This is a genomic window from Nocardioides sp. QY071, from assembly GCF_029961765.1.
Lineage (GTDB): Bacteria > Actinomycetota > Actinomycetes > Propionibacteriales > Nocardioidaceae > Nocardioides.
In genome coordinates, this window is record NZ_CP124681.1 from 170,308 (window position 1) to 226,844 (window position 56,537).

56 protein-coding genes (1 of these 56 running past the window's edge) are annotated in these 56,537 nt (G+C 72.2%); 37 read left to right on the forward strand and 19 right to left on the reverse strand.

What is annotated here, in order from left to right:
* The first annotated feature begins 160 nt into the window (after positions 1–160).
* The 11 genes from QI633_RS00795 to QI633_RS00845 are packed head-to-tail and all read left to right on the forward strand — an operon-like array spanning position 161 to position 11,453.
* Positions 161–1,894, forward strand: coding sequence for a GMC family oxidoreductase (locus QI633_RS00795; protein WP_141796375.1), 1,734 nt, complete (start codon positions 161–163; stop codon positions 1,892–1,894).
* On the forward strand, positions 1,891–2,754 hold the full coding sequence (locus tag QI633_RS00800) for an ABC transporter permease (protein ID WP_222117680.1): 864 nt from the start codon (positions 1,891–1,893) through the stop codon (positions 2,752–2,754). Before QI633_RS00795 ends, QI633_RS00800 begins: the two co-directional genes overlap by 4 nt.
* A gap of 7 nt (positions 2,755–2,761) precedes the next feature.
* On the forward strand, positions 2,762–3,601 hold the full coding sequence (locus QI633_RS00805; protein WP_174245167.1) for an ABC transporter permease: 840 nt from the start codon (positions 2,762–2,764) through the stop codon (positions 3,599–3,601).
* 7 nt (positions 3,602–3,608) lie between these two features.
* Positions 3,609–4,829 carry an MCE family protein gene (locus QI633_RS00810; protein ID WP_282427798.1) on the forward strand — a complete coding sequence of 407 codons (1,221 nt, stop codon included), beginning with the start codon at positions 3,609–3,611 and terminating at the stop codon, positions 4,827–4,829.
* Entirely contained in the window at positions 4,826–5,884 is a 1,059-nt protein-coding gene (locus QI633_RS00815) for an MlaD family protein (protein WP_141796373.1), read from the forward strand. The genes QI633_RS00810 and QI633_RS00815 overlap by 4 nt, the downstream gene beginning before the upstream one ends.
* Entirely contained in the window at positions 5,881–6,873 is a 993-nt protein-coding gene (locus QI633_RS00820; RefSeq protein WP_282427799.1) for an MlaD family protein, read from the forward strand. The genes QI633_RS00815 and QI633_RS00820 overlap by 4 nt, the downstream gene beginning before the upstream one ends.
* A complete protein-coding gene (locus QI633_RS00825; protein WP_160158123.1) occupies positions 6,870–7,940 on the forward strand; it encodes an MCE family protein in 1,071 nt (356 codons plus the stop codon). Before QI633_RS00820 ends, QI633_RS00825 begins: the two co-directional genes overlap by 4 nt.
* Positions 7,937–9,142: an MCE family protein gene (locus tag QI633_RS00830; protein WP_141796370.1), complete on the forward strand. Its 1,206-nt coding sequence runs from the start codon at positions 7,937–7,939 to the stop codon at positions 9,140–9,142. The genes QI633_RS00825 and QI633_RS00830 overlap by 4 nt, the downstream gene beginning before the upstream one ends.
* A gap of 3 nt (positions 9,143–9,145) precedes the next feature.
* On the forward strand, positions 9,146–10,489 hold the full coding sequence (locus QI633_RS00835; RefSeq protein ID WP_282427800.1) for an MlaD family protein: 1,344 nt from the start codon (positions 9,146–9,148) through the stop codon (positions 10,487–10,489).
* Positions 10,486–10,962 (forward strand): hypothetical protein, encoded by a 477-nt coding sequence (locus QI633_RS00840; RefSeq protein ID WP_282427801.1) that lies wholly within the window; start codon positions 10,486–10,488, stop codon positions 10,960–10,962. Before QI633_RS00835 ends, QI633_RS00840 begins: the two co-directional genes overlap by 4 nt.
* A complete protein-coding gene (locus QI633_RS00845) occupies positions 10,959–11,453 on the forward strand; it encodes a h domain protein (RefSeq protein ID WP_141796368.1) in 495 nt (164 codons plus the stop codon). Before QI633_RS00840 ends, QI633_RS00845 begins: the two co-directional genes overlap by 4 nt.
* Positions 11,454–11,540: 87 nt before the next feature.
* On the opposite strand, the gene QI633_RS00850 is transcribed toward QI633_RS00845, so the two are convergent.
* Positions 11,541–12,116, reverse strand: a complete 576-nt coding sequence (locus QI633_RS00850) for a GNAT family N-acetyltransferase (RefSeq protein ID WP_282427802.1) — start codon at positions 12,114–12,116, stop codon at positions 11,541–11,543.
* Positions 12,117–12,187: 71 nt separating this feature from the next.
* Here QI633_RS00850 and QI633_RS00855 point away from each other — a divergent pair, with 71 nt between their 5' ends.
* Both QI633_RS00855 and QI633_RS00860 read left to right on the forward strand, forming a co-directional pair.
* On the forward strand, positions 12,188–12,775 hold the full coding sequence (locus QI633_RS00855) for a helix-turn-helix domain-containing protein (RefSeq protein ID WP_282427803.1): 588 nt from the start codon (positions 12,188–12,190) through the stop codon (positions 12,773–12,775).
* 1 nt (position 12,776) lies between these two features.
* Positions 12,777–14,042 (forward strand): MFS transporter, encoded by a 1,266-nt coding sequence (locus QI633_RS00860; protein ID WP_282427804.1) that lies wholly within the window; start codon positions 12,777–12,779, stop codon positions 14,040–14,042.
* Here the strand turns inward: QI633_RS00860 and QI633_RS00865 are convergent.
* The 3 genes from QI633_RS00865 to QI633_RS00875 are packed head-to-tail and all read right to left on the reverse strand — an operon-like array spanning position 13,988 to position 16,236.
* Entirely contained in the window at positions 13,988–14,923 is a 936-nt protein-coding gene (locus QI633_RS00865; protein ID WP_282427805.1) for a sugar kinase, read from the reverse strand. The two genes, QI633_RS00860 and QI633_RS00865, sit on opposite strands and share 55 nt — an antisense overlap.
* Entirely contained in the window at positions 14,924–15,574 is a 651-nt protein-coding gene (locus QI633_RS00870; RefSeq protein WP_141796364.1) for a class II aldolase/adducin family protein, read from the reverse strand. It abuts the gene before it with no gap.
* Entirely contained in the window at positions 15,571–16,236 is a 666-nt protein-coding gene (locus tag QI633_RS00875; RefSeq protein ID WP_141796363.1) for a TetR/AcrR family transcriptional regulator, read from the reverse strand. The genes QI633_RS00870 and QI633_RS00875 overlap by 4 nt, the downstream gene beginning before the upstream one ends.
* A gap of 56 nt (positions 16,237–16,292) precedes the next feature.
* On the opposite strand from QI633_RS00875, the gene QI633_RS00880 reads away from it, so the two are divergent.
* On the forward strand, positions 16,293–17,798 hold the full coding sequence (locus tag QI633_RS00880; RefSeq protein ID WP_282427806.1) for an FAD-dependent oxidoreductase: 1,506 nt from the start codon (positions 16,293–16,295) through the stop codon (positions 17,796–17,798).
* Positions 17,799–17,879: 81 nt separating this feature from the next.
* Here the strand turns inward: QI633_RS00880 and QI633_RS00885 are convergent, their stop codons facing one another.
* Positions 17,880–19,118, reverse strand: coding sequence for an MFS transporter (locus tag QI633_RS00885; RefSeq protein WP_260805662.1), 1,239 nt, complete (start codon positions 19,116–19,118; stop codon positions 17,880–17,882).
* Between the two features lie 82 nt (positions 19,119–19,200).
* Between QI633_RS00885 and QI633_RS00890 the strand changes: the two genes are divergently transcribed.
* The gene (locus QI633_RS00890; RefSeq protein WP_141796360.1) at positions 19,201–19,698 is read left to right on the forward strand and encodes a hypothetical protein; all 498 of its coding nucleotides are present in this window, start codon (positions 19,201–19,203) and stop codon (positions 19,696–19,698) included.
* A 9-nt stretch (positions 19,699–19,707) separates the two neighbouring features.
* Entirely contained in the window at positions 19,708–20,214 is a 507-nt protein-coding gene (locus QI633_RS00895) for a MarR family transcriptional regulator (RefSeq protein WP_141796359.1), read from the forward strand.
* 111 nt (positions 20,215–20,325) lie between these two features.
* Here QI633_RS00895 and QI633_RS00900 read toward each other — a convergent pair whose 3' ends face one another.
* Positions 20,326–20,712, reverse strand: a complete 387-nt coding sequence (locus QI633_RS00900; protein WP_141796358.1) for a hypothetical protein — start codon at positions 20,710–20,712, stop codon at positions 20,326–20,328.
* Positions 20,713–20,904: 192 nt separating this feature from the next.
* Here QI633_RS00900 and QI633_RS00905 point away from each other — a divergent pair, with 192 nt between their 5' ends.
* On the forward strand, positions 20,905–21,477 hold the full coding sequence (locus tag QI633_RS00905) for a sigma-70 family RNA polymerase sigma factor (protein ID WP_141796357.1): 573 nt from the start codon (positions 20,905–20,907) through the stop codon (positions 21,475–21,477).
* Complete coding sequence (locus QI633_RS00910) at positions 21,474–21,950, forward strand: hypothetical protein (RefSeq protein WP_141796356.1); 477 nt, start codon at positions 21,474–21,476, stop codon at positions 21,948–21,950. The genes QI633_RS00905 and QI633_RS00910 overlap by 4 nt, the downstream gene beginning before the upstream one ends.
* Positions 21,951–22,035: 85 nt before the next feature.
* Here QI633_RS00910 and QI633_RS00915 read toward each other — a convergent pair whose 3' ends face one another.
* Positions 22,036–23,466: a S8/S53 family peptidase gene (locus tag QI633_RS00915; RefSeq protein WP_141796355.1), complete on the reverse strand. Its 1,431-nt coding sequence runs from the start codon at positions 23,464–23,466 to the stop codon at positions 22,036–22,038.
* A gap of 106 nt (positions 23,467–23,572) precedes the next feature.
* On the opposite strand from QI633_RS00915, the gene QI633_RS00920 reads away from it, so the two are divergent.
* From QI633_RS00920 to QI633_RS00950, 7 genes are all read left to right on the forward strand, one after another.
* Positions 23,573–26,110, forward strand: coding sequence for a CHAT domain-containing protein (locus QI633_RS00920; RefSeq protein WP_282427807.1), 2,538 nt, complete (start codon positions 23,573–23,575; stop codon positions 26,108–26,110).
* A 30-nt stretch (positions 26,111–26,140) separates the two neighbouring features.
* Complete coding sequence (locus tag QI633_RS00925; RefSeq protein ID WP_282427808.1) at positions 26,141–27,082, forward strand: alpha/beta fold hydrolase; 942 nt, start codon at positions 26,141–26,143, stop codon at positions 27,080–27,082.
* A gap of 32 nt (positions 27,083–27,114) precedes the next feature.
* Complete coding sequence (locus tag QI633_RS00930) at positions 27,115–29,031, forward strand: anthranilate synthase family protein (protein WP_141796352.1); 1,917 nt, start codon at positions 27,115–27,117, stop codon at positions 29,029–29,031.
* Positions 29,032–29,041: 10 nt separating this feature from the next.
* Positions 29,042–29,599, forward strand: coding sequence for a transglutaminase family protein (locus QI633_RS00935; protein WP_282427809.1), 558 nt, complete (start codon positions 29,042–29,044; stop codon positions 29,597–29,599).
* Between the two features lie 308 nt (positions 29,600–29,907).
* Complete coding sequence (locus QI633_RS00940; RefSeq protein WP_282427810.1) at positions 29,908–30,453, forward strand: aminodeoxychorismate/anthranilate synthase component II; 546 nt, start codon at positions 29,908–29,910, stop codon at positions 30,451–30,453.
* Between the two features lie 4 nt (positions 30,454–30,457).
* A complete protein-coding gene (locus tag QI633_RS00945) occupies positions 30,458–31,702 on the forward strand; it encodes an anthranilate synthase component I family protein (protein ID WP_282427811.1) in 1,245 nt (414 codons plus the stop codon).
* 59 nt (positions 31,703–31,761) lie between these two features.
* A complete protein-coding gene (locus tag QI633_RS00950; protein ID WP_282427812.1) occupies positions 31,762–32,244 on the forward strand; it encodes an SRPBCC family protein in 483 nt (160 codons plus the stop codon).
* 6 nt (positions 32,245–32,250) lie between these two features.
* Here the strand turns inward: QI633_RS00950 and QI633_RS00955 are convergent, their stop codons facing one another.
* Genes QI633_RS00955 through QI633_RS00975 form a run of 5 tightly spaced genes read right to left on the reverse strand, consistent with a single transcriptional unit; the run spans position 32,251 to position 36,315 of the window.
* Entirely contained in the window at positions 32,251–32,829 is a 579-nt protein-coding gene (locus QI633_RS00955; RefSeq protein WP_282427813.1) for a hypothetical protein, read from the reverse strand.
* Positions 32,822–34,246 carry a HAMP domain-containing sensor histidine kinase gene (locus QI633_RS00960; RefSeq protein ID WP_260805660.1) on the reverse strand — a complete coding sequence of 475 codons (1,425 nt, stop codon included), beginning with the start codon at positions 34,244–34,246 and terminating at the stop codon, positions 32,822–32,824. The genes QI633_RS00955 and QI633_RS00960 overlap by 8 nt, the downstream gene beginning before the upstream one ends.
* A 7-nt stretch (positions 34,247–34,253) precedes the next feature.
* Positions 34,254–34,967, reverse strand: a complete 714-nt coding sequence (locus QI633_RS00965; protein WP_282427814.1) for a response regulator transcription factor — start codon at positions 34,965–34,967, stop codon at positions 34,254–34,256.
* 44 nt (positions 34,968–35,011) lie between these two features.
* Positions 35,012–35,878, reverse strand: coding sequence for a fructosamine kinase family protein (locus tag QI633_RS00970; RefSeq protein WP_282427815.1), 867 nt, complete (start codon positions 35,876–35,878; stop codon positions 35,012–35,014).
* 35 nt (positions 35,879–35,913) lie between these two features.
* Complete coding sequence (locus QI633_RS00975) at positions 35,914–36,315, reverse strand: phage holin family protein (RefSeq protein ID WP_141796344.1); 402 nt, start codon at positions 36,313–36,315, stop codon at positions 35,914–35,916.
* Positions 36,316–36,416: 101 nt separating this feature from the next.
* On the opposite strand from QI633_RS00975, the gene nhaA reads away from it, so the two are divergent.
* Positions 36,417–37,835 (forward strand): Na+/H+ antiporter NhaA, encoded by a 1,419-nt coding sequence (gene nhaA / locus QI633_RS00980; RefSeq protein ID WP_282427816.1) that lies wholly within the window; start codon positions 36,417–36,419, stop codon positions 37,833–37,835.
* Here the strand turns inward: nhaA and QI633_RS00985 are convergent.
* A complete protein-coding gene (locus QI633_RS00985) occupies positions 37,766–38,536 on the reverse strand; it encodes a maleylpyruvate isomerase family mycothiol-dependent enzyme (RefSeq protein WP_282427817.1) in 771 nt (256 codons plus the stop codon). The genes nhaA and QI633_RS00985 overlap by 70 nt on opposite strands.
* Positions 38,533–39,174 carry a TetR/AcrR family transcriptional regulator gene (locus tag QI633_RS00990; RefSeq protein ID WP_160158121.1) on the reverse strand — a complete coding sequence of 214 codons (642 nt, stop codon included), beginning with the start codon at positions 39,172–39,174 and terminating at the stop codon, positions 38,533–38,535. Before QI633_RS00990 ends, QI633_RS00985 begins: the two co-directional genes overlap by 4 nt.
* Positions 39,175–39,238: 64 nt before the next feature.
* Here QI633_RS00990 and QI633_RS00995 point away from each other — a divergent pair, with 64 nt between their 5' ends.
* On the forward strand, positions 39,239–39,658 hold the full coding sequence (locus tag QI633_RS00995) for a hypothetical protein (protein WP_282427818.1): 420 nt from the start codon (positions 39,239–39,241) through the stop codon (positions 39,656–39,658).
* On the opposite strand, the gene QI633_RS01000 is transcribed toward QI633_RS00995, so the two are convergent.
* Positions 39,609–40,022 (reverse strand): PPOX class F420-dependent oxidoreductase, encoded by a 414-nt coding sequence (locus QI633_RS01000; RefSeq protein WP_282429334.1) that lies wholly within the window; start codon positions 40,020–40,022, stop codon positions 39,609–39,611. The genes QI633_RS00995 and QI633_RS01000 overlap by 50 nt on opposite strands.
* Positions 40,023–40,111: 89 nt before the next feature.
* Between QI633_RS01000 and QI633_RS01005 the strand changes: the two genes are divergently transcribed.
* Positions 40,112–40,285, forward strand: a complete 174-nt coding sequence (locus tag QI633_RS01005; RefSeq protein WP_160158119.1) for a hypothetical protein — start codon at positions 40,112–40,114, stop codon at positions 40,283–40,285.
* The gene (locus QI633_RS01010; RefSeq protein WP_282427819.1) at positions 40,278–40,661 is read left to right on the forward strand and encodes a hypothetical protein; all 384 of its coding nucleotides are present in this window, start codon (positions 40,278–40,280) and stop codon (positions 40,659–40,661) included. The genes QI633_RS01005 and QI633_RS01010 overlap by 8 nt, the downstream gene beginning before the upstream one ends.
* A gap of 39 nt (positions 40,662–40,700) precedes the next feature.
* Here the strand turns inward: QI633_RS01010 and acs are convergent, their stop codons facing one another.
* The 3 genes from acs to QI633_RS01025 all read right to left on the reverse strand — a co-directional run bounded on the left by acs (position 40,701) and on the right by QI633_RS01025 (position 44,926).
* On the reverse strand, positions 40,701–42,698 hold the full coding sequence (gene acs / locus QI633_RS01015; protein WP_282427820.1) for an acetate--CoA ligase: 1,998 nt from the start codon (positions 42,696–42,698) through the stop codon (positions 40,701–40,703).
* A 201-nt stretch (positions 42,699–42,899) separates the two neighbouring features.
* Complete coding sequence (locus tag QI633_RS01020; RefSeq protein ID WP_141796339.1) at positions 42,900–44,540, reverse strand: cation acetate symporter; 1,641 nt, start codon at positions 44,538–44,540, stop codon at positions 42,900–42,902.
* Positions 44,540–44,926, reverse strand: a complete 387-nt coding sequence (locus tag QI633_RS01025; protein ID WP_141796338.1) for a DUF485 domain-containing protein — start codon at positions 44,924–44,926, stop codon at positions 44,540–44,542. The genes QI633_RS01020 and QI633_RS01025 overlap by 1 nt, the downstream gene beginning before the upstream one ends.
* 262 nt (positions 44,927–45,188) lie before the next feature.
* Between QI633_RS01025 and QI633_RS01030 the strand changes: the two genes are divergently transcribed.
* From QI633_RS01030 to QI633_RS01060, 7 genes are all read left to right on the forward strand, one after another.
* A complete protein-coding gene (locus QI633_RS01030) occupies positions 45,189–46,649 on the forward strand; it encodes an alkaline phosphatase PhoX (protein WP_282427821.1) in 1,461 nt (486 codons plus the stop codon).
* Positions 46,650–46,718: 69 nt separating this feature from the next.
* Positions 46,719–47,291 carry a VOC family protein gene (locus QI633_RS01035; protein WP_282427822.1) on the forward strand — a complete coding sequence of 191 codons (573 nt, stop codon included), beginning with the start codon at positions 46,719–46,721 and terminating at the stop codon, positions 47,289–47,291.
* A gap of 268 nt (positions 47,292–47,559) precedes the next feature.
* A complete protein-coding gene (locus QI633_RS01040) occupies positions 47,560–49,020 on the forward strand; it encodes an aspartate aminotransferase family protein (protein ID WP_282427823.1) in 1,461 nt (486 codons plus the stop codon).
* On the forward strand, positions 49,017–50,351 hold the full coding sequence (locus QI633_RS01045; protein ID WP_282427824.1) for a SidA/IucD/PvdA family monooxygenase: 1,335 nt from the start codon (positions 49,017–49,019) through the stop codon (positions 50,349–50,351). Before QI633_RS01040 ends, QI633_RS01045 begins: the two co-directional genes overlap by 4 nt.
* On the forward strand, positions 50,348–52,705 hold the full coding sequence (locus QI633_RS01050) for a GNAT family N-acetyltransferase (RefSeq protein WP_282427825.1): 2,358 nt from the start codon (positions 50,348–50,350) through the stop codon (positions 52,703–52,705). Before QI633_RS01045 ends, QI633_RS01050 begins: the two co-directional genes overlap by 4 nt.
* Entirely contained in the window at positions 52,702–54,720 is a 2,019-nt protein-coding gene (locus QI633_RS01055; RefSeq protein WP_282427826.1) for a penicillin acylase family protein, read from the forward strand. The genes QI633_RS01050 and QI633_RS01055 overlap by 4 nt, the downstream gene beginning before the upstream one ends.
* Positions 54,717–55,268, forward strand: coding sequence for a GNAT family N-acetyltransferase (locus QI633_RS01060; protein WP_160158118.1), 552 nt, complete (start codon positions 54,717–54,719; stop codon positions 55,266–55,268). Before QI633_RS01055 ends, QI633_RS01060 begins: the two co-directional genes overlap by 4 nt.
* Here QI633_RS01060 and QI633_RS01065 read toward each other — a convergent pair.
* Entirely contained in the window at positions 55,257–55,805 is a 549-nt protein-coding gene (locus QI633_RS01065) for a Uma2 family endonuclease (protein WP_282427827.1), read from the reverse strand. The genes QI633_RS01060 and QI633_RS01065 overlap by 12 nt on opposite strands.
* Before the next feature lie 253 nt (positions 55,806–56,058).
* Here QI633_RS01065 and QI633_RS01070 point away from each other — a divergent pair, with 253 nt between their 5' ends.
* Positions 56,059–56,537, forward strand: partial view of a nitrate/nitrite transporter gene (locus QI633_RS01070; RefSeq protein ID WP_282427828.1) — the 5' end (the start) only. Its footprint extends 1,015 nt past the window's final position; only the first 479 of its 1,494 coding nucleotides appear in the window; the start codon lies at positions 56,059–56,061; its stop codon lies beyond the right edge, outside the window.

Genomic DNA, 56,537 nt, shown 5'->3' on the forward strand with positions numbered 1-56,537 from the left:
CTCACCCTAGGGGTGCACGGCCGGCTTTGTGCACGGTGACAACGCGGTCCCGGTTCTTTGGACTGCGACCACGAGAGCGTGACCACCGTCACCGGGTGGACTGGGCGCTCACAGGCGGGCCCGGCACAGGGGCTTGCCGTTCTCATGGGGGTGCAGCCGCATGCGCGCTGACTTCGAGTACGACGTCGTCGTGGTCGGCTCCGGCTTCGGCGGCTCGGTCACGGCCCTGCGCCTCGCCGAGAAGGGCTACCGGGTCCTGGTGCTCGAGGCCGGGCGCCGGTTCGAGGACGAGGAGTTCGCGAAGACCTCCTGGGACGTGCGCAAGTTCCTCTTCGCGCCGCGCCTGGGCTGCTTCGGCATCCAGCGGATCCGGCTGCTGCGCGACGTGGTCGTGCTCGCCGGCGCGGGTGTCGGCGGCGGCTCGCTGGTCTACGCCAACACGCTCTACCAGCCGAAGTCGGACGCGTTCTACAACGACCCGCAGTGGGCGCACATCACCGACTGGAAAGCCGAGCTGGCGCCGTACTACGACCAGGCGAGCCGGATGCTGGGCGTCGTCGAGAACCCCACGGTCACGCCCAGCGACGTGATCATGAAGGAGGTCGCCGACGAGATGGGTGTCGGCGACACCTACCGCGCGACGCCCGTCGGCGTCTGCTTCGGCACGCCGGGCGAGGCGATCGCGGACCCCTACTTCGGCGGCGCCGGGCCCGAGCGCCGCGGCTGCCTGGAGTGCGGCGAGTGCATGACGGGCTGCCGCCACAACGCCAAGAACACGCTGCTCAAGAACTACCTCTACCTCGCCGAGAAGATCGGCGCGGAGGTCCGGGAGCGCACCACCGTCACCGCGGTCCGGCCCCGGCAGGACGGCGGGTACGACGTCGTCACGCACCGCTCGGGCCGCTCGGCTCGTCGTACGACGACGATCAGCGCCGGCCAGGTCGTGCTGGCCGCCGGGACGTGGGGCACCCAGGAGCTGCTGCACGGCATGCGCCGCTCCGGCGACCTGCCCGGGCTGTCCGACCGGCTCGGCTACCTGACCCGCACCAACTCCGAGGCGCTGTGCGCGTCGAGCACCAAGCTGCGCAACAAGGGCGAGTACGACTTCCACCACGGCGTCGCGATCACCTCCTCGATCCACCCCGACGAGGTCACCCACGTCGAGCCGGTCCGCTACGGCGTCGGCTCGGGCCTGATGGGGATGCTGCTCACGTTGATGACCGACGGCGGCGGCCGGACCCCGCGCTGGGTGCGCTGGCTCGGGCAGGCCGCGCTCCACCCGCTGCTGCTGCTGTCCACGATCTTCGGCCTGGGCAGCTGGCCCGAGCGCACGATCATCGCGCTGGTCATGCAGACCAGCGACAACTCGATCACGGTGTTCCCGAAGAGGCGCGGGCTGCGTCGCACGGACAGGGTGCGGCTCACCTCGAAGCAGGGCCACGGCGAGCCGAACCCGACCTGGATCCCCGCCGGCAACGAGGTGGTACGCCGGATCAGCGACAAGATCGACGGCGGCTCCTACAGCACCACCGGCGAGATCTTCAACATCCCGATGACCGCGCACTTCCTCGGCGGCTGCCCGATCGGGGACTCCCCGCAGACCGGGGTGATCGACGCCTACCACCGGGTCTACGGGCATCCCGGACTGCACGTCGTCGACGGCGCCGCGATCTCCGCGAACCTCGGCGTCAACCCCAGCCTGACCATCACCGCGCAGGCCGAGCGCGCGATGGCGGTGTGGCCCAACCAGGGAGAGGCGGACCACCGCCCCGACCTCGGAGCCGGCTACGAGCGGCTCTCCCCGATCGCGCCGGTGCGGGCGGCTGTGCCCCCGACCGCACCGGCTGCGCTACGCCTCCCGCTGTACGTCGTGAAGCCCGAGGCACCCGCATGACCGCGGCACCGACCGTCGAGGCACCCGGCAAGCGCCGGGCCGGACCGGACGGGATGGACGAGCGCACCCGGCAGGTCGCCCGCGAGGCGGTCCGCTCGACCCTCGTGTTCAAGACGCTCGGAACCTTCGGCGACTTCTACAGCTTCGTCGGCAAGGTGTTCGGCCAGATGTTCACGCGGCGCTTCCAGTTCCGCGAGTTCATCTCGCAGGCCTGGTTCATCACGACGGTCTCGTTCGGGCCGGCGCTGCTGGTGTCGATCCCGTTCTGCGTCGTGATCATCTTCCAGGTCAACCAGCTGCTCATCCAGATCGGCGCGGTCGACCTCGCCGGTGCGGGCGCCGCGGTCGCGGTGGTCCGCGAGATCGGCCCGATCGTCTCGGTCCTCGTCGTCGCCGGTGCCGGTGCGACCGCGGTCTGCGCGGACCTCGGCTCACGGAAGATCCGCGAGGAGATCGACGCGATGGTGACCCTCGGCATCGACCCGATCGAGCGGCTCGTCGTACCCCGCGTGGTGGCCTCGACCCTGGTCGGCGTCGCCCTCAACGGGATGGTGACCGTGGTCGGCCTGGTCGGCGGGTACTTCTTCTCGGTCGTGCTCCAGGGGGCCACCCCCGGCCTCTACCTCTCCGACCTCACGCTGCTCGTCGGGCTGCCGGACTTCCTGGCCTCCGAGGCCAAGGCCGCGGTGTTCGGGCTGCTGGCCGGCCTGACCGCCTGCTACCTCGGCCTCAACGCCAAGGGCGGCCCGAAGGGCGTCGGCGAAGCGGTGAACCAGACGGTGGTCTTCGCGTTCATGCTGCTGTTCGCCGCCAACAGCGTGATCAGTGCCCTGTTCCTCCAGATCAAGCTCGGAGCGTGAGGCGACGATGAGTACGACGGCTCCGGGCTTCATCGCTCGCCACGTCGGCAGGCCGATGTCCTCGCTGCGCCGACTCGGAGACCAGCTGAGCTTCCACGGCAACGCCTACTCGCACATGCCGCGGGCGCTCAAGCACTATCCGAAGGAGGTCGTGCGACTGCTGGCCGAGGTCTCCCTCGGCTCGGGCGCGCTCGCCCTGATCGGCGGCACAGTGCTGGTCATCGGGTTCCTCACCGCGGCGGCCGGCATCGAGGTGGGCCTGCAGGCCTACACCTCGTTCGACAACATCGGTGTCTCGACGCTGTCGGGCTTCTTCTCGGCGTACTTCAACACCCGCGAGGTCGCGCCGATCATCGCCGGCATCGCGCTGACCGCGACCGTCGGCGCCGGATTCACCGCGCAGATCGGGGCGATGCGGGTCTCGGAGGAGATCGACGCACTCGAGGTGATGGCGGTCCCGCCGGTGCCGTACCTGGTGACGACCCGGATCATCGCGGGCCTGATCGCCGTCGTCCCCCTCTTCGCGATCGCGCTGATGATGTGCTGGCTGGCGACGTACGTCGTCGTCACGGTCGGCTACGACCAGGCGCCGGGCACCTACCAGCACTACTTCGACACCTTCCTCATCCCGAGCGACCTGTTCCTCGCGATCGTGAAGGTCGCGCTGATGGCGCTCGTGATCGTCTCGATCTGCTGCTACCACGGCTTCCGCGCGGCCGGCGGCCCTGCCGGCGTGGGCAAGGCGGTCGGCAAGGCCGTCCGCTCGGCGCTCATCTCGACCATGTTCATCGACCTGATCTTCGCGATCGCCATCTGGGGCGGTCCGTCGGTCCACATCGCGGGGTGAGGAGACGATGAGCACCAGATCGCCCAGGGAGAAGCACGCGCACCACGTCGACCGGCAGGTCGTCTACGGGTTCTTGTTCATCGCCCTGGTCGCGGCGCTGGTCGCCGGCACCATCGCCAAGTACCGCGGTGCCTTCGAGGACAACGTGCTCGTCACCGTCCAGTCCGACCGGGCCGGCCTCACCCTCGCCTCCGGGGCGCCGATCAAGCTGCGCGGCGTCGAGATCGGCCGGGTCAGCCACGTCGACAACAGCCCGAGCGCCGACGGGAAGGTCAGCATCGAGCTCGAGATCGACGCCGACAAGGTCGACCGCGTGCCGGCTGACGTGACGGCGCAGATCGTGCCGCCGACGGCGTTCGGCGCGAAGTACGTCCAGCTGACGCCGCCGGCCCACAGCAGTGACGGGAGCAGCGGCGGGACGATCGAGGCCGGCGCCGTGATCCCGGCCGACCGGGTCACCGTCGAGGTCGACGAGGCGTTCGAGAACCTCACGAAGGTGCTCGACGTCGCCCGCCCCGCCGAGGTGAACTCCGCGCTGACCGCGGTCGCCGGCGCCGTCGAGGAGCGCGGCCAGCTGATCGGCGACCTGATCACCCGGACCGACACCTACCTGCAGTCCCTCAACCCGTCGCTGCGCACCCTGTCCGCCGACCTCCGGGTGGCCGACGACGTGGCCGACGTCTACGACATCGCCCGACCCGACCTGGTCGCCACGCTCACCCACACCGGCGAGGTCTCCCAGACGCTGGTCCGCCAGCAGGCCTCGCTGCGGGCCCTCGAGCGCAGCCTGACCGGGTTCAGCGACCAGACCGACATCCTGCTGCGCAGCTCGCGGCAGGGCCTGGTCACCTCGCTCGGCCTGCTGCGACCGGTGAGCGACGTCCTCGAGCGCTACTCACCCGAGCTGCCCTGCCTCGTGCTCGGCCTCGCGTCGGCCAACAAGCTCGCCGAGGCCGCGGTCGGCGGCACCCACCCGGGCGTCACCACCTTCACCCGGATCATCCCGGGCCGCGACCCGTACACCTACGAGGAGAACCTGCCCGAGCTCGGCGCCGACAACGGCCCGGCGTGCTACGGCCTCCCGTACGTCGACGCGCAGGAGGGCAGGGCCGTGCCGCCGTCGTTCCGCACCGGTGCCAATCCGTACGTCGGCCCGCAGCCCACGCCCAGCGAGGCCGTGGCCGACACGCTGCTGGGCGTCCTCGAGGGAGTGGGGAACCTGCCATGAGCACCACCTCGAAGAGTCGGCTGAGTCCCGAGAAGCGGCGCCAGCGCGCCGACCTGATCAAGTTCACCGCCTTCCTGTCGCTGGCCGCGGTCTTCACGGTGTGGGTCGCCGCCGTCACCGGTGAGTACCGGCCCGGGGACCGCGACGACTACAAGGCCGTCTTCGACGACGTGTCCGGCCTCGCGGTCGGTGACGAGGTCCGCGTCGCCGGCGTCGACGTCGGCAAGGTGACCGGCATCGACGTACGCAAGGACAACACGGTGCTCGTGAGGTTCGACGTCGGCGAGGACCAGCAGCTGACCAAGGGCACCCACGCGACCATCCAGTACCGCAACCTGATCGGCGACCGGGTGGTCCAGCTGACCCGCGGGGAGGGGGACACGGGCGAGGTTCTCGCGGCCGGTGGCACCCTGCCCGCCAGCCAGACCGCGTCCGCACTCGACCTCGACACCCTGCTCAACGGCTTCAAGCCGCTGTTCGCCGGACTCAGCCCGACCCAGGTCAACGAGCTGTCCGGCCAGCTGGTGCAGGTGCTCCAGGGCCAGCAGGCCGCCGTCGCCACGCTGGTGCAGCACGTCGCGTCGTTCACCACCACCATCGGCGGCCGCGAGGAGCTGATCGGCCAGGTGATCGGCAACCTCAACAGCGTCCTCGGCACGTTCGACGACCGCAAGGCGACCCTCGGGCTGCTGCTCGACCGGCTCGACCAGCTGCTGACCGGGCTCGACCAGCAGGACACCCAGGTCCTCGACGCTGCCGCTCGGATCGATGAGTTCGCGACCACGACGACCGGCCTCGTGACGAAGGCGCGCGGCGACCTGCGCACCGACCTCCAGGGCCTGGCCGTCTCGGCCCGCGGCGTCAACGAGAACGCAGGGACGTTGGAGACCGTCCTCGAGAACCTGCCGGCGCACTACCGCGCGATCCAGAACACCGCGTCGTACGGCAACTACTTCAACTTCTTCCTCTGCGGTGTGCGGATCCAGACCGGCCTGGCCGGCGCGGACGTCACGACGCCGTGGATCTACTCCGACGCCCCGAGGTGCAAGAAGTGAGCCGCGTGACCAGCCCCGACCGGCTGGCCGCTCGCGGCCTGGCCGGCACCGTCGTCCTCGTCCTCGCCGTGCTCGCGGCGCTCAACATCAACAAGCTGCCGCTGATCGGCAACAGCGACGTCGTGCACGTCCAGTTCGCCGAGGCCGGCGGCCTCAAGGGTGGCGACGCCGTGATGGTGTCGGGCGCCCAGGTCGGCAAGGTCCGCGAGGTCCGCCTGGACCACAAGCACGTCGTCGCCGACGTGGTGCTGACAGATCCCGACATCGTGCTCGGCGACCGCACCGAGGCCCGGATCATCACGATGACCCTGCTCGGTCGGGCCGCGGTGGAGCTGGTGCCCCGCGGGACCGGGGAGATCGGGGCAGGGGAGTCGATCCCGCTGGCGCGCACCTCGTCGCCGTACAACCTGACGAGCACGCTCAACGAGCTCACCGAGACCACGGCGAGCATCGACAAGGCGCAGCTCGCGGCCGCGCTGGACCAGGCGTCGAGGACGCTGTCGTCCTCGAGCCCCGACCTGCGCCCGGCGCTGGACGGGATCACCGCCCTGTCGCGGGCGGTCTCGTCCAACGACGACGAGCTGCGCTCGCTGCTCGCGCACGCCGACAGTGTGACCGGCGTGCTGGCCGGCCGGGACCAGCAGATCGCCTCGCTACTCACCAGTGGGCGCTCGCTGCTCAGCGAGCTCGACGCCCGCCAGGACGTGGTGGTCAGCCTGCTGAAGAGCGCCCGCTCCCTGGCCGGGCAGCTGCGGCTGCTGCTCGAGGACACCGACGACGTGCTCGGGCCGGCGCTCGACGAGCTCGACGGCGTGGTCGACGTGCTCAACACGAACAAGAAGAACCTGCAGGCCAGCATCGTCGGCCTGCAGGGCTACGCCACCGCCTTCGGCGAGGCGATCTCGAGCGGGCCGTGGTTCGACGCCTACATCCAGAACCTCACCTCCCCCGGGACCCTCGCCCCCATCCTGTCGGGAGTCGTGCCGTGAACCGTCTCGTGAGCAAGAAGATCCTGGTCGCGCTCGTGATCGCCGCCGTCCTGGCGGGCCTCTTCGCGTGGAACCGCGACACCAGCAGCACCACGGTGCGCGCGTACTTCGCCAGCGCCGAGGGCCTCAACGTCAGTGACGACGTCAAGGTGCTCGGCGTGAAGGTCGGCAAGATCACCGCGATCGAGAACAGGCCCGACGGTGTGCTGGTCACGTTGAAGGTCGACTCCGGCCGGCCGATCCCCGCCGAGGCGCACGCCGCGATCGTGTCGCCCAGCCTGGTCAGCGGGAGGTTCGTCCAGCTCGAGCCGGTCTACGACGGCGGCCCGCGTCTCGAGGACGGCGCCACCATCGCGAAGGAGAGGACCGCAGTACCGGTCACCTTCGACGACGTGAAGCAGCAGCTGACCGACCTGGCGACCACCCTCGGCCCCGATGCGGGCAAGCAGGACGGACCGCTGGCGGTCGCGATCAAGGCGATCGACCAGAGCCTGGCCGAGGGGAACTCCGACCAGCTGCGGACCTCGATCGCCGAGCTCCGTAGCGCCGCGACGGCCCTGTCCGACGGACGATCCGACCTCTTCTCGACCATCGAGCACCTCGACACGTTCACCCGCAACCTCGCCCTCAACGACGCGGCGGTGCGGGGCTTCACGACCGAGCTCGACGATGTCAGCACCGTCCTGGCCGACAACCGCACCAACCTCACCGGAGCCCTGACCGACCTCGGCCGGGTGCTGGAGGCGACGGAGAAGTACTTCAAGAGGCATCGCAAGCAGATCCGGACCACGACCACCGACGTCAACCTGCTCGCCGCCACCCTGGCCGACCGGTCCAACGAGCTCGCCGGCGTCCTGCACGTCGCGCCGCACGCGATCGTCGACCTCAGCAACACCATCCAGGACCAGGCGATCACCGGCCGGGCCACGCTCTCGGCGCTCGACAACGTCCCTCAGCTGCTCTGCGGCGCGGTCCTCGGCGTCGGCGGCACGGCCGAGCAGTGCGCGAAGGTGCTGCAACCGCTGATCGACCTGCTCGGGATCGGCTCGATCGGAGGCACCCAGTGACCCTCTCCCGCGCCCTCCTACCCGCCGTCGTCGTGGCGGGGCTCGCCCTCACCGGCTGCGACATCCAGCCCAACGACAACACGCTGCCCGGCCAGGTCGCGGTCGGCGACGACGGCTACACCGTCGAGGTGCACTTCGACCAGATCGAGAACCTGGTCCCGAACTCGACGGTCCAGAAGGACAACGTCGTGATCGGCACCGTCGGCGAGATCCGCGCCGAGGGCTGGGAGGCGGTCGTCGACCTGCACCTGCTCGACGACGTGGTGCTGCCCGCGGACGCGGTGTTCTCGATCGGCCAGAAGACCCTCCTCGGTGCCCAGTACGTCGAGGTCTCGGCCCCCGACGGCTCGACCGGAACTCACCCCGCCGGCGCCCGGCTGGCCGAGGGTGCGGTGGTGCCGGTCGCGCAGACCGGCACCTACCCCGCCACCGAGCAGGTCCTCGGCGCCGTCGCGCTGCTGCTCAACAACGGCGGCCTGTCCCAGATCAGCACCATCACCGGCGAGCTCTCGACGGCGCTGCGGGACCGGGTGCCCGACACCCGTGGCCTGATCCGGCACACCAACGACCTGCTCTCGGTGCTCGACGCCAACAAGTCCGAGATCGTGCGCGCGCTGGAGTCGCTCAACAGCCTCAGCGCCGGCCTGCGTCAGGACCAGCAGCAGATCGCCACTGCCATCGACCGGATCACCCCCGGCCTGAAGGTGCTCGACCAGGAGCGCAACCGGCTGGTCAAGGCGGTCACCAGGACCAGCCGCACCGGCGTCCGCGCGAGCGAGGTGATCCGCGCGAGCGAGACCGCACTGCTCGCCAACCTCGACTCCCTCGGCCCGATCCTCGAGCACCTCGGCCAGGCCAGCGAGTCGCTGCCCGAGTCGCTCAAGATCGCGCTCACCATCCCGTTCCCGGTGATGACCGCGCGCAACGCGCTGCGCGGGGACTACGCCAACCTGTTCGCCACGCTCGACCTGCGCGACAGCAGCCTGCTGGCCAGCTGGCTCGGCCTGATCGGCGTACCTGCGACGCCGCCGGCCGACGCCGCCGCGCCGGAGACCCCCGCCGTACCGGAGGCTCCGGTCCCGGCGCCCGGCACGCCCGCGCCCACCGAGCCGACGACGTCCGGCGACGTGCAGACGCCGGCTGCACCGGCCGAGCCCGTGCCGGACTGCGGCCTGCTCAAGAAGATCCTCGGAGGCTGTTAGGCCATGCTGCTCACCCCGCTGATCAAGCGCCAGCTGCGCATCTTCACCGTCCTCGCGGTGGTCGCGCTGGGCCTCGCGTTCTTCCAGTACGCCCGGGTGCCGGCCATGCTCGGCATCGGCGTCTACGACGTCGACGTCGACTTCGGGGACGCGAGCGGGCTCTACCCGAAGGCCGCGGTCACCTACCGCGGCGTCGAGGTCGGCCAGGTCTCGAAGCTCGAGGTCACCGACGAGGGCGCGATCGCCACGCTGCGCCTCGACAACGACGCGAAGATCCCGGCCGGCGCGTCCGCCGAGCTGCACAGCACCTCCGCCGTCGGCGAGCAGTACGTCGACCTGGTCGACCCCCGCACCCCGCCCGCGGGAGGCGAGGTGCTCGCCGACGGCGCGAGGATCCCGCGCGAGCGGGCCGTCGAGATGCCGCAGATCACGCCGGTCCTGGACTCGGTCAACCGGCTGCTGGAGTCGGTGCCGAAGGCGGAGACCAAGCGGGTCCTCGACGAGGTCGACGCCGGACTCGGCGGCGCGGGCCCCGACCTCAACGAGCTGGTCGACTCCACCGGCGACGTGCTGAGCGAGGCCCAGGCGCGGATCGACGCCACCACCTCGCTGATCGCCGCGGTGCAGCCGGTGCTCGAGACCCAGCGTGACCTCGGCTCGCGGACGCAGTCGTACGCCGCCTCCCTGGACGAGCTCACCACCGCCCTCGCAGCCGGCGACTCGGCCGCCGTACGCACTCTGCTGAAGAACGCACCCGGCGGCCTCGACGCGGCCACCCGCACGGTCACCGACCTGCAGCCGGTACTGCCGATGATGCTGGCCAACCTGACCACCAACGCCCAGGTGCTCAACACCTACCTGCCGCAGCTGCACCAGACGCTCGTCGTCTACCCCTCGCTCGTCGCGCGGCTGCAGTCGGCGATCAACCCGCGGGCCGAGCACGGCGACGTGAAGCTCGACCTGCGCGCCGCGCTCAACAACCCGCCGACCTGCCAGAGCGGCTACCTGTCGCCGAAGGAGCGGCGCAACCCGCGTGCGACCGAGGTCCGCGACGTCGACCCCCTGGCGCACTGCGAGATCGCGCCCGACAACCCGACCGCCGTCCGCGGCGCCCGCAACCTGCCGTGCCCCGGGGGCGACGGCCGCGGCAACACCCCCGCCGCCTGTGGCGAGCACTTCGGAGGCGGCGTGTGGCCGGACTCCAGCGGCACGGTCGCCTACGACCTCGCCGTCGGACACGGCGACGGCACCACGACCGTGACCGCGCCGGCCTCTGCCGATGCGCCCGAGACCGGAGGAGACGAGCTGTGGAAGATCCTCGTGCTGGCACCCCTGGGGGTCCGGTGAAGACCTGGCGCGGGGCGGCCGCCGCCCTGGCGGCGGTGGCCCTGCTCGTCCTCACCGGCCAGCGGGCGTCGGCCTGGCAGGACGAGCGGGCGCAGGCCGCCGACGAGAAGGACGCGATCGCCGCCGCGACCGCCGAGGTCGAGGGCCTGGTCGACATCAGCTCGGCCACCTCGGACGCCGACATGAAGAAGCTGCTCGCCGGTGCGACCGCCGGCTTCCGCAGCGAGCTGGAGGGCCAGGCCGACCGGCTCCAGCAGGCGCTCGCCGACAACGCCGTCCGGGCCAGCGGCGACGTCGTCTCCGCCGGCCTGGTGAAGCTGGCCGGCGAGCGGGCCACGGTGATCGTCGCGGCCGCCGGGTCGGTCCAGAACAAGCAGACGTCCGCCGCCGAGCCGCGGAACTACCGGCTCACGGTCGACCTGCAGAAGGTGAAGGGGGACTGGCTGGTGTCCGGACTGGAGTTCGTCGCATGACCGCCCTGCGCAGCCGCACCATCCTCGCCGCCGTCGTACTCGCTCTCCTGGCTCTCGCCGTCGCCGTCACCCTCGGCGCCCAGCGCGCCGCCGACCTCACCGAGGCCCGCGCCGACGCGCTGGCCGCCGCGAAGGAGCGGGTCCCGGCCCTGCTGGGCTACGACGCCGCGACCCTCGACGCCGACCTGGCCACCGCCGACGACCAGACCACCGGCGGCTTCCACGCCGACTACGGCAAGATCCTCGACGAGGTCGTCGAGCCGACCGCCGCCCAGCGCGGCATCTCCACGACCGCCGCCGTCAACGCGGCCGGCGTGGTCCGCGGCACCCGCGACCGGGTCGTCGTACTGCTGTTCCTCACCCAGACCACCACCGCAGCCAAGGGCGAGGACGGCGGCAAGGGCGGTACGTCGGTCTCCGGCAGCCGGGTCGAGGTCACCATGAAGCGGGTGGGCGACGGCTGGAAGATCGCGGGCCTCGAGCCGAAGTAGGGCGCGCCCGCCGCTTGTAACTAAGTGTTGCGGCACGAAAAGTGCTGCACCAGCGCCCGGGTAGTGGCCACAACACCCGGGTAGAGCTCAGCCGAGGCGGGCCTCGATGTCGGCGAGCACCGGGTCGCGCAGGCCGGTGGAGTCGTGCTCCCACCACACGTCGCGGTAGACGACCCGGCCCGTCATCCAGGTCTGGTACGACGCCAGCGGCACCGCCTGGAACGCCGGTCCGGGCACCCGCCGGGTGGGCGCCTCGATGCCGAGTTCGGCGGCCGGCGACCAGCCGTGCCGCGAGTAGTAGCCCGGGTCGCCCTCGAGCACGACGACCGGCGCACCGAGCCGGTCCGCCTCCGCGACCGCGGCCTCGAGCAGCGCCGCACCGGCTCCCCGGCCCTGGTGGGCGGGCGCGACGCTGAGCGGGCTGAGCACGAGCACGTCGACCAGCGCCTGCCGGGTGTCGAGCCAGCCGTGGCTGAGCCCGACGTGGCCCACCAGCGCCCCGGTCGCGTCGACCGCGACCAGCTGGGCCCGGTCGTGTCCGCGGGCGACCACGTCGCCCCACACCCCGACCACGGCGGCGCCCTCGGCGCCGAAGGCGGCGCCGATCAGCTGCCTCGTCGCATCGTCGTCGTCGGGGCGCTGAGGCCGGATCTCGAAGCTCATGGCGCCATCCTCCCGGACGCGACTGCAAAGATATGTTTGCAAATACTTCTTTGCGGTTGTACGGTCGAGCCATGACCGAGCAGCGACCCAGCGTGGTGACCCCCGACCTCGCGGGCCTGCGCGCCCTCTCCCACCCCACCCGGCTGCGGATCCTCAGCCACCTGCGGATCGAGGGACCGGCCACGGCCACCACGCTCGCGACCCGGTTCGGGCTCAACAGCGGCGCGACGTCGTACCACCTGCGCCAGCTGGCCGAGCACGGCTTCGTGGTCGAGGACCCCGACCGGGGCAACGCCCGCGACCGGTGGTGGAAGGCGGCGCACCAGGAGACGCACAGCCGTGCCGCGCAGGCCCGCACGCCCGAGGAGCGCGACGTCGCCGACGCGTTCCTGCAGGCGGCGACGGTGATGTACGCCCAGAACCTGCAGGCCGCGATGGAGGAGCGGCCGCTGCTGCCCCCGCAGTGGCGGGCCGCCTCGACGGTGAGCGACTGGGTGCACACCATCCCGGCCGCGAAGGCCGCCGACCTGGTGGCGCGGATCAAGGAGCTGATCGCGTCCGTCGACGACGCCGAGCCGGACGAGGACGCGGTGCCGTTCGCCTTCCAGATCCAGGCGTTCCCGGTCCCCGGGCACGTCGCGCCCGCGCCGGAGGCCTGACGTGCGGGCGGGCTCGGGCGCCCTCGCGGGCTTCCTCGCCGCCGACGCCATCTCGCTCGCCGGCACCCGGCTCTCGCAGATCGCCGTGCCGTGGCTGGTCCTGACCACGACCGGGTCGGCCACCCGCACCGGCCTGGTGGCGTTCGCCGGGCTGCTGCCGCTCGTGCTCGCCCAGGCCCTCTGTGGACCGTGGATCGACCGCACCGGCGCGCGCCGCGTCGCGATCGGGTTCGACGTCGCGTCCGGGATCGCGGTCGCCGCCGTCCCGATCGCGTACGCCGCCGGCTGGCTGCACTTCCCGGTGCTCGTGGCGCTGGTGGCCGTGACCGGTGCCCTGCGGGGACCGTCCGAGGCCGCGCGGCACGCGATGGTCCCCTCCCTGGTGCGGTACGTCGGGCTGCCCACCGAGCGGGTCACCGGCCTGGTCGGTACGACGGACCGGCTCTCCGCACTGGTCGGTGCGGCGGTCGGCGGCGGCCTGGTCGCGGTGCTCGGGCCAGCGACTGCGCTGCTGGTCGACGCGGGCTCCTTCCTGGCCTGCGCGGCGGTGCTCGCGGTGGCGACCCGTCGGGTCGGCAGCGTGCGGCCGGAGCCGCAGGGGTCGTCGTACCTCGCCGAGCTGCGGGGCGGATGGGACGTGCTGCGCCGCGACCCGGTGCTGCTCGCGATGATGGTGATGGTCGCGGTGACCAACCTGCTCGACCAGGGCTACTCGTCGGTGATGCTGCCGGTCTGGGCCGACGACGTGGGCGGTGGCCCGGCGGCGATCGGCCTCCTCGGTGCCTGCCGGGGCGGTGCCGCCCTGGTCGGCTCGGTGCTCGCGACCTGGCGGGCCGAGCGACTGCCGCGGTTCCGCACGTATCTCGTCGGCTACCTCCTCGCCGGTGCCCCGCGCTGGATCGTGCTCGCCGTCGGTGCGCCGCTGTGGCTGGTCGCGCTGGTGCACGTGGTCGCCGGGTTCGGTGCCGGGTTCATCAACCCGGTCCTCGGCGCCGTGCAGTTCGAGCGGATCCCCGAGGACGCGATGGGCCGGGTCAGCGCGCTGTCGCTCGCCGCGTCGTGGTCGCTGATGCCGCTCGGCGGCCTGCTCGCCGGTCTGGCGGTCACCGGCACCGGCCTGTCCGCCGGCCTGATGCTGTTCGGGGTCGCCTACCTCGTGACCACGATGGCGCCCCTGCTGTCGCCGGCGTGGCGGACCATCGACGAGCGCCCTCAGGTCGTCGTGGTGGCGGCCTCCGCGAAGGCCTCGACCGCCGCCAGGTCGTAGCTCCCCGCGTCGGTGCCCAAGCCCTGCGCGACCTGCGCGGCGGTGGCGCAGCCGAGCGCGGCCGCCTCGACGGGCGTCCTGCCGAGGGCGAGCCCGCGCAGGTAGCCCGCGGAGAAGGCGTCGCCGCAGCCGGTGGTGTCGACCACCTCGATCGGGTACGCCGGCACCTCCGTCACCCCGTCGGCGCTCGCCACCAGCGCGCCCCGAGCGCCCTGGGTGACCGCGACGCAGCCCGCGCCCGCGGCGAGCAGGGCCTGCGCCCCCTCGGCGAGGGTGGTGGCGCCGGTGAAGCCGAGGACCTGCTCGTCGTTGGGGAGCAGGTGGTCGGTGTGGGGGAGGGCCGCTGCGATCCAGGCCAGCATGTCCGGGTCGCCCGGCGCGAGGATGTCGACGGACGTGGTGATGCCGGCGGCGCGGGCGCGGGCGAGCAGCTCGCCGGCCGCGTCGCCGCCGAGGAACTCCGGCCCGCCCAGGTGGAGGTGGGTCACGCCGGACAGCACGTCGGACGGCAGGTCGTCGAGCGTGAACGCGCCGTTGGTGCCGATGCAGTGCCAGGCCGGGCGGTCGCCGTCGGGGCGCACCGGCAGCACCGACGCCGACGTCTGCGCGGAGTCCTTGCGCACGAGTCCGGCGACGTCGACGCCCTCCCGGGCCAGCAGCGCGAGCAGGGTGTCGCCGACAGGGTCGGTGCCGACGGCGCCGTACGACCGGACACTCGCGCCCAGCCGGCTGAGCACCACGGCGGTGCCGCCCGCGGTGCCGGCCGGCGACATCCGGATCGTCTCGACCAGCTGGCCCTCGGAGCCCTCGGGGATCGAATCGATCCCGAGGACGTGGGTGTCGAGGACGTGCACGCCGACGGCGGCGACCACCATGCTCATTCAGATCTCCTGGGTGCTGCCGTAGCCGCGCGACAGCGCGGCCTCGATGACGTCGAGCTGCTGCTCCTCGGTGAGCACCCGCGGCGTGCCGAGGGCACTGGCCCGGTGGTGCAGCTGGCACAGCCACTCCAGCAGGAGCGCGTTCTCGACCGCCTGGTCGAGCGAGCCGCCGAGGGTGACCGAGCCGTGGTTGGCGAGCAGGGCGGCACTGCGACCGGCGAGCGCGGTGCGCACGGCGGCGGCGAGCTCGGGCGTGCCGAAGGTGGCGTACGGCGCCACGCGGACCTCGCCGCCCAGCGCGAGCTGCTGGTAGTGCAGCACCGGCAGCGCGTCGAGCACGCACGCGAGTGCGGTGGCGAAGGGCGCGTGGGTGTGGACGACCGCGCCCTGCTGTTCCGTCGGGCCGTCGGCGTACACCCCGAGGTGGAGGGACAGCTCGCTGGTCGGAGCGAGGGTGCCCTCGATGACGGCGCCGTCGAGGTCGACGACGGTGACGTCGTCAGGTGAGCACGCGCCGAGGCGTACGCCGGTCGCGGTGATCGCGACCAGGTCGCCCACGCGGGCGCTGACGTTGCCGGCCGTGCCGACGAGCAGGCCGGCCTCGGCGAGCCGGCGGGACGCGGCCGCGACCGCCGCCCTGGCCTCGTTCACCGGCCGGTGGCGATCTGGTCCAGGTAGCCGGCGACCAGCGCGATCGCCTGGTCGATGAGGAAGCCGTCGCCCCGCGGGTCGTTCTCGAAGGCGACCTGGAAGGCGCGGTCGCCGACCTCGACGGCGAGCTCGGCGATCGTGGCGAGCTGCTCCTCGTCGTACCCACCGGCGGTGAGCAGGCCGGCCTCGATGCCGAAGGCGAGCAGGCTCTCGGCGGTACGCCGGTTGTGGTGGCGGCCGTAGTCGTAGATGGCGGGGTTGGTGCGTCCGCGCATCCAGATCTGCATGAAGGCCGGGCGCCGGTGGTAGACCTTCACGAACGCGCGCATCACCGTGTCGACCAGCGACGCGACGGTCAGCTCCTCGACGGCGGCGAGGTCGCCGGCGACCTGGTCGTCCATCTCGGCCATGTCGCGCTCGCAGAGCGCGAGGAGCACGGCCTCCTTGTCGGTGAAGTACTGGTAGAGCGAGGCGACCGGCAGCTCGGCGGCCTCCGCGATCGAGCGTGTCGTCAGGCCGTCGACGCCGTTGGTCACCACGAGCCGGGCGGCTGCTTCGAGGATCCGCTCGACCCGCTCCCGCGACCGGGCCTGGGCAGGGACCCGGCGGCGGCTCGGACCGGCGCTCGGACCGGCGCTGGATCCAACGGTGGCGGAAGGCATGCCCGAAGTGTAGCCTCCGAACCCGAACCTGACACAGATTCATCTTCGGAGGCGACGTGCAGACCATCGACCCGCGACTCACCCTGGGCCGCCGTGGCCTGCTCGCCGGCGGCGCGGCGACGTTCGGTCTGCTCGCCCTCGACGCGTTGGAGGCGGAGGTCCACGCCGGCGTACGCAAGGGCAGGCTCCCGCGCAAGGTCGACGTCGTCGTGGTCGGCGCCGGCCTCGCCGGACTGGTCGCCGCGCGCCGGATCCGCGGCGCCGGGCACTCCGTCCTCGTCGTCGAGGCCCGCGACCGGGTCGGCGGCCGGGTGCTCAACCACGAGCTCCCCACCGGCGGCACCATCGAGGCCGGCGGCGCCTTCGTCGGCCCGACCCAGGACCACGTCAAGGGCCTCGCCCACAAGCTCGGCATCGCCACCTTCGACGAGTACGTCACCGGCAAGAACGTCTACCTGTCCTCGCTGCTCGGCCGGATGGAGTTCACCGGCACCGTCCCGCCCGACCCGACGATCCTGCTCGACGCGGCGCTCGCGCTGAAGCGGCTCAACGGGTTCGCCCAGGAGCTCTCCGTCGACGCGCCCTGGTCCCACCCGCGCGCGGCCGAGTGGGACGCGATCTCCCTCGGCGACTGGCTGCGCCGCAACACCCTCAACAGCTCGGGGATCGAGAAGCTGATCCAGTCCTGGACCCAGCCCGGCTTCGGCGCCGACCCGGACCAGGTCTCGCTGCTCTTCGTGCTGCACTACATCGCCTGCTCCGGCAACGAGACGACCCCCGGCACCTTCGAGCGCAACTCCGACACCGCGGGCGGCGCGCAGGAGAGCCGCTTCGTCGGCGGCTCCCAACGGGTCCCGCTCGAGCTCGCCCGGCGCCTCGGCAAGCGGATCGCGCTCAACGCCGCCGTCACCAGGATCGTGCAGCCCGCCCACGGCCGGGTCCGGGTGCACACCGCTCGCGGCAAGGTGAAGGCCCGCCGCGTGATCGTGGCCGCCCCGCCCAAGCAGGTCCTCGGCATCGGCTTCGCGCCTGCCATGCCCGCTGGCCGGCAGGCGCTGCTCGAGCAGGTCCAGATGGGCCGGCTGATGAAGTGCGACGCCGTCTACGAGACGCCGTTCTGGCGCGACAAGGGGCTCACCGGCTTCGGCATCGCCGAGTCCGGCGCGGTCCGGGTCGCCTTCGACAACCACGTCGCCGACACCGGCCACGGCGTCCTGCTCGCGTTCGTCGGCGGCTCCGCGTGGCAGCAGTTCGGCAACCGCTCGCTCGAGGAGCGTCGTACCGCTGTCCTGCAGGGCTTCGCCGCCATGTTCGGCGTCCAGGCGCTGCACCCGATCGACTACACCGAGCACGACTGGACCCGCGAGCAGTGGACCGGCGGCGGCCCCACCGCGATCTACCCGCCGGGCGTCATGTCGACCCACGGCCGGCACATCCGTACGCCGCACGGCCGGGTGCACTGGGCCGGCACCGAGACCTCGACGTACTGGACCGGCTACATGGACGGCGCCGTCCGCTCCGGCAAGCGCGCGGCCCAGGAGGTGTTGGACTCCCTCACCTGAACCGCACCCCCTACGTTCTGGTCGTGATTTCGCAGTTGTCGCGACCAAAACGCATGGGGCGCGGCGCGGAATCGGCCAGCTTCAGGTGCGTGCAGGCTCCGGAGTCACGGACACGGGTGTCGTACGACGGGTCAGCTGTCGCACCGAGGGCGCACCGAGCGCGGCGATCGAGCTGAGCCCGATCACGGCGGCGACGGCGACCAGCCACCGGTCGGTGCCCACGACGGCGGCGACGGGACCGGTGAGTGCCAGCCCGAGCGGGCGACAGACGTACGAGCCGACCGTGTCGAAGGAGTAGACCCGCGCGAGCATGTCCTCGGCGATGTTCTCCTGGATCGCCAGGTCCCAGCTGACGCTGAACAGCTGCAGTCCGACGCCGTGCACGAACGCGCCCACCAGCACGACGGACAGGTCGCCGGCGACCGCCAGGGCGAGTGGGAAGGCGGCAGTGAACGCGAGCATCACCACGCCCCAGCGCAGCAGGTGGCGCGGTCGCCAGCGCAGCGCGACCAGGCCGCCGGCGACGAAGCCGGCCATCAGCGCCGAGAGCGTCCAGCCCCAGGCCTCCTTGCTCCAGGTGTCGCTGACGACGATCGGGCCGAGCACGCCCTGCACCCCGCCGAAGCACAGGTGGTAGAGCAGCGCCTGCCCGATCAGCAGCCACAGCCAGGTGTGCCGGAACACCTCGCGAGCGCCGTCGGCGAGCTCGGCGAGGAGCCGTTCGCGCCCGGCCGTCGCCGAGGCCGGCACCCGGATCATCGCGAAGAGCACCGCGGCGACGGCGTACGTCACCGCGTCGACGGCGATCGCCCAACCGGGGCTGGTGACCGCGACGATGACACCGGCGATCGCGAAGCCGACAGCGAACGCCGTCTGGTTGGCCAGGCTGCGCAGCACGACCGCGCGGCCCAGCTGCTCGTCGGTGACCGTCGAGCGGGTCATCGCGTTGGACGCGGGCTGGGCGACCGCGCCGAGGCAGCCGTTGACGACGCCGATCGCGGTGAGGAACCACAGTGAGCCGTGACCGGTGATCAGTACGGCGGCGCAGGCGGCCTGGCTGACCGCGGTGGCCGCCGAGGAGCCCTGCATGAGGAGCTGGCGGGGGAGCCGGTCGCCCAGCACGCCGCCGTACAGGATCGTGATGACCTCGGCGGCCGAGAACGCGGCGACGACGAGGCCCAGCTGGGTGGCCGTGCCGCCGAGGTCGAGGACCGCGAACGCCAGCGCCACCGGCGTCATCGCCGAGCCGAGGCCGCTCACCGCGACACCGCCGACGAGCAGCCGGAAGTCCCGCGAGCGCAAGGGGGAGGGCGTGGTCACCGGAGCAGAGTACTTCGGTATCTAAGTATTCGCCAGCGAACTATCAGTTTCGCTGCGCGGCCCGGCGGGGCAGGATCGGCCCATGACCGACTCCGGTGCCCCCTACGCCCCGCCCCCGCCGTCGAGCGGGCCGGCCCCGTTCGTCCCGCCGCCGTCCGGACGCCGCACGTCGATGGTGCTGCGGCACCTCATGAGCGCGGTGGTCGCACTGGTGCTGACCCCCGTCGGCGTGCTCGTCTTCGACCACGGAGCGGGGAGCTATCGCCAGGAGCTGGCGCGGACCTTGGACAGCTCCGAGGGCGGCAGCGAGCTGCTCCAGATGGTCGCGGGTGCCCTGATCCTGCTCGCCGTGGTCGCCTGCGCCCGGCTGTCCGGCCTGGGACCGGTGCTCGCCGGCCTCGTCTGGGGGCTGCTGCCGTTCGTCTGGTACCTCGTCGACGTGCCGAGCTTCTTCGACTTCACGCGAGACCTGCCGTCGACGTACTTCTGGTTCTCGCTGCCCGAGTACCTCTTCCCGCTGGTCGCGGTGATGCTCGTCGGCGCGGGCGTCGTCGGCCGCTGGCGAGGGCGCCCGCAGTAGCGTTCGCCCATGGCCGAGGACTGGACGGACCGCCACGTCGCGCGGTGGAAGGACCACTGGCTCGACCTGGCCTTCGACGAGGCGGTCGAGGGCGTGTTCGTCCGGGTCAACCGGATCGACCGCTACCTGCGCCGGGCCAAGCAGCGTGCCGTCGCCGAGGTCGGCCTGACCGACTTCGAGTACGACACCCTGCACGTGCTGATGATCCGCGACACCCCAGGCTCCGCGTCGCCGACCGAGCTCGCCACCGAGCTCGGGGTGTCCGGCGCGGGGATGACCGGGCGGCTCGACGGCCTGGAGAAGGCCGGCTGGATCCGCCGGATCCCGGCCGTCGAGGACCGCCGCCGGGTGATCGTCGAGGTCACCAAGTCCGGCATGGCCGTCTGGCGCCAGGCGATGGACCTGCGCGGTCGCGCCGAGGACGACCTCGCCGAGGCCCTCACTGAGCGCGAGCTCGCGACCCTCAACCGGCTTCTGAAGAAGGTGACGGTGCGCTCCGAGGAGCGCGAGGGCTGAGCCGCTGAGCCTGGGAAGGGGGTGGCCCGTCCGGCGTCCGGACGGGCCACCCGCTCGCGTCGCACCGACCCCCCACAGGCCGAGAACGCGAGGACGGCGGTCGGTCACGCCCTAGGCAGGCAGGACCGGACCGCCCCGCAGGTGGAACCGGCGGGTCCGCCGCGGGAGGGACGTGGGCCGCGGGCCCGCCAGGCCGAGGACGACGGGCGCACCGGGCGAGCCGGCGTCGTACCGTCGCAGGATGAGGAGCACGGCCGCCTCGGTACGACGCAGCCGCGCGTAGGTGTCCTGCAGCTCGTCCTCGCCGGTCCGGGCGTCGAGCTGCGCCTCGCACATGTGCTGCCAGCGGGCTCGCAGCGCCGCCAGCAGCGCCGTCGGGCCGTCGAAGTACGGGCGCCACTCCTCGCGCCAGGGCAGCGCGCCGCTCATGTCGGTCGCGGCGGCCGCCTCGACCTCGCGGATGATGCGGGTGCGTTCGTGGGTCTCGGTCCAGGTCATGACGGGTTCCTTCCGGGGAGCCGCGGGAGTGCCGCGAGGGGTGATGGGGTGTTCGGGGGGCGCTGGAAGGAGGAGGCGCCGGGGCGTCGCGGTGATACCGGGAATCTCGACGTATCAACGGTGCTGGCTCGCGGGTCCGATGTGCGGGACGATGCATCCGCAAGCTTCCGCGTCACGGGAAGGGGGTCGGGTGTGGACGTCGACTCACCGCTGTCAGCGCTCGTCCCCGCGGCGCGGGAAGGAGATCAGCATGCATGGGATGCGATCGTGGACCGCTTCCTCCCGCTGGTGGATGCGATCATCCGCGGCCACCGGCTCTCGGAGGCCGACGGTGACGACGTCAGCCAGACCGTCTGGCTGCGCCTCGTCGAGCACCTCGGCGACCTGCGCGAGCCCGCGGCGCTCCCCGGCTGGATCCGTACGACGACCCGCAACGAGTGCCTGCGACTGCTCTCGGCCCGCGGCCGGGTGCGCCCGGTCGACCCGCAGGACGCCTCCGGCCTCGACGCGGTCGTCGACGACGCCGCCGGCACCGACCTGCTCGCGGCCGAGAGCCGCCAGCTGCTCCGCGAGGCCCTCGCCGCGCTCCCCGAGGCCCGCCGGGCGCTGCTCCTGCTCCTCCTCGCCGACCCACCCGTCGGCTACGAGGAGATCAGCCGCCGCCTCGGCATCCCCGTCGGCAGCATCGGCCCGACCCGCGCCCGCGCGCTCGAGCAGCTGCGTCGCACCCCCGCACTGCGCCGACTGGTGGAGGTGACCCCGTGACCGGTCCTCTGGACGACGACGAGCTGATGACCCTGCTCGGCGAGGCGGTCGCCGAGGAGGCAGCCGTCAGTGACCGCCGGCGTACGGCGGCCCGCGCCGCCTTCACCTGGCGCTCCGTCGACGCCGAGCTGGCCGAGCTGCTCCACGACTCCGCCCTCGACGCCGGCGCCGCCGTCCGCTCCGGCGCCGGTGAGGGGGGCGAGCCGCGCACCTTGTCCTTCGGCCACAGCGGCCTGACCCTCGAGATCGAGGTGGACGGCGAGACCCTGCTCGGCCAGGTGATCGGCACCGGCTCCGCCGCCTCGGCCGTGGAGCCCGCCTCCGTCCTCCTCGAGCGCCCCGAGGCCGACGCGTTGAGTGCCGAGGCGGACGCCGCCGGCTTCTTCCGGCTCGAGGGGGTCCGGGCCGGGACGGTGCGGTTCGTGGTCGAGCAGGGCGGGTGGTCGCTCACCACGCCGTGGGTGACGCTGTAGCGCGGGTCGGGTTTTCGCTTCGCATCTGACGAATGGGTTGTGGATCAGTGCGAATTGCAGCCCATTCGTCAGGTGCGTGCGGAGGTCAGGTCAGCGGGCCGACGACCTTGATGGCCCCGCCTCGCGGGTCGGTACGGGATGTGGCGGTGGCGAGCACGTCCGTCCACGCCTCCCTCGCCGACTGACCGGTCTCCCGCATCCGCGCGGCGATCAGCCCGGTGACGACCGGCGTGGAGAAGGACGTCCCACTCCACTGCGCCAGCCCGTCGAACGTGCGGACCTCGCCGATGTTCGGCGGCTCGTAGCAGGTGTAGCTCCCCTTCGGGAAGGCGTTGACGTGGTTGCGACCCCGCGCATAGACACTGACCCAGTCGCCGACGTTGGAGAAGTCCGAGACGCCGGCATCGGGATCGACGGAGCCGACCGAAACCACCCATGGGTACTGCGTCGCGAACGCCGCCGGCCAGAACGGCTCGCTGCTGGCGTCGTTGCCAGCCGCGGCCACGATCAGTACGTCGTCGCGCTCGTCGAGCTTGTGGTTCTGGGCGAGCTGGACCAGGGACAGCATCGGATGGCCACCACGGGTGTGGGTGCCGGCCGAGATGCTGATCAGCTGGGGCGGGTCGTCGTCGTGGAGGGCGTCATCCAACTGACGGCAGATCCGCGACTCGTAGACGGCTCCGCCGTGGACCAGGGCGCCCTCGACCTCGACCCGGGTCTCCGGGGCGATGCAGCTGATGACACCCGCGACGAAGGTGCCATGCCCCGCGTACGGGTGGATCGCGGCAGGGTTAACCGATTCCTCGTCGGCAGCGTCGGCGAAGATGTCGTCCGCCTCGAGCCAGGGGGACGTCGTGCTGCCGACGGCCGCAGTCCACAGACCCGTGTCGACGACCGAGACGCGCACCTTCCGATCTGCCGGCACCTCGTGGCGTGACTTCGACTGCGGCGGCCAGGGCTGGGGCAGCCTCTGGCGGGGCACCTCCGGCTCGGTCGCCGGGCAGAAGAAGCCCTTGGTGGTGACGTAGACGACGTGGTCGGGCGTGATGGTGCCCCGCTCGACGACCTGCTCGCGCTCGAGCTCGTCGAGGGTCGCGAGGACGTCGTCCTGCTTGTCGTTACGCCGGGGCAGGGACACGTCGACCAGTCCGTCCGTCAGCCGCTCGCCCTCGCCCAGCTCGCCGTCGAACCGGTCTCGGTTCTTGTCGGAGGCGAAGTAGTCGCGCAGCCGCGGCACCAGCTCGTCGGGCACGAGAGCGTGGCCGCGGCGGTAGAGGTAGGTGACGTCGGCGTCGTCGCGCGGCGGCCGGTTGCCCTTGGCCGGGGCTCCGGAGACGTCCTCGAGGGCGGCCCGGATGACGCCGACCTGGATGCGGAGCCGTTCGGCAGCCAGCTTGTCCTGGGCGTCCGGCCGGCTGACATCGGGACGGTGGGGGTCCGGTCGGCCGTGACCGAGCCGGCGCAGGATGCCGCGCAGGACCGAGAGGGGCAGACCGGGGCGCTGGGGGTCGTTCACGGGCACTCCTCGGAGGCTGAACTGGCGGTCGGCGCCGCCGTCGGCGCTAACGTAGACCTGCGCGGCGACCGCCGTAAAGCACCTGAACACCGCAGCGAGGCGGCCCGTGGAGGAACTGCTGCAGCTGGCCATCGACGACCCGGAGCGGGGCCGTCGGCAGGCCGAGGACCTGCTGACGAGCTCGGCGGACCCGGCCGTGTTGTCCTACGCCCACCAGTGCCTGGGCATCGTGGCGCGGGACGCCGGACAGGCGGAGCTCGCTGACACGCATCTGCGGGCCGGGCTCCGCGCAGCTCAGCTGGCGAGAGACGCCGACCGCGAGCGCGACGTGCGCGCGTCCTACGGGACGGCTCTGGCGTGTGCTGGCCGGTCGCGTCAAGGACTGGTCCAGCTGCAGAGGGCGATGGCCGGCGCTAGTGGCCACGTCGCCCCACGGATCGCCGTGCGGATGGCAGGAGTGCTCGCCACCACGGGACGCTTCGCGGACTCGGCCGCGGTGCTCCGCGACGCGGCCGCAAGCTTCTCCGCGCTCGACGACTCTGTGTGGGAGGCCCGGGCGCGGATCTGGCTGGCTCACACGCTGCTCCACCTCGGACAGCTGGACGACGCCCAGGAGGAGGCCGAGTCGGCAGGGCGACTGTACGACGGTCCGGAGACCGTCTGGGAGCGGATCTCGGTCCTGGAGAACCTCGCCGACATCGCTGCCGCCCGGGGCGACCTGGTGCGCAGCCTCCGCCTCGGTGCCGAGGCCGCTCGCTTCTGCGCCGAGCTCGGCGTCGAGCCGCGGGCCGAGCTGGTCGGCCAGAACGCGAGCGTCCATCTCGCGGCCGGGCTGGCCGACGACGCAGCGGCTGTCCTCGGGCAGCGGCTCGCGACCACCTCCCTGACCGAGATGGACCGTGCTGAGCTGCAGCTGCTCCGTGCTGATGCCCTGCTCGCCGCGGGCCGTCCGCCCGACGCGATCGAGGAGGCCCGGGCAGCACGGCGCGGCTTCGAGCACGCCGGACGCACCTGGTATGCCCGGCGCGCTCAGGCGACCCTGCTGCAGGCTCGGGTGCGCGCGGGGGAGGTCCGCGGCGCGGCCGCAGAAGCTCGGGGTGTGGCCGAGGCACTCGACACCGAGGGAGCACCCGAGGCACCCCTCGCCCTCACCCTCGCCGGCCGGCTCGCCCGCGGCGCCGACCGCATCGATCTCTGGACCCGAGCCGCGTCGTACCGCCACCACCCCAACGCCCTCGTCCGCGCCGCCGCCTGGCACGCCCAGGGCCTGGCCCGCGAGGAGACCCACGACCGGGGCGGTGTCCTCCGGGCGGCGGCAGCCGGACTCGACGCGATCGACGAGCACCGGCGCCTGATCGGCTCCTCCGAGCTCAGGGCGCTGGCGACGACCCACGGACGCGAGCTGACCACCATCGCCCTGCGCCATGCGGCATCCGACGCAAGGACGCTGCTGCGGTGGAGCGAGCGGACCCGGGCGACGGCCCTGGCGCAGCCGCCGGCGACCTCGGACGCGGCGACCATCCCGGCCTCGCTCGCGGCGCTGCGCGACAACGGGCGCCAGCTGGCCGAGGCCCGACAGGAGGGTACGCCGACCGAGGAGCTCGAGCGGGAGCGGCGGCGGCTGGAGCGGGCGGTGCGGGCGGAGAGCCACACGCTGTCGGCGACGACGGCCACCCAGCAGCGGCCCACGAGTGTCGAGGAGATCGTCGCGGCGACCGGCGAGACCTGCCTGGTGGAGCTGGTCGACGTCGACGGGAGCCTGCACGTCGTGGTCGCCCACGCCGGCAAGGTACGACGCCGGGTCGCCGGCACGACGTCCGAGATCGCCGCCCTGCTCGGCCCGGCAGGGATGCTGCTGCGCCGGGCGGCCCGGGGCCGGCCGGCCGACACCGCCACCATCGGGCGGTCCCTGCAGCAGGCCGTCCTCGGCGACGCGGTCCGACTGCTCCCCGACGCCCCTGTGACCCTCGCCCCGACGGCCCGCCTGCACGGCCTGGCCTGGTCCCTGCTCCCGGCCCTCCAGGACCGGCCGTTCGCGGTGGTCCCCTCGGCCGGCCAGTGGCTGCGGGCCCGCGCCACGCCCGCCCCGCAGCAGGCCGGCACCGTGCTCGTGGCCGGTCCGGCCCTGGCGAGCGGCGGCGCGGAGGTGCCGGTCCTCGCCGAGCGCCACCCGGACGCCGTCCTGCTCGACGGGCCGCGGGCCACGCTCGAGGCGGTGCTGGCCCACCTCGACGGCGCCGGTCTGGTGCACCTCGCCGCGCACGGCCGGTTCCGGGCCGACAGCCCGCTGTTCTCGGCGCTCGACCTGGCCGACGGCCCGCTGACGGTCCACGACCTGGAGCGGGTCCCGCGGGCGCCGTACCGCGTCGTGCTCTCCGCCTGCGAGTCCGGCGTGCTCGCGCCGGTCGGGGCCGAGGAGCTGCTCGGGCTGGCGGCGGCGCTCTTCTCGCTCGGCACGGCCGGGCTGGTGTGCAGCGTCGGCGAGGTCAACGACGACGCGACCGCCGACCTGATGGTCGGCCTCCATGCCGCGCTCGCCGACGGCAGCGACCCGGCGACCGCCCTGTGCGAGGTACGCCGCCGAGCAGCGGGCGATCCGGTCGCGGCCGGCACCGCGGCGGCGTTCCTCGCGCTGGGCGTGTGACCGATAGAACCCGTTCTCGTTGTGGAGGGCATGCCGCGCCGTGCCCTCACGACCGTCGCCGTCCTGCTCGCCCTGCTCGGTGGCCTCCTCGCTGCGCCCGCGCCGGCACGGGCCGACACGAAGCCCTTGCCCGTGCCCTACAGCTTCCTGCCGAACGCCGCCTTCGGCGGCATGCCCGGCGCCAACGCACCCGGCACCAACGACTTCACCTGCAAGCCGACTGCCGCCCACCCCCGTCCGGTGATCCTCGTCCACGGCCTGCTCGGCAACCGCGCCACCAACTGGCAGACCTACGGCCCCCTGCTCAAGAACAACGGCTACTGCGTCTTCGCACTCACCTACGGCGTCGAGTACGACGTCACCCCGGTCAACCTGTTCGGCGGCGTCGACGACATGCGGGTCAGCGCCCGCCAGCTCAAGAGGTTCGTGCAGAAGGTGCTCCGGGCGACCGGAGCCAGCAAGGTCGACCTGGTCGGGCACTCCGAGGGCACGGTGATGCCGCAGTGGTACCTCAAGTTCCTGGGCGGAGCGAAGCGGGTCGAGAACTACGTCGGCCTCGCCTCGGCCTACCGCGGCACCGGCGTCGCCTCGCTCGGTGACCTCGTCGCCGCCGTCCTCCCTGGCGGCATTCTGCCTACTGGCTGCCGCTCCTGCCTGCAGTTCTCGCCGGCCTCGAGGTTCATGAAGAGGCTCCACGAGGGCGGCATGCTCCAGCCCGGGGTGCGCTACACGAGCATCGTCACGAAGTACGACGAGCTGGTGCTGCCCTACACCAACGGCACCCTGCCCGGCGTGAACAACGTGGTGCTGCAGGACGTCTGCAAGCAGGACTACTCCGAGCACTTCCAGATCGCGTCGAGCCGCAACGCCGCCCAGCTGGTGCTCAACGCGCTGAACCCCGACCACCCGCGCCCGATCCGCTGCGCGCTCGTCCTGCCCTTCGTCGGCGAGCTGATCCCCGGACTGCTCTGAGCGGGCGGGCCGCGGCCGAATAGGCTTCGGCCATGACTGGAACCAGCCTCACTGCCCGGGAAGCCATCGCGGCCGTCCAGGGGCACGAGGCCTGGGCGATCATCCGCCGCTCCACCCGCGCGGGCGACCGCGACACCGTCGGCGTCCTCGGCGGCACCCGCAGCGTCGTCGAGTCGATCATGGACATCCCGCTCGAGACCGGCGTACCGGAGCCGGGGCACATCTGCGACCGGCTGGTCGCAGTACCGTTCCGGCAGGTCAGCGAGCGCGGCTTCGAGGCCCACGACGACGGCACTCCGCTCGTCGTGGTCGACGTGCACAGCGAGCACGAGTTCTCCGTGGCCGACGTGGTCGACGCGATCGACCCGGTCGAGGTGGAGTTCACCGATCGCGGCGGCTTCGAGACCTCCGACGAGGAGTACGCCAAGATCGTCGCCGCGATCATCGACGGCGAGATCGGCCAGGGCGAGGGCGCCAACCTCGTCGTCGGCCGCAACTACCGCGCCGTCGTCGCCGACTTCGGCCCCGACGTCGCGTTGACCGTCTTCCGCCGGCTGCTGGAGCGCGAGCGCGGCGCGTACTGGACCTTCGTCTTCTTCACCGGCGACCGCTTCCTGATCGGCGCGTCGCCCGAGCGGCACGTGTCGGTCCACGGCGGCGACGTCCGCATGAACCCGATCTCCGGCACCTTCCACCTGCGCCCGCCCGCCGGCGAGACCCGCAGCACCGAGGCGCGGATGCGCGACTTCCTCAAGGACGAGAAGGAGATCTACGAGCTCTTCATGGTCGTCGACGAGGAGCTCAAGATGATGTGCGACATCTGCACCGAGGGCGGCCAGGTGCTCGGCCCGTTCCTCAAGCCGATGACCCACCTCATCCACACGGAGTACCTCCTGGCCGGCCGCACCACCCGCGACGTGCGCGAGGTCCTGCGCGACACGATGTACGCCGCCACCGTCACCGGCTCGCCCGTCGAGAACGCCTGCCGCCTGATCAGGCAGTACGAGCCCGAGGGCCGCGGCTACTACGCCTCCGCGCTCGCCATCTTCGGCCGCGACGAGGCCGGTGAGCCGGTCCTCGACAGCCCGATCGTGCTGCGCACGGCCGACGTCTCGACGTCCGGCTCGCTCAAGGTCACGGCCGGAGCCACCCTGGTGCGCGACTCCGTGCCGGCGTACGAGGTCGCGGAGACGCACGCCAAGGCGGGCGGCATCCTGTCGGCCTTCGGCCTCGTCCCGCCCGCCCCGGTGCCGGACGTCGCCGTCGCCGACCTGGTCGTGGACGAGGAGGTGCTGATCGCGCTCAACGCCCGCAACAACCGGCTCTCCGGCTTCTGGCTCGCCGACCAGGCCGGCACCCCGGTCGACCCGCGCCTCGCCGGGAAGTCCGCCGTCATCCTCGACGGCGAGGACGACTTCGTGAACATGCTGCGCCACATGCTCGCCCGGATGGGCATGAGCTCGTCGGTGGTGCGTCACGAGGACTACGCAGACGGCGTGCTCGACGGCTACGACCTGGTCATCGTCGGGCCGGGCCCCGGCGACCCGCGCGACGACGCCGACCCGAAGATGGGTCAGCTGCGCGCCGCCGTCGCCTGGCTGCTGGCCAACGAGAAGCCGTTCGTCGCGGTCTGCCTGGGCCACCAGGCGCTGTGCCACCAGCTCGGCATCCCGCTCGCCTACAAGGACATCGTGTTCCAGGGCACCCAGGCCACCGTGCTGCTCGACGGGCGCCCCCAGCGGGTCGGCTTCTACAACACCTTCGTGGGCCGGGTGTCGGACGACCTCGAGCTCCCGGCGGGTGTCCGGGTGGACGCCGACGCAGAGACCGGCGATGTCAACGCCCTGGCCGGCCCCCACTTCCGGGGCGTCCAGTTCCATGCCGAGTCGATCCTCACCGAGCGCGGCTTCGACATCGTCCACGACCTCGTCGCCGGCGTCCTGCTCTGAGCGTGCCGACGTGGACCTGATCGCGGGCTCACCGGCGTCGTACCTCGGCGCGGACGAGGTCGTCGAGTCCGCGGCACCCGCGATCGTCGCCCTGGCCGAGCAGCTGGGCGCCGGCGTCCTGGACGACGCCGCGTTCGCGGACGCGTCCTTCGCCTGGGTGCGCGACGAGATCGCCCACGCCGGCGACGCGGGCGACCCGCGGTTCGCCGTCTCGGCGACGGCGGTGCTCGCCGACGGGGTCGGCTGGTGCTACGCCAAGGCGCACCTGCTCGCCGCCGTGCTGCGTGCCGGCGGCGTACCCACCGGGCTGTGCTACCAGAAGCTGGCCGACGGCGACGCGCACGTCGTGCACGGCCTGGTCGCCGTCCACCTCGACGGTGCCTGGCACCGGCAGGACCCGCGGGGCAACAAGCCCGGCGTGGCAGCTGAGTTCTCGCTGGGCGAGGAGCGGCTGGCGTGGCCGGTCGACGCGGCTGCCGGCGAGGTCGACTGGCCCGAGGTGCACGTCGTACCCGCTCCGGGTGTGGTCGCCGCGCTGCGACGCGGCGAGCTCGCCGTGGAGCTGTGACGCGGGATGCTCGCGGGCGCCTGTCCACAGGCTGCTGCTCCGCAGTGGCGTGACGCATCACCAGCGGGCACGATCAGCCCATCACTCCGCTTCACCGGAAGGTCCGGTGGAGAGGAAGGGCGCGATGCTCGTTGTCGTGTCAACCCTGCTGGCACTGCCCGGAGCGGTGTGGGCGATCATCCAGGTGATCGACCGTTTCCGTCGGAAGCCCTAAGCAGGGGCGGGACGGCTCGGCGCCTACCTGAGCCGTCCCGCTTCCTTCCTTCGATGGTACGCCGAGATGAGGGCCCGATGGCGGTGACGAAGCGATGACCACTCCCGACGTCGTGGTCGTCGACCACCACGACTCCTACACCTGGAACCTGGTCCACCTGGTCGCCGGCGTGACCGGCGTACTGCCGACGGTGGTGCAGTGGGACGACCCGGTCGACCTCGCGACGTACTCCCACATCGTGCTCTCGCCGGGGCCCGGCCACCCGACCGAGTACGCCTGGGGCTTCGACGAGGGCCGGCCGGTGCTCGGTGTCTGCCTGGGCATGCAGGGCCTGGTGGTCGCGTTCGGCGGCGAGGTGGGACGGGTCGAGCCCGCCCATGGCACGGTCGAGGCGGTGACCCACGACGGGCGCGGGGTCTTCGCCGGCCTGCCGGACCCGATCGCCGCGGTCCGCTACCACTCGCTGGCGGCCACCCGACTGCCCGACGGGCTCGAGGCGACGGCGTGGGCGGCGGACGGCACCGTGATGGGGGTGCGGCACCGGACCCTGCCGCTCGAGGGCGTGCAGTTCCACCCCGAGTCGGTGCTGTCCGAGCACGGGGCGAGGCTGGTCGCGAACTTCCTCGCGGTGGGAGGGTGAGCACATGGTGATCCAGGGCGAGCCTGCGGAGCTGTTCGCCCGGATCCAGGCCCGCCACCCGCGCTGCATGTGGCTCGACGGCGGCGGTGCCCGCACCTGGTCGCGGCGCCGCTCGATGCTCGGCTGGCTCGACGACGACGACGTGTCCCTGACCTACGACGCCAGCACCCGCGAGGTGACCCGTCACGCCGGCGGCCGTGCGGTGGTGGTCGGCGACGACCCCTTCGCCGTGCTGGAGGCGGAGCTCGCCGACGGCCGGCCGAGCGACCAGTGGTTCGGCTACCTCGGGTACGCCGCCCGCGCGGACCTGCCCGCCACCCCCGACCCGGACCTGCCCGACGCCCTGTGGCTGCGGCCCTCGCACATCCGGGAGTACGAGCACCCGGTCGCCGCCCCGGCGGCCACCCTCGGCATCACCGCGGGTGAGCCGACCGCCACACCGCCGGCGTACGCCCGCGCCTTCACCACCGTCCAGGAGCACCTGCACGCCGGCAACTCCTACGAGGTCAACCTCACCCACCGCATCCGGGCGGACAGCCCGCTCAGCCCGGCGGCGGCGTACCTCCGGCTCCGGGCGCTGAATCCCGCTCCGTACGCGGGTTTCCTGCAGCACGACGTCCCGGGCGCAGAGGCCTGGTTGCTGAGCTCGAGCCCCGAGCGCTACGCCCTCATCACCGAGGACCGGGTGATCGAGACCAAGCCGATCAAGGGCACCACCGCGCGCGGGAGCACCCCGGCCGAGGACCAGGAGGCCCGGGACCGGCTGGCGAGCGACCCGAAGTTCCGCTCCGAGAACCTGATGATCGTCGACCTGCTGCGCAACGACCTCGCGCTGGTGTGCGAGGTCGGGTCCGTGGATGTCCCGAGCCTGATGGAGGTCGAGTCGTACGCGTCCGTGCACCAGCTGGTGTCCACGGTGCGGGGGACGCTGCGCGACGACGTCGGCACCGTCGCCGCGCTGAAGGCCCTCTTCCCGGCCGGCTCGATGACCGGCGCGCCCAAGCTGCGCACGATGGAGATCATCGAGGACGTCGAGGCCACGCCGCGCGGGGTCTACTCCGGCGCCTTCGGCTGGGTCTCCGGCGACGGCCGCGCGGACCTGGGCGTGGTGATCCGCACCCTCACCACCGCCGGCGACGACTACGTGCTCGGCACCGGCGGTGGGATCACCGTCGCCAGCGACGTCGACGAGGAGTGGGCCGAGACGGAGTGGAAGGCCGCGCGGCTGCTCCAGGCGATCAATCCCTGAACCAACCGCTCACCCGCTCCTCGGGGTTCGACGTCGTGGTGCGGGGTAGGCGATGGGTCGTGCCCGTCGTCCAGTCCCGGATCCGCGTCCCGGTCCCACCGGAGGTCGCCTTCGCGGTCTCCCAGACCACGGGCCCGGTGCGCCGCCGATGGGACGTGTTCATCCGCGAGCAGCACTTCCTCGACGGGGCCACCGAGGCGGCCACGGACGTGCGGACGTTCACGCGGCAGCGCCTGGGGCCTTCCATGGTCAGCCGCTACGTCTCCTACGCGCCGCCCCGCAACGTCGGCATGGTGATGGAGCGTGGTCCCTGGTTCTTCGAGCGGCTCGGCGCGGGCTGGCGCTTCGAGGCCGACGGTGAGGGGACCGTCGCGACCTGGAAGTACAGCTTCACCTGCCGGCCGCGGCTCCTCGCGCCGCTCGCGGAGCGGATCGGCCGGGTCCTGCTCGGCAGGGAGATCCGGGCCCGGATCGCGGGCTTCGCCCGTGGCTGCGAGGACCCGGTGGTGCTGGCGGCGATCCGGTCGGCCGAGGAGGGCTGACCTGCCTCAGCTGGACGACGCGCTCGGGTCGGAGCCCGCGCCGGTCTCGGCGGCGTGGGCGGACAGCGTGGAGAGCGTGGCCTGGACGGCACGCACGACCCGCTTCTCGTCGTACGGCGCCGGGTCGACGACGTCGACCTGCTGGATCAGGTCGCCGTTCTGGACGAAGCCGGTGACGTAGAGCTGCTTCTTCGTCGCGTTGACGACCACGCGGGCGTCGTCGGCGCCCTCGACCTCCGGCGTGCGGACATCGGCGTCGGCCTGCTGGCCCATCGTCTTCCAGGCCTGGTCGAGGGTGCCCGGGAAGAGCAGGTAGTTGGCGGTGATCACGGCGTCGCCGCTGCCCTCGGCGGGCGTGAACCGGCACTCCGGCTTGGTGGGCGAGCCGGCGTGCTCGGTCGCGTCGATGCCGAACTCCGCCTTCACGAACGCCGCGTCGAGGACGTCGCACGGGTTCCACAGCGCGGGCGTCTCGCTGGGCAGGTCCGGCTTGGCGCCGACCTTCTCGTCGCCGCAGGCCGCGAGGGTCAGCGCGAGCGGTGGGAGGAGTGCCGCCACGAGGGCGGTACGCCGAGGGTCAGGCATGGGGGTTGTTCTCCCGTCCGGGCAGCTTCAGCACGAGGCGGGCGCCTCCGCTGGCGTTGGCGGTCGCCTGCACCGAGCCCGAGTGGCGTTCGGCGACCTGGCGCACGATCGCCAGCCCGAGGCCCGAGCCGGGCATGGTGCGGGCGTCGTCGGAGCGCCAGAACCGGTCGAAGATCCGGGTCCGGTCGCCCTCGGCGATCCCGGGGCCCTGGTCGTCGACGGTGAGGACGCCGTCGCTGAGGCGCACCGTCACCAGGGCGCGTTCGGGGCTCCACTTGGCGGCGTTGTCGAGCAGGTTGGTCACCGCGCGCTCCAGCTCGGCGGCCTCGCCGATCACCCACCACGGGCGGGTGAAGACCTCGAACTCGAGGCCGGGAGCGCGCCGTCGTACGCGTTGCACGGCGTGGTCGACCACGTCGGCGAGGTCGACCGGCTCGACCTGGACCGGCATCGGCTCGTCGCGGGCGAGCTCGGTGAGGTCGCCGATGAGGGTGGTGAGCTCCTCGATCTGGGCGCGGACGTCGTCGAGCAGCTCGTCGCGCGCGTCGGGTGGCAGGCCGCCGAAGCCGTCCGCGCTGCGGGCGGTCATGGTGAGCAGGTCGATGTTGGTGCGCAACGCGGTGAGCGGTGTGCGCAGCTCGTGGCTCGCGTCGGCGATCAGCTGGCGCTGCCGGATCCGGCTCGCGTCGAGCGCCACCAGCAGGTGGTTGAACGCCGTGGCCAGCCGGGCCACCTCGTCGTCGCCCTCGATGGCCAGCGGCGTGAAGTCCTCGGTGCGCGCGATCTCCTCCACCGACGCGCTCAACCGGCGCACCGGGCGTAGTCCGTTGCTCGCGACCGCCCAGCCCGCGAGGCCGGCGGCGAGGACGCCGAAGAAGCCGAACGCGACCGTCACCCAGCCGAGCCGGCGCAGCGTGAGGTCCTGGTCGGCGAGCGGCTGGGCGATGATCAGGGCCAGCCCGCTCTGCTGGGTGGGTACGGCGACCACGCGGTAGCGCTCGCCGCCGAGGACGATGGTCCGCAGGCTCTGGTCCCGCTTGCCCTGTGCCACCTCGAGCTCGGACCTGCCCAGCTCCAGGGTGGGGCCGCGGTCGAGGATCCGCAGGGTGCGCTCGTTGTAGTCGAGGATGGCGATCCGGACGTCGCCGGCGCCGAGGGCCCAGGAGGGGATGCCCTGCGAGCCGGCCTGCAGGAGGGTGTCGGACGCGGCCGCCTTGTCGGCGCGGTCGACGAGCGCGTTGTCCAGGGTGTCCTGCATCTGCACCCGCGCGGTGATGTAGGCACCGACGGCCACGAGGGCCACCGACATGCCGACCGCGATCGTCGTCAGCCAGATGACCCGGCTCGCCAGCGAGCGGCGGTAGTGCCAACGCCCGTCCGGGCCGGGGCCCATCGCGAGGCCCCAGGACGTCGCCACGGAGCCCTCAGGACTCCGTCGCGCGCAGGACGTACCCGATGCCGCGGACGGTGTGGATCAGCCGCTGCTCGCCCTCGGCCTCGGTCTTGCGGCGCAGGTAGCCGACGTACACCTCGAGCGAGTTGGCGGTGGTGGGGAAGTCGTAGCCCCAGACCTCCTCGAGGATGAAGCTGCGGTCGAGGACCCGTCGCGGGCGCCGCAGGAACATCTCGAGCAGGGTGAACTCGGTGCGGGTCAGCTCGATCGGCCGGCTGCCGCGACGCACCTCGCGGGTCGTGACGTTCATGGTGAGGTCGGCGAAGGCGAGGACCTCCTCCTCGGCGCCGTCCTCGATCGGCGTCACCCGGCGCAGCAGCGCCCGCAGCCGCGCGAGCAGCTCCTCGAGCGCGAACGGCTTGGTGAGGTAGTCGTCGGCCCCGGCGTCGAGGCCCTCCACCCGGTCGCCCACGGCGTCGCGCGCGGTCAGCACCAGGATCGGGATGTCGTTGCCCGCCGCCCGCAGCGCCCGGGTGGCCTCGAGCCCGTCGAGCTTGGGCATCATCACGTCCATCACGACCACGTCGGGCGCGACCGCGCCGATCCCCGCCAGGGCCTCCGCGCCGTCGCCGGCCAGGTGGACGTCGTACCCGTTGAAGGCCAGGGAGCGGCGCAGCGACTCCCGCACGGCACGGTCGTCGTCGACGACGAGGACGCGGTGTGGGACGACGGGACGGGCGGACACGCTTCCATCATGGCCGATGGGCCTGAGCGATGGCTGAGAGTCCGTCAGAGGTAGCGCTGGGCGACCCGCGCCGCGCGGGCGCCGTACTGCCCGCCGAAGAGGCAGGCATGGACCAGCAACGGGAACAGCTGGTGGTAGCCCAGCCGGTCCTCCCAGCCGTCGGCGAGCGGGTGCGCCTCGTCGTAGGCCGCCATCACCTGCGGCAGCTGGGGCAGCCCGAACAGCGCGAGCATGGCGAGGTCGACCTCGCGGTGCCCGCCGTACGCCGCCGGGTCGACGACGACCACCCGGTCGCCGGCGCTCCACAGCACGTTGCCGTTCCACAGGTCGCCGTGCAGCCGCGCGGGCGGCTCCTCCGGGACGATGGACGGCGCGCGGGTGGCCGCCGTCTCGATCAGTGCGGCGTCCTCGGAGCTGACGATGTCCTTGTCGCGCAGGACCTTGAGGTACGGCGCGATCCGGCGCTCGGCGTGGAACTCGGCCCAGGTCGGCAGGCTGCGGTTGGGCAGCGGCAGCCGGCCGATGTAGCCATCGGCCTCGGCGCCGAATCCGGCGGCACCGCAGGCATGGGTCGCGGCGAGCGCGCGACCGAAGGAGCCGGCGGCCTCGGCGTTCGGCCGCCCGGCCTCGACCCAGTCGAGGATCAGGCAGTCGGTGTCGACGGCGAGCACCTCCGGGGTTGCGACCCCGCCGTCGGGCGTGGCCTCGGCCAGCCAGCGCAGGCCCGCGGCCTCACGGGCGAAGAACTGCGGTGGGGCAGGGCTGAGCGTCTTGAGGAAGGCGGTGCGCCCGCTGGACAGGCGCAGCTTCACGGCGGTCGAGATGTCGCCGCCCGCCACCGGCGCGGTGGCGACGACGGCCGAGCCCAACAGCTGTTCGGCCCTGCCGGCGACGACCGGTTGGCGCGCCATCGGCTCTCCCTGTCCGGCCCGTCAGGCAGCCGGGCTCAGGCCTGGCCCTTGAAGGCGGCCGGGATCTTCGAGCCCTGCTCGATGGCGCGTTCGGGGGCCTTGACCTTCTTGAAGCTTCGGATCGCGAGGAACACGAGCAGGGCCGCCAGCAGCACGTAGAACGCGAAGACGATCAGGAACGCCCAGTGCAGGTCGAGGCCCTGGCCGTTCCAGTTGATGAAGTAGGCGATCGCCACCGAGAGCATGATGATCGCGAGCACCAGCAGGAAGCCCGCCGCGGCGACCAGGCCCAGGCCGACGCCGCCGGCTGTGACGCTGACCTTGAGCTCGGACTTCGCGAGCTGGATCTCCTTGCGGATGAGCGTGGAGATGTCGGTCTGCGCGTCCTTGATGAGACGTCCGATGGTCGGCTCTTCGCGGAGCGGTTCGGTGGCCATGCGGCCGACCCTACCGTCGCCGCTAGGATCACTACAGGTGAGCCGGGAAGTCTGGTCGGCATGTGAACGCCCCTGCCCGCACGACTCCAGGAGACCACTCCGTGTCCGAGCCCCAGCACCACCCCGACGACCTCTGGCGCCGCGGCCCCGTCTGGACGGCGAGCGAACGCCCCCTGGCGCGGTACGTCGCCCGCCCGCTGCGGGAGTTCCTCCACGTCGAGTCGGCGGGCTCGGTGCTGCTGCTCGCGGCCACCGTGGTCGCGCTGCTGTGGGTGAACCTGCCGTTCGACGGCTGGGCGTCGGCGTACGACCACTTCTGGCACACGCCGATCGCACTCGAGATCGGTGACTGGCGCATCGAGGAGTCGCTGCAGCACTGGGTCAACGACGGGCTGATGACGATCTTCTTCTTCGTCGTGGGCCTGGAGATCAAGTACGAGCTGGTCCACGGCGACCTGCGCGACCCGCGCACCGCCGCATTGCCGATCGTCGCCGCGATCGGCGGCATGGCGGTCCCGGCGCTGATCTACGCCGCCGTCGTCGGTGGCGGCGACGGCGCGGCCGGTTGGGGCATCCCGATGGCCACCGACATCGCCTTCGCGGTCGGCGTGCTCGGGCTGCTCGCGCCGCGGATCCCCTCCGCGGCGCGGCTGTTCCTGCTCACCCTCGCGATCGTCGACGACATCGGCGCGATCCTGGTGATCGCGGTCTTCTACACCGACGACCTCTCGCTCGGCTGGCTGGGCGCCGCGCTCGCGCTGCTCGCGGTGATGGCGGCGCTCCGCGCCGCCCGGGTCTGGGCGATCCCGGTCTACGCCGCCCTCGGCCTCGCCGTCTGGTTCGCGCTGCTCCAGTCCGGCGTGCACGCCACGCTCGCCGGCGTCGCGGTCGGCCTGCTCACCCCGGCCGTCGCGCTGCTGCGGCCCTCGGTGGCCACGGAGTACGCCGTCGAGGGGCTGCGCGACAACGAGCTCGACGCCGAGGAGCTGCACCGGCTGCGCTTCCTCATCGGCGAGTCCGTGCCCGTCGTCGAACGACTGCAGACGAAGCTGCACCCGCTGTCGTCGTACGTCGTGCTGCCGGTGTTCGCCCTCGCCAACGCCGGTGTCGCGCTCGGTGACGGCGTCCTCGGCGACGCGCTGCGGGCGCCGGTCGCGCTCGGCATCGCCGCCGGCCTGGTGCTCGGCAAGCCGCTCGGCATCACTCTCGCCTGCTTCATCGCGATCCGCCTCGGCATCGGCCGGATGCCCGAGGGCACCTCGTGGCCGCAGGTCGTCGGCATCGGCACGGTCGCCGGCATCGGCTTCACCGTCTCGCTGTTCATCGCCGGGTTGTCCTTCCCCGGCTCCGAGCTGCTCACCGCGGAGGCCAAGGTCGGCATCCTGCTGGCGTCGGTGCTCGCCGCCGTGGTCGGCGTCGTCCTCCTGCTGCTGAGCGGGCGGCCGGCGGGTCAGAACGGGACGGCGGTCGCCAGCAGTCCCTCGCCGGAGCCCCTGCCGGACAGCACCCGGCAGAACTGAACGGCGTCGAGCTCGAGCTCCTCGCCGGCGTCCCCGGACGACCACGTGCCCCCGGCGGGGCCGGTGAGCGTGAGCCGGTACGGCCGGCCGTGCCGCCCCGCCCACTCCGCCACCACGTCGGCGACGATGACCCCGTCGTGTCCGGGCGTGAGCGCCATCGTGGTGCCGGTGGCCTCGGCGAGGTCGCTGCGGTGCATCCAGGTGTCGCGGGTCAGGATCACGTCGACGAGGTAGCCCAGCGTCCAGCTCTCCTCGACGCCCTGCACCTCCTGCGGCATGCCCATGTCGCGGCGGCGGAGGAATCCGGGGACCATCCGACGGCCGCGGACCGCCCGCGGGCCGACCCCGCGCACGTCCTCGACGAGCCGGGCCGGGCTGTGGTCGGCCCGCTCCCGGACCTGGACGTCGGTCAGCGCGTCGAGGAACGCGATCCCCTTCGCCGCCGCGTCCTTGCCGGCGATCCGGCGCTGCCGCGCGCCCTCGCGGATCCCGGCGGCCATCTCGGCCATGCCGACGACGTGGGCCGTCATCTGGCGCACGTCCCACAGCGTGCAGGCGGTGGGTCGTACCCATGCGTCCGCGTCGAGGGCGGCGACGGCGTCGGCGTACCTCTGGTACTCGTCGGCAGCGAGGGCCATGGCAGTGCTGCGGTCCAGTGCGGGCCGGCGCGGGGTCCGGCGGTCCTTCACGGTGGTGCTCATCTCTGGGTACCTGCCTTCCGGCGGGTCGTGCGGTTCTCGGGGAGCGGTGACAGTCCGACGGCGTCCGCGAACATGTCGATGGCCCGGTCGAGCAGCCGCGAGAAGCGGTCCCCACCCGGGTCGTTGGCGAGCTGCTGGTCGATCAGCCCGCCGATCAGGGAGATGTAGATGTCGATGTCGGCCCGGTCCGAGACGCCCAGGCCGGTCAGGAAGGTCACGCCCTGGTCGAGGACCCGGACGGCGGGCGCGTAGGACTCCGGGGTCGGCTCGAAGCCCGGGATGGTCCGCTGGTTCATCAGCTGGTGCCGGGCCAGGTCGGCCACCGCGTAGTCGAAGAAGACGCCGGCCATGTGCCGCAGGGCCGCCCGCGGGTCCGCCGGGAGGGCCTGGAGCTCGCGGGCCGCGTGCGCCTCGAACTGCGCCCACGCCTCGCCGTACATCGCGTCGTAGACGGCGTTCTTGGAGTCGAAGTGGGAGTACAGCGACGGCGGCTGCATCCCCACCGCCCGCGCGATGTCGCGCAGCGTGATGCTCGCGATCCCGACCTCCCGGGCCTGCGCCCAGGCGGCGTCGAGGATCTCCCGACGAGTTGCCGCACGTCGTTCGGCGATCCTATTGCGAGTCGGATTGCCTACCATGATTAGGAGAATGCGCCTCGGCGGACCGGCTGTCAAGGGGTGCGATGTGGGGGAGGATGCGCGAATGGAAGGACGCGCGCTCGACCGGATGGCCCGCCGGGGCTGGGTATGGATGCTGCCGACATTCGGGCTCGGGTTCGGCAGCGCCGGGCAGGTGCTCTTCGGCGCCGACCGGCTGCCGTTCGCTCTGGCCGGGCTGGTCCTCGGGGCTGTGTGGCAGCTGCTCGTCCGCCGCGACCTGGTTGCTCGGCTGACCGTCCCGGCAGTGTTCGCGTGCATCGGCGTCGGCGTCGTGCTCCTCTCGCGTGAGGAACTGGTGACCGATGAGCCGGCCTACTCGATCGAAGGCTTGGTGCTCTACCTGGGCGGCGTGCTCGCCGGGCTCGTCCTCACCGAGCAGTACCTGCGCCGGCAGGACCGGCTCTCCGGCCGGCTCAGCCCCGAGGCAGCACCTGCGACGACCCTAGGAACCTCGTCACGCTGATCCGCAGCGCCACCCGGTTCGGGTTGGGGCGCGGGGTGCGGTAGCGGGCGGCGTACTGCGCGCAGGCGCGCTCGACCGATGCGGCGTCACTCAGCACCTCGGCGGTGCCGATGATCGTCGACCACCGCGCACCGTCGACCTGGTTGACGGCGAGCCGGCCGTCGCGACGCAGGTTGGCGGCCTTCTGGGAGCCGCCGTCGGTGATCACCCAGGCGCACTCGAGCTCCCGATCGAGCACGGCACCGACGGCCACGGCGTGCGGGGCGCCGTCGCGGTCGAGGGTGCTCAGCGTGCAGAGGTGGCGCTCGGTCCAGAACTCGACGAGCGGTTGCGGGAGCGCGGTCCAGACGACGGGGTGCAGCACGGGCAAGGCAGGTTCCTCCTTGGACTTCCACCCGGGTGCGATGATGCAGGCGACCTGTGACGATCCATCCAGACACTCGGGAGAACGCGATGGGCATCTTTCGCCAGAATGCGGGCGAGACTCGCGAAGACTACGTCCGTCGTCACTGGAATCGCTCCGGCGTCGTCGCCAACGGCGTCACGCTGGTCGATCTCTACGACCGGATCCGAGCGCTCGAGGCACGGGTCGCGGAGCTGGAGGGCCAGGTCAGCCACGATGGTTGAGCCGGACGCCTCCGCCGGCCTCGACCGCCTCTTCGGCGACGGAACGGCGGTGGCCGCGGCGCGCGTGTTCGCGGAGGTCTTCGCGGCCGGCGCCAAGCCGGTGCAGTCGTTCAAGGAGGTCCGGGCCAAGGTCGCAGCCCTCGGTGGGCTGGCCCAGCGGCCCCGGTTCCTCACCACGACCGCGATGGCCGAGCCGGCGTACGCAGCGGGCCTCGAGATCGTGCTGCGGTGGGAGCACGCCTACCTGGCGGCGCGGATCCCGGTCGACAGCCAGGGCCTCCACGTCGTGCTGCTGCGCGAGGGCAGCCGCGTCCAGCAGAGCGCGGACCCGTACGCCGCCGCGCTGGCCGCGCTCCGCACGTCCGGCCGGGACTGATCCCGACCGGACGCGCGGGGCGGACGCGCGGCCGCAGGCTCAGTCCTCCGTCGAGGTGGCCTGGCCGGCGGAGATCAGGTCCATGATCGAGGCGTCGGCCAGGGTCTGGGTGTCGCCTACGGTGCGGCCCTCGGCGACGTCGCGCAGCAGGCGGCGCATGATCTTGCCCGAGCGGGTCTTGGGCAGCTCGGGGACGATCATGATCTGGCGCGGCTTGGCGATCGGGCCGATCTCCTTGCGGACGTGGTCGCTCAGCTCCTTGACGATGTCCGGTCCACCGTCGCCTGCCTCGTTGCGGAGGATGACGTAGGCGACGACGGCCTGGCCGGTGTCGGGGTCGGTCGCGCCGACGACGGCGGCCTCGGCGACCTTGGGGTGCGACACGAGGGCGGACTCGATCTCGGTGGTCGAGAGGCGGTGGCCGGAGACGTTCATGACGTCGTCGACCCGGCCGAGGACCCAGATGTCCCCGTCGTCGTCCTTCTTCGCGCCGTCACCGGCGAAGTAGTAGCCCTCCTTCTTGAAGCGCGACCAGTACGTGTCGACGTAGCGGTCGTCGTCGCCCCAGATGGTGCGCAGCATGGAGGGCCACGGCGAGGTGACGACGAGGTAGCCGCCCGAGCCGTTGGGCACCGGGTGACCCTCGTCGTCGACGACGTCGGCCTCGATGCCGGGGATCGCGGTCATCGCCGAGCCCGGCTTGCCGGCGGTCACGCCGGGCAGCGGGGAGATCATGATCGCGCCGGTCTCGGTCTGCCACCAGGTGTCGACGACCGGGGTGCGGTCGCCGCCGATGACGTGGCGGTACCAGACATAGGCCTCCGGGTTGATCGGCTCGCCGACCGAGCCGAGGATCCGCAGGGAGGACATGTCGTACTGGTCGGGGACCTCGTTGCCCTGCTTCATGAACGAGCGGATCGCGGTGGGCGCGGTGTAGAAGAGCGAGACCTTGTAGTCCTGGATGATCTTCCACCAGCGGCCCGGGCCGGGGGCGTCGGGCGTGCCCTCGTAGAGCACCTGCGTGACGCCGTTGGCGAGCGGCCCGTAGACGATGTAGGAGTGGCCGGTCACCCAGCCGATGTCCGCGGTGCACCAGTAGACGTCGGTCTCGGGCTTGAGGTCGAACACCGCGTTGTGGGTGTACGCCGCGCCGGTCAGGTAGCCGCCCGTGGTGTGCAGGATCCCCTTGGGCTTGCCGGTCGTGCCGGAGGTGTACATGACGTAGAGCGGGTGCTCGGCGTCGAAGGCCTCCGGCGTGTGCTCGGCGGAGGCGCCGTCGACGGCGTCGTGCCACCACACGTCGACCGCGTCGTCCCAGGAGCCCTCCCCCAGGTCCTGGCCGGTACGACGGACCACGAGCACCTTCTCGACCACGTCGGTCTTGGTGCGGGCCTCGTCGACGGCCGGCTTGAGCGCGGAGGCGGTGCCGCGGCGGTAGCCGCCGTCGGCGGTGACGACCACCTTGGCCTGGCAGTCGTCGAGGCGCGAGGCCAGCGCGTCGGCGGAGAAGCCGCCGAACACGACCGTGTGGGGGGCGCCGATCCGGGCGCAGGCCAGCATCGTGACGACGGCCTCGGGGATCATCGGCAGGTAGATCGCGACCCGGTCGCCCTTGCCGACGCCGAGGTCGGTCAGCGCGTTGGCCGCCTTCGAGACCTCGTCCTTGAGCTGCGCGTAGGTGATGTCGCGGGTGTCGCCCTCGGGCTCGCCGACCCAGTGGATGGCGACCTTGTCACCGCGGCCGGCCTCGACGTGCCGGTCGACGCAGTTGTACGCCGCGTTCAGCTTCCCGCCGACGTACCACTTCGCGAAGGGCGGGTTGTCCCAGTCGAGGACCCGGTCCCACTTGGTGTCCCACGACAGCCGCTCGGCCTGCTCGGCCCAGAAGCCCTCGCGATCGGCCGACGCTGCGGCGTACGCCTCGGCCGTGACGTTGGCGTTCGCGGCCAGCTCGGCCGGCGGCTCGAAACGCCGGTCTTCCTTCAGCAGGTTGGCCAGGGTCTGGTCAGTCGAGGAAGGGGCGTTCTGGTCGCTCACGGTTTGTCTCCTGATCGAATCGGGTGCCACGGGTCACATTAGGACCCATGAGAAGTGTGGTCACCAGGGGTTGCACGGGGGTTGCCATGTGAGACGGCCCGCCGCTTGTAACTACGTGTTACTGCTACTACCCGGGTGCTGTGGCACCGGTTTTCGAGCTGTAACACTTAGTTACAAGGGCGGGCCGCCCGTCGCGGTCGGTCAGTGCTGGACGGCCTGCTCGGCGCCCGCGCCGGTGAGGGCGCGCACCTCGAGCTCGGTGAACCGCTCCTCCGCGGCCGGCTCCTTCGAGGTGACGGTGCCGAGCCAGCCGAAGAAGAAGCCGAGCGGGATCGACAGCAGGCCCGGGTTCTCGAGCGGGAACCAGTGGAAGTCCACGCCCAGCGGGAACAGCGCCTTGCTGATCGTCTCGCCGTCGGGCGTGACCGCCGTCTTGCCGGAGACGACCGGCGAGAAGAACACCAGCGTGATGGCGGAGATGAGGCCGCCGTAGATGCTCCAGGTGGCGCCGCGGGTGTTGAAGCGCTTCCAGAACATGTTGTAGACGATCGACGGCAGGTTGGCCGAGGCCGCCACCGCGAACGCGAGCGCCACGAGGAACGCGATGTTCAGGTTGCGGGCCGGGATGGCCAGCAGGATCGCGACGATGCCGAGGCCGGCCGCGGCGTACCGCGTCACCTTGATCTCCTCCGCCTCGGTCGCCTGGCCCTTGCGGATGACCGAGTTGTAGATGTCGTGCGCCACCGAGGTGGACGACGTCAGGGTCAGGCCGGCGACCACCGCGAGGATGGTCGCGAAGGCGACCGCGGAGATCAGGGCGAGCAGGATCGCGCCGCCGGTCGAGCCGGCACCGCCGCCGACCGCCTCGGCGAGGAGCGGCGAGGCCAGGTTGCCCTCGCTGGAGGCGACGTCGCTGCCGACGCCGGTGTTGAGCAGGGCCGCGGCACCGAAGCCGAGGACCAGCGTGAACAGGTAGAAGACGCCGATCAGGCCGATCGCCCACAGCACCGACTTCCGCGCGTCACGCGAGGTCGGGACGGTGTAGAAGCGGACCAGGATGTGCGGCAGGCCGGCGGTGCCGAGGACCAGGGCCAGGCCCAGGCTCAGGAAGTCGAGCTTGTGGGTCATGTCGATGCCGTACTTCAGGCCAGGCTCCAAGAAGCCCTCCTTGCCCGAGTTGGCCTGGGCGGCGCCGAGCAGGTCGGAGAGGTTGAAGTCGAACTTCGCCAGCACCAGCACCACGATCAGCGCCGAGCCGATCATCAGCAGCACGGCCTTGACGATCTGCACCCAGGTGGTGCCCTTCATGCCGCCGACCGTGACGTAGACGATCATCAGCGCGCCGACACCGGCGATGACCGCGCTGATCGCGAGGGTGTTCTCCTTGTCGATGCCGAGGAGCAGCACGACCAGGCTGCCGGCGCCGACCATCTGCGCGAGCAGGTAGAAGATCGACACGACGACCGTGGAGGTCGCTGCCGCGGTACGGACGGGGCGCTGCTTCATCCGGTACGCCAGCTGGTCCGCCATCGTGTAGCGGCCCGAGTTGCGCAGCATCTCCGCCACCAGCAGCAGGGCCACCAGCCAGGCGACGAGGAAGCCGATCGAGTAGAGGAAGCCGTCGTACCCGGCGAGTGCGATGGCGCCGGAGATGCCGAGGAAGGACGCGGCCGACATGTAGTCGCCGCCGATCGCGAGGCCGTTCTGGAAGCCGGAGAACGATCGGCCGCCGGCGTAGAAGTCCGCGGCGCCGCTGGTCTGGCGGCTGGCCCGGATCGTGATGAAGAGGGTCAGTGCGACGACCGCGAGGAACAGGCCCGCGGTGAGTACCTGGTGGTCCATCAGTGCTCGCTCCTGCCGTGGGAGGCCTTGCCGGCCAGGGACACGAAGCGCTCGTCGAGCTCGCGGGCGAGCGGGTCGAGCTTCTTCGTCGAGTAGCTGCTGTAGAGCCAGGCCAGCAGGAAGGTCGTCGCGAACTGCAGCAGGCCGAGGACGAGGGCGACGTTGATGTTGCCGACGACCTTGGTGCTCATGAAGTCGGTGGCCCACATCGAGAGCACGACGTAGGTGAGGTACCAGACGAGGAAGGCCGCGGTCGCGGGGAACGCGAAGCCACGGTAGCGGCGCTTCAGCTCCGCGAACTCCGGCGAGGCGTGGAGCTCGTCGTACACGGGATCATGGCGTGCTGCGGCGCCACGGGGGTCATGGGACGAGATGTCGGACGTCACGACGGGCCTCCTCGGGTGGTGGTGTGACGGGCGTCACGGGCTGTCTCCGACGCTAGGAGCGCCGGTGCGAGGCGCGGGAGGGGTGCGGTCCGGCTGCGCGCCCAGTGGGTCCGGCTTGTCGACCAGCGGTCGGTACGGCGCGACGAACGGTCGGCCTCGGGAGTTCATCTCGGCGACAACAGGGGGCCACCGGGACGCAGTTGGCTGGGGCGGTTGGGCCCCTCCTCGCCCGATCACCCGCCTCACCGAAAGAGCACTCACGATGACCGCTTCTCGCCGCACCATGCTCGCCGGCGGTGCCGCCGGCGTCGGCTTCGCCGTCACCGGCGCCATGCCCTCCCTCGCCCAGGCCACGCCCGGCCGTGGCGACGACGACCGGGGCCGTGGCCGCGGTCGCGGCGCCACGCCGTTCCCGCCGCTGAAGGACGACCCCGACGGCCTGCTCGCGCTGCCCGCCGGCTTCTCGTACGCGATCGTCACCCGCGCCGGCGTCACCCGCCTCGACGAGGGTGGACTCACTCCCAACGCGCACGACGGCACCGCCGCCTTCTCGGCCGGCCGCGGCCGCTACCGCCTGATCCAGAACCACGAGCTCAAGGCCGGCTCGCCGCTCGGCGTACCGCACATCGACGGCACGGTGTACGACGAGGGCGCGGTCGACGCCGGCGGCTGCACCGTGATCCGCACCGACGACCGGGGCCGCAACCTCGGCGAGACCGTCGGCATCTCCGGTACGTCGACCAACTGCGCCGGCGGCCCGACGCCGTGGGGCACCTGGCTGACCTGCGAGGAGACCGAGGACCGCGCGGGCAAGGCCTGGAGCGGCAACGGCAAGAGCGGCACCTACGCCAAGGACCACGGCTACGTCTTCGAGGTCTTCCACGACGGCCGCACCAACCCCAAGCCGATCAAGGCGTTCGGGCGCTACGCCCACGAGGCGCTCGCTGTCGACCGGGCCCGCAAGCACGTGTTCCTCTCCGAGGACGCGTCGGGCCCGAACGGCCTCTTCTACCGCTGGACCGCCCCGCGCGGCGTCGAGCTCGGCCCGAACCTCGCCGACCGCCTCGCCGACGACGCCGGCGTGCTCGAGGCCATGCAGATCCTGATGCCCGACGGCTCGGTGCTCCCCGACGTCGCCTACCTCACCTCCGCGCAGCTCGGCCTGCCGTTCCCGGTCCGCTGGAAGGCTGTTCCGGACCGCGACGCGCGCACGGTCTCGACCCGCAAGCAGCTCGCCGACGGCGAGGTCACCCGCGGCAAGAAGTTCGAGGGCGTGTGGGGCACCGACCGCGGGGTGTACGTCGTCAACTCCTACGCCTTCTCCGACGGGGACCTGCCCGCGGACGCCGTACCGCACGACGGGATGGTGTGGTTCTACGACTACCAGGACGAGACCATCCAGCTGGTCAGCTACTTCCCGCACCAGAAGACCGCCGCCTCCGGCGCCGCGGCTCGCTACGACGACCTGACCTTCGACGGCCCCGACAACGTCACCGTCACCCCCTGGGGCTCGCTCGTCCTCGCCGAGGACGGCGCCGGTGCCTCCCACGTGCTGTCCGCGACGCCGTACGGACCGACGCAGGCGATCGCCCGCAACATGCTCAACGACTCGGAGTTCACCGGCCCGACGTTCTCCGACGACGGCAAGGTGCTGTTCGTGAACATGCAGACCCCCGGGCTGACGTTCGCGATCACCGGGCCCTGGGAGAAGTACCTCGGCTGAGCAGGCTGAGGCGGGTTCCGCTGGGCGAGAGCCCGGCGCATCGGCGACGTCACCGCGACTACGGTCGCGGTGAGCCGATCGCGCCGGGCGATCAGCCCTGCCCCGGGAGCCGCGTTGTCGATCCGCAGCCTGAACCACGCCGTCCTGTTCGTCTCGGACGTCGAGCGCAGCGTCGAGTTCTACTGCGACGTCCTCGGCTTCGAGAAGCTGCCGTTCGACTTCCCCGGCGGCGCCTTCCTCCGCGGCAAGAGCTCCGCCAACGACCACGACCTCGGCCTGTTCCAGGCCCGTTCCCCGCGCGCGGCCGACGGCTCGGTCGGCCTGTACCACCTCGCGTGGGAGGTCGAGACCCTCGCCGACATGGTCGCCGCCCGCGACCGCCTCGCCGCCGCCGGCGCCCTGACCGGCATGGCCAACCACGCCAGCACCAAGGCCCTCTACTGCCGCGACCCCGACGGCATCGAGTTCGAGGTCACCTGGCTGGTCCCCGACTCCCGCCTGCGCGAGGAGCTGGTCCCCGGCGTCGGCCCCACCCGCCCGCTCGACCTCGACGCCGAGATCGCGACGTACGGCGCGGACACGCCCGGTGGGCCGCGGGCCGACCTGGCGCTGATGGTCGAGCTGCTGAGCCGGTCGGAGTAGCGGCGGTCCTGCTCGTGGCCGGTCACGTTCGGGGTGGTCGCACGCCGACCTCCGCCGACTCGAAGTAACACGCCGTCCATGCGACTGGCCGCCACTTCTCAGCAGGAAACGGCCCGAGATCGCGGCCGTTCTGCTGACAAGCGTCGACCAGTGCGGTGGACAGCGTGTTACAGCGGGACGTGACGCGCGCCACCCGGACCGGGGTGGCACTCCCCTCTTCCGATCTGCTTAGGTAAGCCTTACCTGATCTCGGACGAGGAGTACTGCCGTGCCCCAGCTCCCGCTGCACCACGTGTTCCACCCTGACCACGCCGACCACTACGCCGCCACTCTCGGCGAGGGGCTCGACCACCTGCTGCGCCAGCTCAAGGGGGTGGCCGGGCCCGCCACGGGCCTGCGCCCCGAGACGGCACGGCAGCGGGTCGCCGACGTCGACCTCGAACGGCCGCTCGACGACGCGGGCCAGGTGCTCGCGGAGGTCTCGCGCCTGTGGCTCGACGACGCGGTCTGGTTCCACGAGCCGTCGTACGCCGCGCACCTCAACTGCCCGGTCGTCGTACCGGCGCTGCTGGCCGAGCTGTTCGTCGCCTCGGTCAACAGCTCGCTCGACACCTTCGACCAGAGCGTCGGCGCGACGTTCATCGAGCGCCGGCTCATCGAGTGGACCGCCGGGCGGATCGGGTTCGGCGACGAGGCCGACGGAGTGTTCACCAGCGGCGGCAGCCAGTCCAACCTGCAGGGCCTGCTGCTCGCCCGGGGACGCCACGAGCGGGTGCCGGCGGAGCGGCTGCGGATCCTGGCGTCGGCGGAGAGCCACTTCTCGGTGCAGAAGTCCGCGCGGCTCCTCGGGCTCGGCGACGAGTCCGTGGTCAGCGTGCCGACCGACGAGCGGCACCGGATGGACCCGGCCGCGCTGGAGCGTTCCCTCGCCGCCTGTGCCGACCTCGGGCTGCGGCCGATGGCGATCGTCGCGACCGCGGGTACGACGGACTTCGGCGCGATCGACCCGCTCGAGCAGGTCGCCGACCTGGCGGTCGCGTACGACGCATGGTTCCACGTCGACGCGGCGTACGGCGGCGGCCTCCTCGTCTCGCCCACCCGTCGCGACCGGCTCCGCGGGATCGAGCGCGCCGACTCGGTGACGATCGACTTCCACAAGACCTTCTTCCAGCCGGTGTCGTCGAGCGCGATCGTGGTCCGCGACCGTGCGACGCTGCGCCCGGCGACCTGGCACGCCGACTACCTCAACCCGCGCGAGGCCACGAACCCGAACCAGGTCGACAAGAGCCTGCAGACCACCCGCCGCTTCGACGCGCTCAAGCTGTGGGTGACGCTGCGGACGATGGGGCCCGACCTCGTCGGTCGGTACGTCGACGCGGTGATCGACCTCGCCACCCGGGTCCACGAGGCCCAGCGCGAGCAGGCCGAGCTCGCGTTCGCCGCCGTACCCGAGCTGAGCACCCTCGTCTTCCGCTATGTCCCGCCCGGGCCACCGCTGGAGGAGAAGGAGGGCGCCGCTCTCAACAACGCGATCCGCGAGGCGCTGTACGCCTCGGGGCGCGCGATGGTCGCGGCCACCAAGGTCGACGGGGTGCAGCACCTCAAGCTCACCCTGCTCAACCCGATGGCGACGGTCGAGGACATCACGGGGGTCCTCGACCTCGTCCGGGAGACGGGCGCCCGCCTCGCACCGGCACACCAGCAGCCGGCGCTGGAGGTCGCCCGGTGATCACCCACGACTTCGTCGGCATCGGCCTGGGCCCGTTCAACCTCGGCCTGGCCTGCCTCACCGACCCGCTGCGCGCGAGCGCCGACCTCGACGGCGTGTTCTTGGAGGCCCGCGACCGCTTCGACTGGCACCCCGGGATGCTCCTCGACGACGCGACCCTCCAGGTCCCGTTCCTGGCCGACCTGGTCACCATGGCCGACCCGACCTCGCGGTGGTCCTTCCTCAGCTACCTCAAGCAGGCCGGCAACCTCTACCCGTTCTACATCCGCGAGAGCTTCTACCCCCTCCGCAAGGAGTACGACGACTACTGCCGCTGGGCCGCCGAGAGCCTGCCGTCCGTGCGGTTCGGGCAGCAGGTCACGGCGGTGGAGCACGACGGGACGGCGTATCTCATCAGAACTGCGGGTGGAGAGCAGCACCGGACCCGTCGCCTGGTCCTCGGCATCGGCACCTCGCCGCGGGTCCCCGAGCCGCTGCGTCCGCTCGTCGCGTCTCGTGACGGTCGCTGCGCGACCTCCTCGACCTCCGGCGGGACGGTCACCCACTCCGCCGACTACCTCGCCCGCAAGTCCGACCTGCAGCAGCAGGACCGGATCACGATCGTCGGCAGCGGCCAGAGCGCGGCGGAGATCTACCAGGACCTGCTCGCCGAGGCCCCCGACCACGGATACGAGCTGGTCTGGCTCACGCGCAGCCCGCGGTTCTTCCCGATGGAGTACACCAAGCTGACGCTGGAGATGACCTCGCCGGAGTACGGCGAGTACCACCGCGCGCTGCCCATCGACACCCGCGACCGGCTCGCCCGCGAGCAGCGCCACCTGTTCAAGGGGATCAGCGGTGACCTGGTCGACGCGATCTTCGACCTGCACTACCAGCAGCGGGTCACCGGCGTCGGACCGAGCACGACGCTGCTGACCAACACCGAGGTGCGTGGCGCCCGCCCCGCGCCCGGCGGAGGCAGCGAGCTGGACCTGCTCCACACCGAGACCGGCGAGGCCTTCTCGCTGCGGACCGGGGGACTGGTGCTCGCCACCGGCTATGCCCCCACGCAGCCGGCCTTCCTCGACGGGATCCGCGACCGGATCCGGTACGACGCCCGCGGCCGCTACGACGTCGCCGCCGACTACTCCGTCGACCTCGCCGGCGGCGAGGTCTTCGTACAGAACGCCGAGGAGCACACCCACTCCCTCCTCGCACCCGACCTCGGCATGGGCCCGTACCGCAACTCGGTCATCGTCGCCGCCATGCTCGGCCGCGAGGTCTACCCGATCGAGAAGCGGATCGCCGTCCAGACCTTCGGCGTCCCCGACCACCTGCGGAGCGTGTCGTGATCACCATCGAGCCCCTCGACGTCGAGCGCGACCTCGACCTCCTGCACGCGTGGGTCACGCACCCGCGCTCGGCGTACTGGATGATGCTGGACGCGAGCCGCGACGACGTCCGCGAGGAGTACGCCGGCATCGCCGCCGACCCGCACCACGACGCCTGGCTGGGCCGGGTCGACGGACGCCCGACGTTCCTCGCGGAGACCTACGACCCCGCCCACTCCCCGCTGGCCGGCCTCCCCGAGGTCCGCGACGGCGACCTCGGCATGCACGTCCTCGTCGCGCCGCCGGCCGGGCCGGCGGTGCCGGGGCTCACGACAGCGGTCTTCGACGCGGTGATGGAGCACTGCTTCGCCGACCCCGCGGTACGACGCGTCGTCGTGGAGCCGGACGCGCGCAACGAGCCGATCCGCGCCAAGAACCTGGCCGCCGGCTTCGTCGAGCTGCGCGAGGTCCCGCTCCCGGGCAAGACCGCGATGCTCTCGGTCTGTTCGCGCGATGAATGGAACGCCCCCGATCTGGTCCGCACCCCCTACGAATTGGCTGGGAAATGGACCGAATCGCGACCAGAACGTATGGGGCGCGCCGACACCGACCACGCCGACCACCTCACGCCCGAGCTGATGGACAGCGCGCAGCGGCACCTGGTGGCCAAGGCGCTGGGGGAGTTCGCGCACGAGCGGCTGCTGGCGCCGATCCCGGTCCCGGGCGAGGAGCGGTGGCGGGTCGACGCCGGCCCCTCGTCGTACACCTTCGCGGCGCGGCGGCACCTGCTCGACCACTGGGTCGTCGACCCCGCGTCGATCGAGCGCGTCCGTGACGGCGTCCCGGCGAACCCCGACGCGCAGGAGCTGGTCGCCGAGCTCGCGCCCACACTGGGGATCCCGGACGCGCTGCTGCCGACGTACCTCGAGGAGATCGCCGCCACCCTCGCCGCCGGTGCCTGGAAGCTGCGGCACCGCGCGGTACCGGTCGCCGCGCTCGTGGACGCGGGCTACCAGGAGATCGAGTCCGCGATGACCGAGGGACACCCCGCTTTCGTCGCCAACAACGGGCGGATCGGGTTCAGCCTCGACGACTACCGCGCCTACGCGCCCGAGACCGGGCAGCCGGTCCGGCTGCACTGGCTCGCCGCCCGCCGGACGCTGACCCACCTCTCGCTGGCCGCTGACGGCTCCGAGCCGGAGCTGTACGACGGCGAGCTGGCGCCCGAGGTCCGCGACCGCTTCGCTGCCCGGCTGCGCACGCTCGGCCTGGCCGAGGAGGACTACCTCTACCTGCCGGTCCATCCGTGGCAGTGGCAGCACAAGCTGGCGGTCACCTTCGCGCCGGACGTCGCCCGCCGCGACCTGGTGCACCTCGGCGAGGGAGACGACGACCACCGCCCGCAGCAGTCGATCCGGACGTTCTTCAACGCCAGCCGGCCCGAGCGGCACTACGTCAAGACCGCACTCGCGATCCAGAACATGGGCTTCGTGCGGGGACTCTCGCCTGCCTACATGGCCGCGACGCCGGCGATCAACGACTGGGTCGCCTCGGTCGTGGGGGCCGACGACGAGCTGCGGGCGTGCGGGTTCGAGGTGCTCCGCGAGCTGGCGGCGATCGGCTACACGGGAGACGCCTTCCACCGCACGGCCGGCCCGTCGCCGTACCGCAAGATGATCGCCGCCCTGTGGCGGGAGAGCCCGGTCCCACGCACGCCCGACGGCGAGCAGCTGACCACGATGGCCGCGCTGCTGCACCGCGACGCCGACGGCGACGCACTGGTCACCGCGTGGATCAAGGCGTCGCCGGTCGACGCGGCGACCTGGGTGCGGGCCTACCTGCGGGCCTACCTCCGCCCGCTCGTGCACTGCCTGCACGCCTACGACCTGGCGTTCATGCCGCACGGAGAGAACCTGCTGCTGCGGCTGCGCGACCACGTCCCGGTCGGCGCGTTCATGAAGGACATCGGCGAGGAGGTCGCCGTGATGGCCCCTCCTGATGGGCTGAGGGTGGCGCTGCCGGTCGAGGTCGAGCGGATCCGCGGCGACTTCCCCGACGACGTGAAGGCGCTGGCGATACACACCGACGTCTTCGACGGCGTGCTCCGCTTCGTCGCCGCGATCCTCGACGAGGACGGGATGCTGCCGGCCGAGGAGTTCTGGGCGATCGCGCGGGTCACCATCGAGGAGCACGCCGCCGACCACCCCGAGCTGACCGAGGCCGCGGCGCGCTACGACCTGCTCCGCCCGGAGTTCCGGCACAGCTGCCTCAACCGGCTGCAGCTGCGCAACACCCTGCAGATGGTGGACCTGACCGACCAGGCCGAGTCGCTGATCTTCGCCGGCACCCTGGCCAACCCGGTCGCCCGGCCGTGACGATCGTCCGCGACGCGCACGGAATCCCCAGCGTCTTCGGGGGTTCCGTGCTCGAGGTGGCCCGCGAGCAGGGTCGCGCCACCGCGCAGGACCGGGCCTGGCAGCTCGAGGTCGAACGCCGCCGCGCGGAGGGGACCTGCGCCGAGGTCTTCGGCGACAGCGCGCTGGAGTGGGACGTCCTGGCTCGCCGGGCACTCCTCGTCGACCTCGCCCGCCGGGCGTACGCCGCGCTCGCCCCCGAGAGCCGCGCCTTCGTCGACGCGTACGTCGAGGGCCTCAACGAGGTCCTCTCCGGTGGTCGAGGAAGTTGCGCAGCAACTGTCTCGAGACCCTGGCAGCCGTGGACCCCGCTCGCGGTGTTCGCCGTGCAGCACCTGCTGTTCTCCGGCTTCCCCAGCCGGCTCTGGCGCCGCCACCTCGCCGCCACCGCCGGCGAGGAGTGGCTCCCGCTGTTCCGCGCCGAGGGTCTCCCCGGCGGCAGCAACGCGCTCGTCGTCGACGGCTCGCTGACCGCCAGCGGTCTGCCGATCCTCGCCGGCGACCCGCACCGGGTGATCGAGGCGCCCGGCTGCTACGCCCAGGTCCGGCTGGTCTGCACCGACCCCGACGACCCCTTCGACGTCGTGGGCCTCACCTTCGCCGGCCTACCGGGTGTGCAGCACTTCGGGCACACGGGCGCGGTCGCCTGGGGCGTCACGAACGCCGTCGCCGACGACGAGGACGTGTACGCCGAGGACCTGGTCCGCCACCGGGACGCGGTCATCGCCCGAACCGGGTCGGGCTGGGGGCCGGTCGGGCGGCGGATCGAGCAGGTGCGGGTCCTGGTCGGCGAGGACAGGTACGACGTGCACGAGGTCGAGGTGCTCGTCACCGACCGCGGGCCCGTCATCCTCGGCGGGCCGGGGGAGCCGGAGACGTTCAGCCTCCGCACCCCGTCGTACGTCCTCGGCGATCTCGGTCTCGACGCGATCCTCCCGCTCCTGCGCGCCCGCACCACCGCCGACGTCACCGCCGCCTTCGCCGGCTGGGTCGGCCCCGTCGACAACCTCGTCGTCGGCGACCGGCACGGCGCGACCGAGCACCGCGTCGTCGGCCGGATCCCCGAGCGCGGCGCGGAGCGCCGCTGGACCGGCGGCTGGGTCGCCGACCTGCCGCGCCGGACCGGGCCGGTGCTGGTCACCGCCAACGATCGCGCCACCCCGGAGTACGACCGGGTCGGCGCCGACTTCGCCCCGCCCCACCGCGCCCGCCGCATCCGCGACCTCCTCGACGAGCTCGGCGGCGCCGGCCCGCTCACGCCGGTCGACGTCGCCGCCGTCCTCGCCGACGACCGGCAGACCGCGGGCGCAGCCCTGCTCGACACCGTCTCCTCCCTCCTCGACCTGACCGGACCGGCCGCCGCGCTCCGCGACCGGCTGCTCGCCTGGGACCGCCGGATGGCCGCCGGCAGCGTCGACGCCGCGCTCTTCGCCCGGGTCCGCGCCACCGTCGTCGAGGGCCTGTCCGAGGCCCCCGCGCTCGCCGGCGTCGACGGTTCGCCGTACGGCGAGCTGTTTGCTCCCTGGTTCGACCTGCGCGGGCGGATCCGGCTGTGCCTGCCCGCGATCCTCGCCGCCGACAAGCCGTTCGGTGTCGACGTGCTGCAGGTCGTCGCCACGAGCCTCGAGCACGTCGCCACGCAGCCGGAGCCTGCGCCGTGGGGGAGCGAGCACGTCGTCGTACCCCTCACCCCGCACCAGCAGCTCGGCCTGCCCGCACCCGATGGCACCGCGCCGCCGTACCTCCCCCTCTCCGGCGACGACGACTGCGTCCTCGCCACTCGTGCGCTCGGCGGCACCGGCGCCTGCGTGCACGGACCGGTCGCCCGCTGGGTCTGGGACCTCGCCGGCGACAACCGATGGGTCGTGCCCCTCGGCGCCTCCGGAGATCCGGCCTCGCCGCACCACCACGACCAGCAGGCGGCCTGGGCCGCCGGCGGCACCCTCCCCGTGACCCACCCCCTGGAGCAGCCATGACCGTCCACGTCCGTCCCGTCGACCCCGCCGCCGACGCGGTCCTGCTCCACACCTGGGTGACCCAGCCCCGCGCGGTGTTCTGGGGCATGAGCGACCACTCGGTCGAGGACGTCGAGCTCGTCTACCGCTACATCCAGGACCAGGCCCACCTGGCGGCGTACCTCCTCCTGGCCGACGACCACCCCCTCGGACTGCTCCAGACCTACGACCCGGCCGTCGACGAGATCGGCGAGTGGTACGACCGCGCCCCCGGCGACGTCGGCGTCCACTACCTCCTCGCCGACGACCCGCGCCGCGCCGGCCACACCCCCGAGCTGATCGCCGCTGCCATGGACTTCGTCGCGCACCTGCCCGGCTGCCGCCGGATCGTGTTCGAGCCGGACGCCCGCAACGCCGCGTCGGTCGCGCTCCTCGACCGGCTCGGCTGCACCCGGGGCCCGCTCGTCGACCTGCGCACGAGCATCTCCGAGAAGCCAGCCCAGTTCTACTTCCTGGACCGGGAGCAGGCGCTGGCCACCGCCCGTGGCTTCGCCTCGTCAGGCCAGTAGCGCCGTCAGGTCGAGCTCGACGCTCCCGAGGTCGGCGACCTCGACCGACCCGGTCGGGTCGTCGTCGGTGAGCGACAGGCCGATGTCCCAGTGCTCGCCCGCATTGACCAGGACCGTGAGGGTGTGAGCCGCTCGGTCGACGATCCAGTAGTGCGCGATGCCGGATCGGCGGTAGTCGTCGGTCTTGCGGAAGAGATCCTCGTCGCGGGTCCATCGCGAGAGGATCTCCACGACCAGCACGGGGACCGCGGGCGACCACCACTCGTCGTCCCGCTCGACCTGCAGAGCGACGTCCGGGACGCGGAGCGACCCGGTGGGAAGCTCGAGCCCTCGCTCGTAGGTCAAGAAGGCGTCGGGGAAGGCCTGGCGCAGCACGACGACGAGGTTGACGCCCACGTGGTTGTGCTCGCCGCGCGCCGGCGGGCTCACGAGGGCGATGCCGTCGACGTACTCGGCCCGGACCTTCTCGGGTAGCCGGTCGAAGTCGGCGCGCGACATCGGTCGGCGCTCGAGCCGCTCGACGAGCAAGGGTTCCATCGCTGGTTCCTGACGAATCGACACATCTGGTCCCTCCAGTCTGCCTGCAACTCCCGAGATGGAGAAGCGATCCTGACGGTGCGCGACGGGTCCGACACAAACCAGGCGCGCCGTCCACAGCCGTGATCCCGTGAGCCGCGTGAGCCCGTGAGGCGGAGTTGACGGGACGAAACCTTCGGGCGCATCGGGCCGAAACCGCCGCCGCCCAGGCTTCAGGGGTACGAACCGGACCCGACCCTGCCAGGAGCCCGCGATGACCCTCACCGCACCCGCCACCAGCCCGAGCCTCCATCGGCGACGCGGCCGCTGGATCGACGACTGGCGCCCGGAGGACCCGGAGTTCTGGGAGAGCACAGGGGCGCCGATCGCCAAGCGCAACCTGCTCTGGTCGATCTTCGCCGAGCACCTCGGCTTCTCGGTGTGGCTGATCTGGAGCGTGAGCTCGGCGTTCCTGCTGGCGCAGGGGTTCACCTTCACCCCGCAGCAGCTGTTCTTCCTGGTCGCGATCCCGAACCTGGTCGGCGCGCTGATCCGGGTGCCCTACACCCTCGCGGTGGGTAGGTTCGGCGGCCGCAACTGGACGATGATCAGCGCCGGGCTCCTGCTCGTCCCGACGCTGAGCTTCGCCTACTTCGTCACCCAGCCCGGCACGCCGTACGCCGTGTTCTGCGTGATCGCCGCGACGGCCGGCTTCGGCGGCGGCAACTTCGCCAGCTCGATGGCGAACATCAA

Excerpts from the sequence above, each read along its gene's own strand:
- QI633_RS01010 (WP_282427819.1), top strand. The coding sequence starts at position 40,278 with ATGGTTGAGCCGGACGCCTCCGCCGGCCTCGACCGCCTCTTCGGCGAC.
- QI633_RS00930 (WP_141796352.1), top strand. The coding sequence starts at position 27,115 with ATGACTGGAACCAGCCTCACTGCCCGGGAAGCCATCGCGGCCGTCCAG.
- QI633_RS00865 (WP_282427805.1), bottom strand. The coding sequence starts at position 14,923 with ATGAGCATGGTGGTCGCCGCCGTCGGCGTGCACGTCCTCGACACCCAC.
- QI633_RS00835 (WP_282427800.1), top strand. The coding sequence starts at position 9,146 with ATGCTGCTCACCCCGCTGATCAAGCGCCAGCTGCGCATCTTCACCGTC.
- QI633_RS01020 (WP_141796339.1), bottom strand. The coding sequence starts at position 44,540 with ATGGACCACCAGGTACTCACCGCGGGCCTGTTCCTCGCGGTCGTCGCA.
- QI633_RS00945 (WP_282427811.1), top strand. The coding sequence starts at position 30,458 with ATGGTGATCCAGGGCGAGCCTGCGGAGCTGTTCGCCCGGATCCAGGCC.
- QI633_RS00845 (WP_141796368.1), top strand. The coding sequence starts at position 10,959 with ATGACCGCCCTGCGCAGCCGCACCATCCTCGCCGCCGTCGTACTCGCT.
- QI633_RS00970 (WP_282427815.1), bottom strand. The coding sequence starts at position 35,878 with ATGGCGCGCCAACCGGTCGTCGCCGGCAGGGCCGAACAGCTGTTGGGC.
- QI633_RS00850 (WP_282427802.1), bottom strand. The coding sequence starts at position 12,116 with ATGAGCTTCGAGATCCGGCCTCAGCGCCCCGACGACGACGATGCGACG.
- QI633_RS00810 (WP_282427798.1), top strand. The coding sequence starts at position 3,609 with ATGAGCACCAGATCGCCCAGGGAGAAGCACGCGCACCACGTCGACCGG.
- QI633_RS00995 (WP_282427818.1), top strand. The coding sequence starts at position 39,239 with ATGGAAGGACGCGCGCTCGACCGGATGGCCCGCCGGGGCTGGGTATGG.
- QI633_RS00800 (WP_222117680.1), top strand. The coding sequence starts at position 1,891 with ATGACCGCGGCACCGACCGTCGAGGCACCCGGCAAGCGCCGGGCCGGA.
- QI633_RS00900 (WP_141796358.1), bottom strand. The coding sequence starts at position 20,712 with ATGACCTGGACCGAGACCCACGAACGCACCCGCATCATCCGCGAGGTC.
- QI633_RS01060 (WP_160158118.1), top strand. The coding sequence starts at position 54,717 with ATGACCGTCCACGTCCGTCCCGTCGACCCCGCCGCCGACGCGGTCCTG.
- QI633_RS01065 (WP_282427827.1), bottom strand. The coding sequence starts at position 55,805 with ATGGAACCCTTGCTCGTCGAGCGGCTCGAGCGCCGACCGATGTCGCGC.
- QI633_RS00855 (WP_282427803.1), top strand. The coding sequence starts at position 12,188 with ATGACCGAGCAGCGACCCAGCGTGGTGACCCCCGACCTCGCGGGCCTG.
- QI633_RS00955 (WP_282427813.1), bottom strand. The coding sequence starts at position 32,829 with ATGCCTGACCCTCGGCGTACCGCCCTCGTGGCGGCACTCCTCCCACCG.
- QI633_RS00975 (WP_141796344.1), bottom strand. The coding sequence starts at position 36,315 with ATGGCCACCGAACCGCTCCGCGAAGAGCCGACCATCGGACGTCTCATC.
- QI633_RS01005 (WP_160158119.1), top strand. The coding sequence starts at position 40,112 with ATGGGCATCTTTCGCCAGAATGCGGGCGAGACTCGCGAAGACTACGTC.
- QI633_RS00985 (WP_282427817.1), bottom strand. The coding sequence starts at position 38,536 with ATGAGCACCACCGTGAAGGACCGCCGGACCCCGCGCCGGCCCGCACTG.
- QI633_RS01030 (WP_282427821.1), top strand. The coding sequence starts at position 45,189 with ATGACCGCTTCTCGCCGCACCATGCTCGCCGGCGGTGCCGCCGGCGTC.
- QI633_RS00990 (WP_160158121.1), bottom strand. The coding sequence starts at position 39,174 with ATGGTAGGCAATCCGACTCGCAATAGGATCGCCGAACGACGTGCGGCA.
- QI633_RS00895 (WP_141796359.1), top strand. The coding sequence starts at position 19,708 with ATGGCCGAGGACTGGACGGACCGCCACGTCGCGCGGTGGAAGGACCAC.
- QI633_RS00795 (WP_141796375.1), top strand. The coding sequence starts at position 161 with ATGCGCGCTGACTTCGAGTACGACGTCGTCGTGGTCGGCTCCGGCTTC.
- QI633_RS00815 (WP_141796373.1), top strand. The coding sequence starts at position 4,826 with ATGAGCACCACCTCGAAGAGTCGGCTGAGTCCCGAGAAGCGGCGCCAG.
- QI633_RS00875 (WP_141796363.1), bottom strand. The coding sequence starts at position 16,236 with ATGCCTTCCGCCACCGTTGGATCCAGCGCCGGTCCGAGCGCCGGTCCG.
- QI633_RS00890 (WP_141796360.1), top strand. The coding sequence starts at position 19,201 with ATGACCGACTCCGGTGCCCCCTACGCCCCGCCCCCGCCGTCGAGCGGG.
- QI633_RS00805 (WP_174245167.1), top strand. The coding sequence starts at position 2,762 with ATGAGTACGACGGCTCCGGGCTTCATCGCTCGCCACGTCGGCAGGCCG.
- QI633_RS00940 (WP_282427810.1), top strand. The coding sequence starts at position 29,908 with ATGACCACTCCCGACGTCGTGGTCGTCGACCACCACGACTCCTACACC.
- QI633_RS00925 (WP_282427808.1), top strand. The coding sequence starts at position 26,141 with ATGCCGCGCCGTGCCCTCACGACCGTCGCCGTCCTGCTCGCCCTGCTC.